Source organism: Ercella succinigenes, assembly GCF_900002895.1.
The window spans coordinates 57,672-115,342 of sequence record NZ_CDHP01000012.1 but is presented as its reverse complement, the minus strand read 5'-3'; the positions used below and the strand labels follow the sequence as shown (position 1 = coordinate 115,342).

Annotated in this window: 51 protein-coding genes (2 of these 51 cut by a window edge); 18 read left to right on the top strand and 33 right to left on the bottom strand. The window is 36.6% G+C overall.

What is annotated here, in order from left to right; all coding sequences use genetic code 11:
- The 3 genes from AC0KSB_RS04240 to AC0KSB_RS04230 all read left to right on the top strand — a co-directional run.
- Positions 1–401 carry the 3' end of a sugar kinase gene (locus tag AC0KSB_RS04240; RefSeq protein WP_472306972.1) on the top strand. 577 nt of this gene lie to the left of the window's left edge, so the window shows 401 of its 978 coding nt (coding positions 578–978); the start codon falls outside the window, past its left edge; it ends in the stop codon at positions 399–401.
- Positions 402–455: 54 nt separating this feature from the next.
- Positions 456–1,361: a ribokinase gene (locus AC0KSB_RS04235; RefSeq protein ID WP_472306971.1), complete on the top strand. Its 906-nt coding sequence runs from the start codon at positions 456–458 to the stop codon at positions 1,359–1,361.
- A gap of 163 nt (positions 1,362–1,524) precedes the next feature.
- Entirely contained in the window at positions 1,525–2,841 is a 1,317-nt protein-coding gene (locus AC0KSB_RS04230) for a diguanylate cyclase domain-containing protein (RefSeq protein ID WP_472306970.1), read from the top strand.
- 12 nt (positions 2,842–2,853) lie between these two features.
- On the opposite strand, the gene AC0KSB_RS04225 is transcribed toward AC0KSB_RS04230, so the two are convergent.
- Together AC0KSB_RS04225 and AC0KSB_RS04220 are read right to left on the bottom strand one after the other, a co-directional pair.
- Positions 2,854–3,342 carry a GNAT family N-acetyltransferase gene (locus tag AC0KSB_RS04225; RefSeq protein WP_472306969.1) on the bottom strand — a complete coding sequence of 163 codons (489 nt, stop codon included), beginning with the start codon at positions 3,340–3,342 and terminating at the stop codon, positions 2,854–2,856.
- A gap of 126 nt (positions 3,343–3,468) precedes the next feature.
- Entirely contained in the window at positions 3,469–5,385 is a 1,917-nt protein-coding gene (locus AC0KSB_RS04220; RefSeq protein ID WP_472306968.1) for a glycoside hydrolase family 127 protein, read from the bottom strand.
- A gap of 177 nt (positions 5,386–5,562) precedes the next feature.
- Between AC0KSB_RS04220 and AC0KSB_RS04215 the strand changes: the two genes are divergently transcribed.
- The gene (locus tag AC0KSB_RS04215) at positions 5,563–6,477 is read left to right on the top strand and encodes an AraC family transcriptional regulator (RefSeq protein ID WP_472306967.1); all 915 of its coding nucleotides are present in this window, start codon (positions 5,563–5,565) and stop codon (positions 6,475–6,477) included.
- An 8-nt stretch (positions 6,478–6,485) separates the two neighbouring features.
- Here the strand turns inward: AC0KSB_RS04215 and AC0KSB_RS04210 are convergent, their stop codons facing one another.
- The 12 genes from AC0KSB_RS04210 to AC0KSB_RS04155 all read right to left on the bottom strand — a co-directional run bounded on the left by AC0KSB_RS04210 (position 6,486) and on the right by AC0KSB_RS04155 (position 23,350).
- Entirely contained in the window at positions 6,486–7,712 is a 1,227-nt protein-coding gene (locus AC0KSB_RS04210) for a uroporphyrinogen decarboxylase family protein (RefSeq protein ID WP_472306966.1), read from the bottom strand.
- Positions 7,713–7,954: 242 nt separating this feature from the next.
- Positions 7,955–9,583: a response regulator gene (locus tag AC0KSB_RS04205; RefSeq protein WP_472306965.1), complete on the bottom strand. Its 1,629-nt coding sequence runs from the start codon at positions 9,581–9,583 to the stop codon at positions 7,955–7,957.
- Between the two features lie 18 nt (positions 9,584–9,601).
- Positions 9,602–10,648 carry a substrate-binding domain-containing protein gene (locus AC0KSB_RS04200; RefSeq protein WP_472306964.1) on the bottom strand — a complete coding sequence of 349 codons (1,047 nt, stop codon included), beginning with the start codon at positions 10,646–10,648 and terminating at the stop codon, positions 9,602–9,604.
- On the bottom strand, positions 10,641–12,464 hold the full coding sequence (locus AC0KSB_RS04195; protein WP_472306963.1) for a sensor histidine kinase: 1,824 nt from the start codon (positions 12,462–12,464) through the stop codon (positions 10,641–10,643). The genes AC0KSB_RS04200 and AC0KSB_RS04195 overlap by 8 nt, the downstream gene beginning before the upstream one ends.
- A gap of 35 nt (positions 12,465–12,499) precedes the next feature.
- Positions 12,500–13,477, bottom strand: coding sequence for an ABC transporter permease (locus AC0KSB_RS04190; RefSeq protein WP_472306962.1), 978 nt, complete (start codon positions 13,475–13,477; stop codon positions 12,500–12,502).
- A 20-nt stretch (positions 13,478–13,497) separates the two neighbouring features.
- Positions 13,498–14,463, bottom strand: coding sequence for an ABC transporter permease (locus AC0KSB_RS04185; protein WP_472306961.1), 966 nt, complete (start codon positions 14,461–14,463; stop codon positions 13,498–13,500).
- A gap of 1 nt (position 14,464) precedes the next feature.
- Positions 14,465–15,982, bottom strand: a complete 1,518-nt coding sequence (locus tag AC0KSB_RS04180; RefSeq protein WP_472306960.1) for a sugar ABC transporter ATP-binding protein — start codon at positions 15,980–15,982, stop codon at positions 14,465–14,467.
- A gap of 119 nt (positions 15,983–16,101) precedes the next feature.
- Entirely contained in the window at positions 16,102–17,145 is a 1,044-nt protein-coding gene (locus AC0KSB_RS04175; RefSeq protein ID WP_472306959.1) for a substrate-binding domain-containing protein, read from the bottom strand.
- 302 nt (positions 17,146–17,447) lie between these two features.
- Positions 17,448–18,350: a sugar phosphate isomerase/epimerase family protein gene (locus AC0KSB_RS04170; RefSeq protein ID WP_472306958.1), complete on the bottom strand. Its 903-nt coding sequence runs from the start codon at positions 18,348–18,350 to the stop codon at positions 17,448–17,450.
- Complete coding sequence (locus AC0KSB_RS04165) at positions 18,347–19,462, bottom strand: Gfo/Idh/MocA family protein (RefSeq protein WP_472306957.1); 1,116 nt, start codon at positions 19,460–19,462, stop codon at positions 18,347–18,349. The genes AC0KSB_RS04170 and AC0KSB_RS04165 overlap by 4 nt, the downstream gene beginning before the upstream one ends.
- A 221-nt stretch (positions 19,463–19,683) precedes the next feature.
- Positions 19,684–20,580 (bottom strand): PHP domain-containing protein, encoded by an 897-nt coding sequence (locus AC0KSB_RS04160; protein WP_472306956.1) that lies wholly within the window; start codon positions 20,578–20,580, stop codon positions 19,684–19,686.
- A 19-nt stretch (positions 20,581–20,599) separates the two neighbouring features.
- A complete protein-coding gene (locus AC0KSB_RS04155; protein ID WP_472306955.1) occupies positions 20,600–23,350 on the bottom strand; it encodes a methyl-accepting chemotaxis protein in 2,751 nt (916 codons plus the stop codon).
- Between the two features lie 413 nt (positions 23,351–23,763).
- On the opposite strand from AC0KSB_RS04155, the gene thiM reads away from it, so the two are divergent.
- The 5 genes from thiM to thiC are packed head-to-tail and all read left to right on the top strand — an operon-like array spanning position 23,764 to position 28,023.
- Positions 23,764–24,585, top strand: coding sequence for a hydroxyethylthiazole kinase (gene thiM, locus AC0KSB_RS04150; RefSeq protein WP_472306954.1), 822 nt, complete (start codon positions 23,764–23,766; stop codon positions 24,583–24,585).
- A complete protein-coding gene (gene thiE / locus AC0KSB_RS04145; protein WP_472306953.1) occupies positions 24,572–25,225 on the top strand; it encodes a thiamine phosphate synthase in 654 nt (217 codons plus the stop codon). Before thiM ends, thiE begins: the two co-directional genes overlap by 14 nt.
- Entirely contained in the window at positions 25,222–25,887 is a 666-nt protein-coding gene (locus AC0KSB_RS04140) for an HAD family hydrolase (protein WP_472306952.1), read from the top strand. Before thiE ends, AC0KSB_RS04140 begins: the two co-directional genes overlap by 4 nt.
- Complete coding sequence (gene thiD, locus AC0KSB_RS04135) at positions 25,872–26,666, top strand: bifunctional hydroxymethylpyrimidine kinase/phosphomethylpyrimidine kinase (protein WP_472306951.1); 795 nt, start codon at positions 25,872–25,874, stop codon at positions 26,664–26,666. The genes AC0KSB_RS04140 and thiD overlap by 16 nt, the downstream gene beginning before the upstream one ends.
- A gap of 52 nt (positions 26,667–26,718) precedes the next feature.
- Positions 26,719–28,023, top strand: coding sequence for a phosphomethylpyrimidine synthase ThiC (thiC, locus tag AC0KSB_RS04130; protein WP_472306950.1), 1,305 nt, complete (start codon positions 26,719–26,721; stop codon positions 28,021–28,023).
- Here the strand turns inward: thiC and mtnA are convergent.
- A complete protein-coding gene (gene mtnA, locus AC0KSB_RS04125) occupies positions 27,991–29,076 on the bottom strand; it encodes an S-methyl-5-thioribose-1-phosphate isomerase (protein ID WP_472306949.1) in 1,086 nt (361 codons plus the stop codon). The two genes, thiC and mtnA, sit on opposite strands and share 33 nt — an antisense overlap.
- A gap of 95 nt (positions 29,077–29,171) precedes the next feature.
- A complete protein-coding gene (nagA, locus tag AC0KSB_RS04120) occupies positions 29,172–30,308 on the bottom strand; it encodes an N-acetylglucosamine-6-phosphate deacetylase (RefSeq protein ID WP_472306948.1) in 1,137 nt (378 codons plus the stop codon).
- Positions 30,309–30,511: 203 nt separating this feature from the next.
- Between nagA and AC0KSB_RS04115 the strand changes: the two genes are divergently transcribed.
- On the top strand, positions 30,512–31,669 hold the full coding sequence (locus tag AC0KSB_RS04115) for a glycosyltransferase family 4 protein (RefSeq protein ID WP_472306947.1): 1,158 nt from the start codon (positions 30,512–30,514) through the stop codon (positions 31,667–31,669).
- Positions 31,670–31,758: 89 nt separating this feature from the next.
- Here the strand turns inward: AC0KSB_RS04115 and AC0KSB_RS04110 are convergent, their stop codons facing one another.
- The 4 genes from AC0KSB_RS04110 to AC0KSB_RS04095 all read right to left on the bottom strand — a co-directional run bounded on the left by AC0KSB_RS04110 (position 31,759) and on the right by AC0KSB_RS04095 (position 36,633).
- Positions 31,759–32,946, bottom strand: coding sequence for a uroporphyrinogen decarboxylase family protein (locus tag AC0KSB_RS04110; protein WP_472306946.1), 1,188 nt, complete (start codon positions 32,944–32,946; stop codon positions 31,759–31,761).
- A 69-nt stretch (positions 32,947–33,015) separates the two neighbouring features.
- Positions 33,016–33,969 carry an ABC transporter permease gene (locus AC0KSB_RS04105; protein ID WP_472306945.1) on the bottom strand — a complete coding sequence of 318 codons (954 nt, stop codon included), beginning with the start codon at positions 33,967–33,969 and terminating at the stop codon, positions 33,016–33,018.
- Positions 33,970–33,984: 15 nt separating this feature from the next.
- Complete coding sequence (locus tag AC0KSB_RS04100; protein WP_472306944.1) at positions 33,985–35,493, bottom strand: sugar ABC transporter ATP-binding protein; 1,509 nt, start codon at positions 35,491–35,493, stop codon at positions 33,985–33,987.
- A 96-nt stretch (positions 35,494–35,589) separates the two neighbouring features.
- Positions 35,590–36,633 carry a substrate-binding domain-containing protein gene (locus AC0KSB_RS04095; protein WP_472306943.1) on the bottom strand — a complete coding sequence of 348 codons (1,044 nt, stop codon included), beginning with the start codon at positions 36,631–36,633 and terminating at the stop codon, positions 35,590–35,592.
- Between the two features lie 221 nt (positions 36,634–36,854).
- On the opposite strand from AC0KSB_RS04095, the gene AC0KSB_RS04090 reads away from it, so the two are divergent.
- The 3 genes from AC0KSB_RS04090 to AC0KSB_RS04080 are packed head-to-tail and all read left to right on the top strand — an operon-like array spanning position 36,855 to position 40,332.
- Positions 36,855–37,295 (top strand): hypothetical protein, encoded by a 441-nt coding sequence (locus AC0KSB_RS04090; protein ID WP_472306942.1) that lies wholly within the window; start codon positions 36,855–36,857, stop codon positions 37,293–37,295.
- A gap of 40 nt (positions 37,296–37,335) precedes the next feature.
- Entirely contained in the window at positions 37,336–38,799 is a 1,464-nt protein-coding gene (locus AC0KSB_RS04085; RefSeq protein ID WP_472306941.1) for a response regulator transcription factor, read from the top strand.
- Positions 38,800–38,811: 12 nt separating this feature from the next.
- Positions 38,812–40,332, top strand: a complete 1,521-nt coding sequence (locus AC0KSB_RS04080; protein ID WP_472306940.1) for a sensor histidine kinase — start codon at positions 38,812–38,814, stop codon at positions 40,330–40,332.
- A 36-nt stretch (positions 40,333–40,368) separates the two neighbouring features.
- On the opposite strand, the gene AC0KSB_RS04075 is transcribed toward AC0KSB_RS04080, so the two are convergent.
- The 4 genes from AC0KSB_RS04075 to AC0KSB_RS04060 form a co-directional block, all read right to left on the bottom strand.
- Positions 40,369–41,085 carry a hypothetical protein gene (locus AC0KSB_RS04075; RefSeq protein WP_472306939.1) on the bottom strand — a complete coding sequence of 239 codons (717 nt, stop codon included), beginning with the start codon at positions 41,083–41,085 and terminating at the stop codon, positions 40,369–40,371.
- Positions 41,082–41,765: a fluoroquinolone export ABC transporter permease subunit gene (locus AC0KSB_RS04070; RefSeq protein ID WP_472306938.1), complete on the bottom strand. Its 684-nt coding sequence runs from the start codon at positions 41,763–41,765 to the stop codon at positions 41,082–41,084. Before AC0KSB_RS04070 ends, AC0KSB_RS04075 begins: the two co-directional genes overlap by 4 nt.
- Before the next feature lie 72 nt (positions 41,766–41,837).
- Positions 41,838–42,683 carry an ABC transporter ATP-binding protein gene (locus AC0KSB_RS04065; protein ID WP_472306937.1) on the bottom strand — a complete coding sequence of 282 codons (846 nt, stop codon included), beginning with the start codon at positions 42,681–42,683 and terminating at the stop codon, positions 41,838–41,840.
- Positions 42,676–43,296, bottom strand: coding sequence for a TetR/AcrR family transcriptional regulator (locus AC0KSB_RS04060; RefSeq protein ID WP_472306936.1), 621 nt, complete (start codon positions 43,294–43,296; stop codon positions 42,676–42,678). The genes AC0KSB_RS04065 and AC0KSB_RS04060 overlap by 8 nt, the downstream gene beginning before the upstream one ends.
- A gap of 201 nt (positions 43,297–43,497) precedes the next feature.
- On the opposite strand from AC0KSB_RS04060, the gene AC0KSB_RS04055 reads away from it, so the two are divergent.
- From AC0KSB_RS04055 to AC0KSB_RS04040, 4 genes are all read left to right on the top strand, one after another.
- Positions 43,498–44,157 (top strand): zinc ribbon domain-containing protein, encoded by a 660-nt coding sequence (locus tag AC0KSB_RS04055; RefSeq protein ID WP_472306935.1) that lies wholly within the window; start codon positions 43,498–43,500, stop codon positions 44,155–44,157.
- 172 nt (positions 44,158–44,329) lie between these two features.
- Positions 44,330–44,551 carry a helix-turn-helix transcriptional regulator gene (locus AC0KSB_RS04050; RefSeq protein WP_472306934.1) on the top strand — a complete coding sequence of 74 codons (222 nt, stop codon included), beginning with the start codon at positions 44,330–44,332 and terminating at the stop codon, positions 44,549–44,551.
- Positions 44,538–45,320: a DUF3169 family protein gene (locus AC0KSB_RS04045; protein ID WP_472306933.1), complete on the top strand. Its 783-nt coding sequence runs from the start codon at positions 44,538–44,540 to the stop codon at positions 45,318–45,320. Before AC0KSB_RS04050 ends, AC0KSB_RS04045 begins: the two co-directional genes overlap by 14 nt.
- Before the next feature lie 29 nt (positions 45,321–45,349).
- Complete coding sequence (locus AC0KSB_RS04040) at positions 45,350–46,351, top strand: lysostaphin resistance A-like protein (protein ID WP_472306932.1); 1,002 nt, start codon at positions 45,350–45,352, stop codon at positions 46,349–46,351.
- An 84-nt stretch (positions 46,352–46,435) separates the two neighbouring features.
- On the opposite strand, the gene AC0KSB_RS04035 is transcribed toward AC0KSB_RS04040, so the two are convergent.
- Positions 46,436–46,669, bottom strand: coding sequence for a hypothetical protein (locus AC0KSB_RS04035; protein ID WP_472306931.1), 234 nt, complete (start codon positions 46,667–46,669; stop codon positions 46,436–46,438).
- Between the two features lie 143 nt (positions 46,670–46,812).
- Positions 46,813–47,199: an SAM-dependent methyltransferase gene (locus AC0KSB_RS04030; protein WP_472306930.1), complete on the bottom strand. Its 387-nt coding sequence runs from the start codon at positions 47,197–47,199 to the stop codon at positions 46,813–46,815.
- Positions 47,200–47,356: 157 nt separating this feature from the next.
- Here AC0KSB_RS04030 and AC0KSB_RS04025 point away from each other — a divergent pair, with 157 nt between their 5' ends.
- Positions 47,357–49,024, top strand: coding sequence for a GGDEF domain-containing protein (locus AC0KSB_RS04025; RefSeq protein WP_472306929.1), 1,668 nt, complete (start codon positions 47,357–47,359; stop codon positions 49,022–49,024).
- Here the strand turns inward: AC0KSB_RS04025 and AC0KSB_RS04020 are convergent.
- The 7 genes from AC0KSB_RS04020 to AC0KSB_RS03990 form a co-directional block, all read right to left on the bottom strand.
- Entirely contained in the window at positions 49,017–50,429 is a 1,413-nt protein-coding gene (locus tag AC0KSB_RS04020; protein WP_472306928.1) for a family 43 glycosylhydrolase, read from the bottom strand. The genes AC0KSB_RS04025 and AC0KSB_RS04020 overlap by 8 nt on opposite strands.
- Before the next feature lie 28 nt (positions 50,430–50,457).
- Entirely contained in the window at positions 50,458–51,723 is a 1,266-nt protein-coding gene (locus tag AC0KSB_RS04015; protein WP_472306927.1) for an MGH1-like glycoside hydrolase domain-containing protein, read from the bottom strand.
- 24 nt (positions 51,724–51,747) lie between these two features.
- Positions 51,748–52,584 carry a carbohydrate ABC transporter permease gene (locus AC0KSB_RS04010; protein ID WP_472306926.1) on the bottom strand — a complete coding sequence of 279 codons (837 nt, stop codon included), beginning with the start codon at positions 52,582–52,584 and terminating at the stop codon, positions 51,748–51,750.
- Between the two features lie 17 nt (positions 52,585–52,601).
- Complete coding sequence (locus tag AC0KSB_RS04005; RefSeq protein ID WP_472306925.1) at positions 52,602–53,480, bottom strand: carbohydrate ABC transporter permease; 879 nt, start codon at positions 53,478–53,480, stop codon at positions 52,602–52,604.
- Positions 53,481–53,590: 110 nt separating this feature from the next.
- Positions 53,591–54,979, bottom strand: a complete 1,389-nt coding sequence (locus tag AC0KSB_RS04000; protein WP_472306924.1) for an ABC transporter substrate-binding protein — start codon at positions 54,977–54,979, stop codon at positions 53,591–53,593.
- 210 nt (positions 54,980–55,189) lie between these two features.
- A complete protein-coding gene (locus AC0KSB_RS03995) occupies positions 55,190–56,254 on the bottom strand; it encodes a response regulator transcription factor (protein WP_472306923.1) in 1,065 nt (354 codons plus the stop codon).
- Positions 56,232–57,671, bottom strand: the 3' portion of a protein-coding gene (locus AC0KSB_RS03990) for a sensor histidine kinase (protein ID WP_472306922.1). Its footprint extends 321 nt past the window's final position; 1,440 of the gene's 1,761 nt are visible here — the last part of the coding sequence; its start codon lies off the right edge, out of view; its stop codon occupies positions 56,232–56,234. Before AC0KSB_RS03990 ends, AC0KSB_RS03995 begins: the two co-directional genes overlap by 23 nt.

Here is a 57,671-nt window from a genome sequence, read left to right as displayed (position 1 = left end):
TGACTGGTAAGAACGAACTTAATATATTGTTCAATAACCCAGGTATAGCAATAAAAAAACTATTAAATCAAAAAGACCGCATAATCATAGTAAAAAACGGCTCAAAAGGCACGAATGTCTATACCAGAACAAAAGCATTTCAAGTAGATACTTTCCCGGCAAAAGAGGTAGATCCAACAGGTGCTGGAGATTGTTTTGATACTACTTTTTTATCCATGTTATGTCAAGGTGAGGATTTAGAAAAAGCTATAATATATGCCAATGCAGCTGGCGCACTTGCGGTTCAAGTACGGGGGCCCATGGAAGGCAATTCAAATAAATTTGATATTGAAAATTATATAAACGAAAACAAAAAGATATTCCCAAAAAAGTTGCCAATAATAGAATGGCAAAACACGTAATCGAAAACACGATAATCAATAAAATTTTTTGACTAATACACGAGGAGAGAATTCATGAGCATTATTTGTTTTGGTTCATTAAATATTGACTATGTTTATACTGTTGATCACATTCTAAAGCCTGGTGAAACACTTGAAAGTTCCAAAAGAGAAATATATTCAGGTGGCAAAGGATTGAATCAGGCAATCGCCCTTGCAAGAGCAAAAAGCCAATGCAAAATGGCAGGCAAAATAGGAGAAGACGGCCAAATATTAATAGATACTTTAAGAAAAAATGATGTAGGAACAGAATTAATTCAAATCACAAAAGGGGCCAGCGGGCACACAATTATTCAGGTCGATAAAGATGGTCAAAATTGTATTCTTTACCATGGAGGAACCAACAAATCGATAAGCAAGGAGTTTATTGATCAAGTTTTAGAACAAAGCGACGCAAAAGATACTATTCTTTTGCAAAACGAGATTAGCAATATTCCTTATTTAATTGTTAAAGCAAAAGAAAAAGGCTTGAAAATAGCTTTTAATCCATCGCCAATAAGTACCGAATTGCCAGAATATCCAATAAACTTAATTGATATTCTTATTTTAAATGAAATTGAAGGATTTGAACTAACCGGGAAAAATCAGGAAAGTGAGATACTTGCAGAATTATATAAAAAATATCCCCAAACTTCATTTCTGCTAACTTTAGGCAAAAAAGGAGTCATCTTTTATGATGGCAAATCCACTTATAGACATGGAATATATGATGTGAAAGTCATAGACACAACCGCTGCCGGTGATACTTTTACAGGATATTTCCTAAAACTTTTTACAGACAATTATTCCATTACCGACTGTTTGAAATATGCATCTATAGCATCATCCATAGCTGTAAACAGACACGGGGCTTCTCAGTCAATTCCTGACTGGGAAGAAGTTATTTCAAGCAATCTGATTTTAGTTGATAAAAAATTATAATAAAAAATGTGGCTTGCCTAATCCTTCGAAGTTTTTCATTTGCTGCAATTGCCAATAATTGACAGTTGATCTCTTTCATGTTTCTATTAATTCAGCAACTCGATTTTCCCCAGTACAAGATTGCAGGAAATTTGTATTAATAATAGAAAGAAGAGAAAAACACATGCAGGAAAACTATCTGAAGGAAGAACTGTATAATTTAATAAATATAGATAGAAGCGTTTTTGACTTTATCCAATCAGGATCTTTAGACGGAATCTGGTATTGGGATTTAGAACAGCAAGAAAATGAATGGATGAGCTCTAAATTCTGGCAAACATTAGGCTATAATCCAGAGGAAAAGCAACATCTTTCCAAGGAATGGCAAGATATAATTTTCAAAGAAGATTTAGAAATGGTTTTGATAACTTTTGAGAAACATTGTGCAGATGCTAACTACCCTTTTGATCAGATTGTTAGGTATACACATAAAAATGGATCCACAGTCTGGATTAGATGCAGAGGAATAGCAATTCGCGATAAAAACGGCAAGCCTGTAAGAATGTTGGGAGCACATACAGATATAACTGAGCTAAAAAAAGCTGAGCAAGAAATAGTGCGTCTTACCGAAGAGTATGAAAAAGTTTTTAACGGAACCCAAGATTCTATGTTTCTAATTGAAGTTTTATCTTGTAATAGTTTTAGATTTATACGTAACAATCTTGCCCACCAGACCAAGACAGGATTAAAACTTGAAGATATACAAAACAAAAGCCCGCAGGAACTTTTGGGGCAAGAACAAGGTGATATTGTTTCCAGAAATTATCAAAAATGTGCTGAAAGCAGGAAAAGCATTACATATGAAGAAGAGCTGTTATTACCTGGAGGAGATCGTATTTGGAAAACCACATTAACACCAATACTAGAAAAAGATTTCGTAACATATATTGTTGGTTCTGCAACTGATATAACCGAGCAAAAAAAATTAGAACAGCATTTGCAAAAAAGTGCTTATTATGATGAATTGACAGGCCTGCCTAACAGAAGATATTTTTTTGAAAGACTTGAAGAAATAATACATGAAAGTGAAAGGTATGAGAATTGCTTTGTATTGCTCTTTGTTGATCTAGATGGATTTAAACATATAAATGATAATTTCGGCCATGAAATTGGAGATGAAGTTCTAATAACAGCTGCAAAACGAATTTCTCAAAATGTTAGAAAAACTGATATCGTCGCCAGAATGGGAGGCGACGAGTATACAGTTATATTGAAAAACATAAAAACACCTGAAAGTGTAGAAGCAGTAGTTAAAAAAATTCATTCATCACTAAAAGAAGAAATGATATTTAGAAATATTCGCTGTAATATCAATTCTTCAATTGGTGGTGCAATCTATCCTCTTAACGGTAACAATGCCGAGACTTTATTACAAAACGCAGATACCGCTATGTACGATATAAAGAAAAACGGCAAGGGTGGATTTAAGTTTTATAGATGAATACTCTGCCTTCTATATAACTTCAATATAGAAAAGAACTATATCCTCATATTTCCCATCTTTCATTAAAAAGCCTCCGGGAATTGTTCCCAGACGCTTAAAGCCAATTTTCTCATAAAGATAAATGGCTCCGGCATTTGTACTGACGACAGCATTAAACTGCAGCAGACGAAACCCGTTGTCTGCTGCAATTTTTATGGAATGCCTGACAAGTTGCTCACCAATATTCTTTCCTCTTAACCCTGAAAGAACACCATATGAAGCATTTGCTATATGCCCACAACGGCCTATATTGTTGGGATGTAAAATGTATAGACCCGCTACTTTGCCATCAATCTCGGCAACGGCAGTGAAAGTCTGTTCATCAAAAAACACCTTGCCTTTTTCTTCATCTAAATTTTCAATTTGAGGAAAAGCAATTCCCTCATCTACAATCTGATTCCAGATTTTAATCATACTTGGCAAATCCTCTTGCCTATATTCCCTAATTAACAGTTCCATATTTATTATGAGTCCTTTATTTTTCCCTGATGAATTTATATTTTAATATCGGTTTTAGATTAGCATAGAAATATTATTATGTCTAAATTAAAAGCTAAACAAATAAGAGAAAAATCCAAAGACCCCCTATGCCTCCGGCAACCAAACTCTCATTTGAGTTAGTCCTCTATTTCCCCACGTATAGTAGGGAACAAGGTTTATTTTGCAAGGCTTGTAATCAGGTCTGCTATAGGAATACAACGAATCACTCTTACTTCTTCTATATCCATCTAACTCTACTTTTATGACATCATCAAACTGCGCATGCAAAGTCTCTTCATAGTTAAAATCTTTTTTAACATAAAGATCAAGAATCTGATCATTATTATCTATTCCCTCAGCACAATAAACTAAAGGACCTCTCGAAAAGGCAACTTTACCAGAGTTAGCAGATACTTTTTCAGAGGCATATATGCTTCGTACGCTCATGTCGAATTTCACAGCAAGCTTGTCCGTACTCCTAAAATTACGATTAATAATCGCATATCCGTTAGCAATATCGCATTGTATCACTTCACCATTCAATAATATTTCAGTTTTGCTACTCCATTCAGGAATTCTGATTGCCAGCCTCAAACTCATAGTCTCCTCTGATGTTTCGAAGCTATAATTAACAGTATCTCCATATGGATAAGCTGTTTCCACTTTTATCTTGCCATCTGCAATGTCTTTAAGCTCAAGAGTGCCACTAATATACAAATGCGAATATAATGTAGAGTTCTTTATGCTCCAGGCATAGTCTCCTATCGACGATAAAAGTCTGGCAACATTGGGGGGACAACAGGCGCAGGCAAACCATTTAGGCCGTTGCGGCAGGGCATGCTTATGTGTAACAGCTTCTCCGGATATTCCCGGGATAACTTCCAGAGGATTTACGTAGAAAAACCTCTTGCCATCTAATTGCATATCGGCCAGAACACAATTATAAAGCGCTCTTTCCATTATATCTGCATACTCACTTTGTATCTCAAGCCTTAACATTCTTTGGGCAAAGAAAATAAGACTGATAGCGGCACAGCCTTCTGCATAGGCCGTGTCATTTGGCAAATGATAATCTTTGGTAAAAGCTTCGCCTTCATAAGCCGAACCTATTCCACCTGTAATGTACATTCTTGCTTGCACAATGTTCTGCCACAATGTTTTACAGGCATTTTTAAGAGTTTCGTCATTTGTTTCCAGAGCAACATCTGCCATTCCTGAATAAAGATAGGCAGCACGAACAGCATGACCTACAGCTTTTTTTTGCTCACGTACAGGGGCAAAATTCTGAGTATATTCTTTATCTTTACAGTCATTGCCCCAGACCGTCCAAGGATATTGTTCGCTTTCTTTTATAAAATAATCGCTATCCACACCTCTTACATTGACGAAATGCTCTGCAAGTTGCTTGCTTTTGAGATCACCAGTAAATTTATATAATCTCATCAAAGCAAGCTCTATCTCTGGATGTCCAGGATACCCTGCAAACCCCTGCACAATAAATCTATCGTGAATATGGTTAACCAATCTATTAACAATATCCAGCAGATTGTTTTTGCCAGTAGCTTCAGTATATGCTACCGCAGCTTCAATCATATGTCCTGCACAATAAAGTTCATGTCCTTCTTCTAGATTAGTCCATCTTTTTTCTGGTTCTTTAACAGTAAAATATGTGTTGAGATAACCATCGTCATGCTGTGCCTGTCCGACTATATTTATCACATCATCACAACGTTTTTCCAATAATTCATCTGGATATTTTAATAAAGAATACGCAGCAGCCTCCAGCCACTTTGCAACATCACTATCTTGAAAAACCATGCCATAAAAGCCCTCGTCATAATGTCCATCTTTAAGCTTTATAGCAGCAGCCTTGAAATTTTCGATAGCATGACTTTTTTCCGCACCTTCTATTTCATCACGCAAAGCTTTTTCCTGATAAGGAATTACCACGTCCTTTACAAGCTTTTCATAACGCCCGATAAAATCATCTGCAAGTGTGAACTGTTTTAATAAATTTGACATATATACCTCCTCTGATATTTAAAATCTCTTTTTTAATTATTTGTTGGCAAATCATCTTGATTTAGTAAACTAAACATATAGCCAACTTGATTTTTTGTTATTCACTTAATATACATTCTAGATATATCAATGTATAATTCAACTTACAAAAATATATATTAGGTGGTGTATTCTTAGATGCGCTTTTTTACATTTAATCTGGAAAAACCTCTCAAGCATCATACTTGCGGCAACCTCATAAGCAGGGATGAATTCATTCATTCCAAAAGAAAACTCGATACCAATGTTTTTATCATGGTAAATGAAGGCACACTTTATATTTCACAAAACAAGCATGAATATACAGTCAATTCACAACAATATATTTTGCTAAGAGCAAGCGAAGAACATTACGGTTTTAAGGCTTCTTACGGCAAACTATCTTACTACTGGGTGCATTTTGATTTTGAAAATGAAGTGAATGAATTGAATTCTTTGACCCCTGTTGAATCAAAAAGTCTATACCAAAACACAGTCACAGATCATACAGGAAATTTGCCGGAACACATAGGCTCCTCAAATAAAATTATTTTACCTGAAAAAGGTCAAATAACCACATCTTTAAGAGCCAATCTTTTATTTAATCAACTACTTGATCTTTCCATGCAAGATAATAGATATCCAGAGCAAATTCTGGATTACGCGTTGAGCTTGCTCATAATGGAAACATCACGAGAATTTCTGGAAATGAATTTGAATATGCAAAAAAACATTCCGGCGAATATTGCCAGAATACGTGAATGGATCAAAGCAAATTACTACAAAAGTTTTACCGTAAAAGATATCGCCACAGAGTTTGATTATAATCCCGATTATCTGTCAGCCTTATTTCACCGCACAACCGGTTATACTTTGGTAAATTATCTTAACAAAATCAGGATAGATATTTCAAAAACGCTTATAACCACACATGCTGTCTCAATCAAAGAAGCCGCTTATTCATGCGGCTTCAGCGACGAAAAATATTACATGAAAACATTCAAAAAATTTGAAGGCATGACACCATCACAGTATAAAAAAGCATTCAGTCGGAAGATGATGAACAGCAAATAATTTCCAACTTATTTGTTGTACTCCCTAAGAGCCTCAATCATGGCAACCAAATTTTCTATAGGTGTATTTGCCAGAACGTTATGAACGGTATTAAAGACAAAACCACCATCTTTGGAAAATATCTCACACATTTTAAAGACTTCTTTGCGAACCTCATCCGGTGTACCAAAGGGCAAAGTTTTTTGAGTGTCCACACCACCACCCCAAAAAACAATATTTTTGCCAAATTCCTGCTTAAGACGCTGTGGTTCCATTTCGCTGGCAGTCCATTGAACAGGATTAATGATATCAAAACCTGCATCTATCATTTCAGGTATCAGAGAATAAATCGAACCACAGCTATGTTTAAAAGTCTTCCATTTTGTATTTTCGTGTATCCAGCCATTTATACGTTTGTAATACGGAGCATACAACTCTCGGAAAGTATCGACAGAACAAAATGGTCCGTTTTGCGTACCAAAGTCATTTCCGCAAATATAGGCAAGGCCTATTGTATCACCTAAAACTGAATGTATTTTCGCAAGATTACTAAGTGCTATATCTACCTGTTGTTCAAAAACTTCATGCAGATAATCCTGATGTATTGCTGTAGCCATATACCACTCGGCTACATCACGTATGCCTTTTGGTTCCTTTAGCATAGGTCCGGGAACACATGCTATATCACCTATTGCTGTTCCGCCCAGATTACCGCCAACAAAATACGAACTATTTTCAAAGTCTTTTTTCAACAATCTGTAGCGGTCAAGATCTTCCTCGCTAATATGTCCGAATTCCTCTAAATTATCATCAGGATTTAGATTATCCTCATCAATAGGCTGTTGTCTTTGCGTAGCATCAAAAAAGAAACTTGATTTTGGCATTTCTCCGGCAGGTTTATACGCAGTGTCACCTTCAGCATAAATATAAACTGAGTTTTCGTCCTCTGTTGTGACGAAATTTTCCGCAACCATAACTTTTTGTCCCCAGGGAGTCATCCACTCCTTGAAATTCTCATTTCTAAAACCATACATTGTGTATGGACTCCACAAAGGCTTTGTATCTATACCTATTACTTCGCGCAGATCATCCTCAACCTGCCCCAGCATCTGATACGGTTCCAAAACAATCGGAATTCTTTTTTCCAGACCATAATGATCCCTCAAGCGTTCCAAAGTAAGAACATGTAAGCCTGTTGTTGGCAAAAGACCCATATCAAAAGGCACTGGACCTGTTTCATGATTTAGTGCTTTCATTAATTTTTCTTTCGAATTCATATTGTTTTACGAACAGAACATTAGCTGGCTGCAAACTTGTCCTAAAATAAATCTGGCATTGAAAAGAGCTATTGACTGTCCGCTTCCTCCTTTGTTTTTTTCAATTTTTCATAGCAATTTAAATGCATTTTTATCTACTTCTCATGTTTGCTATTTTGCGGGAATTGGACTAGTTTCTCAACGTCATTTCTTAACCAGCTAAGTGGGTATATTTTACCTGATCAACTATCACAGGTCATTCTTTCAGGCACACCTTTTATCAGCTCAAGCTGGCTTGGGGTTATTCCATAATGCTTCTTAAACACTTTGCTGAAATATTTGCTATCAGTATAACCAAGCATCTGTGATACTTCCTGTATTCTGGCAGAAGGTTGCCGCAACAAAAATATTGCTTTTTCCATCCTTACTTTTGTAAGATATTCATTAAAATTATACTCTGTATATTTCTTAAAAGCCCGGCTGAGATAATTGGGGTGAATGTGATAAATTTCTGATAATGACTCCAGAGATATGTTTTCACTAAAATTCTGTTGTATATATTGCTGCGACTGCTTAACAATTTCCTCGCCGTTTATCATAACAGCCAGATCCTGCTGGGAAAATAAATGTTCCATATACTCAAACAAAAGCCGTTCTATGCTTTCGCTATCATCAAGGTGATAAAGTCTTTGCAGGAAAACACGGTCCAGCTCACTATTACGGGCAACAGAATAACTACGTAACAGGACTATATATATACTTAGAATATTATTAATAAGCTGTTGATATGTTTCTGATTCAGTAATAGATTTTTTTATCAGAATACTAATAACATTTTTTGCTTCTTTAATCCTTTGCGTCTTGATAAGGTTATCAAGATGCAGCATTTCTGATTCACTCATACAATTTTTGGTAGCTGTTACCACAGGCAAATTAGAAAAGCATATTACACGATTATATCCGGATAATATTTTATTTCTACAGGCAACAAGACTTTGTTGATATATTTGTGATAGCTCATCCGCTTTAAATGATGCAGAAGAAAGTCCTATAGTCAAATCACAGTTCATCTGTGCCCCTATCAGCAGCAAAATTTTACTATAGCAATTCACCAGTGATTTTTCCGACTGGGTTTCATTATGCAATACAATATATTCATTTTGATTTCTATAATTAAGTGCTAACAAATAACGTCCCTTAAAACAAACATCGAGATGTTTTTCAAGAATACTGTATACAGCCAGACCATCTTCGCTGCTTGTTTTCTTATGGCTCTTTAACTGAAAAACAGCTATGACAAAAGGCGGTTTTCCCGTAAGATTAAAAACAGATTTCAGATCTGTTTTTTCATTATCTATGATGCCTTCTTCCAAATCACACTCCCATTTTTCTATGCATAATAGTTTATTAATGCCATGGCTAATTTTAAGAATCTGCTGTTCCTGAGCAAGATTTTCAAGTTCATTTTTCCTTATAAGCTCTTCCTCATCAGAAAAAATCTGTTCGCATACATCAGCAATAAGATTATTTAATTGATCAGGTCTTACAGGTTTCAAAAGATAATCTGTAACACCCATTCTTAATCCTTCCCGCGCATACTCAAAATCATTGTAGCCACTTACAATGATAATTTTTACTTTTTTATACTCTTCCTGAAGCACTTTTATCATTTGCAAACCGGTCATTTGAGGCATTTTTATATCAGATATTACGATATCATATTGATTTTTTTTTACTAAATCAAGTGCTGAAATGGCGTCCTCAGCCTCGTCAAGACGACAGATATCAAACCTGCTGCGATCAATTTTAAGACGCATACTCTCTCTGGCAAACTCTTCATCATCAACTATCAGCATGCTAATCGGACGCATTATAAAATTCCTCCCATTTTAATACCTGCTTTCTATCTCCTGGACAGTTAACCATTCATCAAAATAAACAGTTCCCATGCCTCCGCTATACTCAAACTCAGCTTCAATATTTCCGTCTTGAATAAGCATTTCCCTTACCGGGAAAAAATATTCACGCACAGGTGATGATAGAGGATCGTCGTAATTATTTATAAGCCATAAACCAAGACTTAGAGCCGAAGCGCCTATACCAGGCGGATTAGTCAAAGCAAATGTTTCAAATTCACTTTCAGAACTAAGTTCAATTGACTTTTCCATATAGGCATTCATAGTCTCTCCGCACATAACAGGAACCTGACGGCCCGCCGCCTCATATGCCTGAATTATTCCCAGAGCCATACCGTCCTGACTAAGAACAGCATTAATATCAGAATGTCTTGAAAGCACATCCGTCATAACCTTGCGTGCAGTAGCCTGATCCCAGTTGCCATGAACTTCTTCAAGAATATTTATCTGTGGATACTGGCTTAGTACAGAATTCATGCCGGCAACACGCATCGTATTGCAAGGTTGATTTTCAACACCGGACATCATAATAATATTGCCTTGTCCATCAAGTGACTCTACTATCCATTGCGCAAGTCTTTCACCATATTCAAACTGATCTATTGTCATCTGAACTGCATGAGGACTGGTAGTATTCTGATCATAAACAACTACCAGAATACCTTTTTGACTTGCCTGAGCTATTACTTCATTTAATTCATCAGGAGAGTTTGGATTTATCAAAAGCAGATCCACATCACTATTTATCAGATGTCTTATCTGAAGTATCTGATTATTTACATCCTCACCTGCATTTTTGATAATAACCTCACTAATTTCTCCTGATTGCTGATAAAAAGCAATAGCTTCATGTAGATCTTCCATCATCTGGTTGCGCCAGTTATTACCTATAAATCCATTACTTATGCCAACTCTAACAGGTCTGCTGCTAACATTGCGTCCAAAAACAAACCAGACAACAAAAGCACTTGCCAGAATAATTATTACAGAAAACATGACTGACCACTTTTTTTTATTCATATGGTCCTACCTCCGCAAAATCCAAAGGTATTATTGCATCTATTTGCAGAACAATTTCTGTACCTATATCAGGTATTGAATTAATAATCATGCCGTAGTTCTCACCGTAATAATTTTTAATTCTGCGATGGACATTTATTATTCCAATATGCTCAGAATCTTCTTTTTGATAGGGTTTTATATCTGAACCTGGCTGTTCCAGCTGTTTACGTATTTCATCAAGTATTTGAATATCAAAGCCGTTCCCATTGTCTCTTATCACTATTTCTATTAAACGTTCTTCTTTTTTTATTGTTTCTATTACAAGCCTGTTATGACTCAATCTACTATCAAGACCGTGCCTTATTGCATTCTCTACAACCGGTTGCAACAAAAGCTTTGGCAGCACACAATTTTCTATTTCCTTTTCTGATCTTATTTCATACTCAAACTTGCCTCTATATCTAAGGGCATGTATTTTTAAATACTGCTCGACTTGATACAGCTCTTCACTTAATCTGGCACAGTCATTTCCAGACGTACTGTAGCGAAATATATCGGATAATATCTGAGTAACTTCTGCAATAGCAGTCTGTCCGTTTTGCATCGCCATTCCATCAATCAGAGCCAGTGTATTATAAAGGAAATGTGGATTAATCTGAGCATGTAAAGCTTTAATTTCGGCTTCCTGCTTCATCAGTTTTGATTCATATACCTGATTTATAAGATGATCAATCCGTTGCGCCATTTTATCAAAGCTGGCAGCAAGTTCCGTGATTTCATTTTGACCACGCAAATAGGCTCGCACAGCAAAATCGCCTTTGCCCAAAGCTTTAATAGACTTATTTAATAAGTCAACGGGATGGAAAATATGTCGAGATATCAACAGTGCAAGCAATATAGCTATTATGATAAATGCAAAAGCTACCTGCATTGTCAGAATGCCGTTTTCCTGAACAGCCTGAAGCAGATAACTATATGGCACTACACTTATCAAATACCAATCAGCACTAGGTATATGTTCATATGCAACCAGAACTCTTTCACCATTATGATATGCGGCAAAAGTACGCTCAGGTTCCTGATTTGCAAGAGCCATCCCTACAAAAGCAAAACCGGATCTTTTTTCAAGGCGACTTTTATCCAGATCAGAAACAGTGTAACCTTGTTCATCAACTATTATACTAAACCCACTGGGACCCAGATCCAGGTAAGAATAAGTATCTGCAAGAGAGAACTCCTTCACGCCTATCACAAGTGTAGCAATGACTTTTCTGCTTTGCTCATCAATTATATTACGAGAAAAAGTCGATATATGGGTATAAGTAACTATAGGATTTGAATTGCGGTAAGTCCCTGACCAAAGAGATCCACTATCACTTTGCCGAACATCTGTATATATTTCTTCACCTTCATAATTATCAAGATTGAGCAACGGCTCACCAAAAACCAAGGCTTGTCCTGTATCGGCAAAAAGTATGTTAACGCCTACTATATCTGTACGGGAAGCGATCATTTTACTAATTACATTTTGTATACTACTCTCAAGAGCTGGTGAATCTGCACCGTATTGTTTTATTTTTGCCAGCTGACTTATTTCATCCATAGTAACAAGTTGCAAGCTGACATCTTCTATTCCGCTAAGAAGCATCGACAACTGGCTTGCAGTCTGCATAACGATTTGATGCGAATAATTACTAACCTTTTCTTCGATTGCTTTTGCAGAAACCAGATATGAGAAAACGCCTATTATCAGAGAAGGGATTGACACAAGCAGGATAAAATAAAGAATCAGCTGATTCTTTAAGCTATGCTTAAAACTTCTTACACTTAGCATCAAATCTCCCCGCGTTCAGATCAATGATTTTCAGTTTACATTTTTTTACGTCTTCCGTAAACAATAAGCAGAAATAATAGCACAAAACCAAATACCATCTGCCTTCCACCCTCTCCCATACGTAGAGTAAGCAAAAGACTATTTAATGTGGTAAGCGTAATTGCACCCGTGATTACACCGGCATAGCTTCCATTGCCTCCGCCAAGAGACACTCCACCTATAACAACAGCAGCTACAGAAGGCATTACATATGTAGAACCGATATCAAGATAGGCGGTTTCAGTGTAGCCTAAGAGGAAAAGCCCTGCAACAGCAGCTATCATTGCACTTATACCGTAAGCCAAAGCTCTTATAAATCGTGAATTAGCGCCAGACAAAGCTGCTGTAAGATGATTTGCACCTACACCATATAACATCTTTCCATATCTTGTTTTTTGTAAAAGTAAAATTGCAATAACTGCCAGCACCAACCAAACTAAAAGCATATTTGAAACGCTACCGCTATATCCACTGCCGGCAGTTTTCAAAACAGGTGCTGCTCTGCCTTTAGGCTGACCACCTGTGTAAACCAAGGCCAGACCTGCCAGGATATTACTCATGGCCAAAGTAACAATTAATGGTGGTATGCCCAGATACGAAACACCTATTCCATTGACTAGACCGATCATAAATGCAGTTAGTAAGATTATGCCAATGGCTGGCAGCAAACGCATATTCTGCCCATCCATAATCTGCGAACCCATTACACAAGCCAGTGATACCATCGCTCCTACCGACAAATCAATACCTTCACCTCCAGCAAGAACAACTATCGTCTGTCCTAAAGCTATTATCCCCAAAAAAGATGACAAACTAAGAATATTCATGATCTGTGAAGAACTGCCAAAACCCGGTGACATAAGCTGTCCAAACAATATAAGAAGCAAAAGAAGACATATGGCCACAAAAATTTGACTTCTGCCGATCTTGCGTCTATAACCCGCAAGTCTGCTATTAAACGTTGATTCTTTCATATATCTTGTAATCCCCCGTTTCAAACATTTGTTAACTTACTACGTAAAACCGGTATAACACCAATAACCAAGGCAGCCATAATAATAATGCCTTTTATCAGATCCTGATAGAGCGATGGTATTTTGGCAAAATAAACCACATTGGTCAAAAAACTCAAAACAAGAGCACCCATAACGGCACCAACAAGCTTACCACGGCCTCCTTGCAAAGATATCCCCCCAATTACGCAAGCCGCAATTGAAGGCAGTGTATAGGCATGGGCAAGACTTGCATCTCCAGATGCTGCCTGTGCCGTTACAGCCAGGCCAGCAACCCCAGAAAGAATACCGCTTATAAAAAAAGCTGCCAGTTTGGTTTTTCTTACAGAAACACCACTAGCCCAGGCACTTTCAGAATTACCACCAACAGAATAAATATATCTATACAAACGTCTGCTTCTGATCAACATCCACAAACCTGCACAAAAAATAAGCAGAATTGCAGGAACAGGCAGAAAACCACCAAAGGATTGCAGATAGATACGGTAAAAAGCAGCAGGTATATACCCTCCCGGTTGCGGCATTATTACAAGTGCCAAACCACGCAAAATAGCAGATGTTGCAAATGTGACTATCATAGCCGGCAGTTCAAGAACCGCAATAAAGAAGCCGTTAAAAAGACTGATCAATCCACCTATAACCAGTGCTCCCAGTGAAATCAGCAAGATATTGCCGGGACTATCTGTCATAACAGATGCCAGATATACGTTAATAACAGTAACAGCAGCACCGATTGACATATCAATCGAGCCTGTAAGTATAATAATTGCCTGTGCCATCGCAATAATCATCAATGGCGTAAAAGTCATAAAATTCGATCTGAAAATTGTATAGCTAAAGAAATTTCTCTGCAAAATTATATTTAAAATAACAACGGCAAACAGTACAACACCTGATGGAAAGAGCTCATGCCTGATTATTTTGCTAAGTGATAAAGAAGTTTTCATATCATGCTCCTTCCTTTCCTTCAACTTGCAGTCCCAGTGATGCTTCTGTAATTATTTCATCACTTATCTGATCTCCACATAACTCTGCAACAATTTTGCCTTCAAATAAAACAATTACCCTATGGCATACCCTTACCAGCTCTTCATTATCACTGGCATATAAAATGACAGACGTACCTTCTGAGGCAAGCTGCTCTACAACTCTATACATTTCTTCCTTGGCATCAACATCAACACCTTTTGCCGGATCACTAAGCAGTAAAAGTTCCGGATTAAGATTCAGCCACTTCCCCACAACAGCCTTCTGCTGATTGCCGCCACTGAGAAAACGAATTATTTTACTATCATCTTCAGGCTGGATATTCATACGTTTTATAAGATCATTTACAGTGCGCTGTTCTTTTCCTGCCAAACTAAGAGCACCTGACTTGCTTGCAGCATGAAGTGGATACATAAGATTATCACGCACTGTATGATTCATAAAAATGCCTTCCTCCTGGCGATCACCGGGCACAAGTGCTATGCCAGCTATTACTGCAGCACGAGGATTAGACATACGAACTTCTTTCCCATTAATATAAATGTTTCCGGATTTTATTTTACGGCAACCAGCAAGGGCAGTAAGCAACTCTTCCTGACCTTGACCACTAAGACCGGCAACGCCTAAAATCTCCCCATGCCGTACACTAAAATCGGTTAAGCCTCTTACCCCTTTGATTTCAAGATTTTTCACATCAAGACAAATCGGCATACCAGAATTTTGACAGCAGCTTTCCTTTTGCTGTTTACGCGGTTTACCTGTTATCATTGAAATGATTGTGTCTTCATCAAAACCCTCTGTTTTTAAATCAATATGTCCTACCGTATCACCATTGCGAAAAACACATATATCATCGCAAATCTGGACAATTTCACGCATCCTGTGTGATATAAAAACCATGGCGGTTTTTTCAGTTTTTTTGAGATCATTCATAATATTGAACAAATTTTGTACCTGCGTATGTTCAAGCGCTGCAGTAGGTTCATCAAGAATAAGTATCCTCGGTTTTTGTACAAGAGCTTTTGCTATTTCGACTATTTGCCGATCAGCAGGAGATAGACTTTTGACCAGAGCTTCCGGATTAATACCTGATTTTAATTTTTTCAGTACTTCTATGGCTGTTTTAATATTCTTTTTGTCAGCCAAAAAACCGGCAGTTTTACATTTTTCCTGTCCGAGCACGATATTTTCCCAGACTTTTAGTTCAGGCAAAAGACTCAAATGCTGATGTATCATAACTATACCCAGCTCACGAGCTTGTTCCGGCGATTTAACTTGTGCTTCACAATCATCAATTATTATTTTCCCGGCACAAGGCTGATGGATTCCGCAGATAATTTTTGAAATCGTTGACTTGCCTGAACCGTTTGCACCAAGTAATCCGGTAATCCTCCCGGCAGATAATTCTAAACGACCGTTTATCAGCGCTTGCACACCACCAAAATTTTTCTTTATCTCAATGGCCTTAAGAACTGCCATGCTTAAACCCTCCCGATCAGACAGAGACAGGCAAGTCTATAATTTCCAGACACGCCTGCCTCTGCTTTTTGATTTTAAACAGTAATTGTCTGTCTTTTCTGTATCAGCCTGTATAAGCTTTACTTAAACAGAGCATCAAGCTCTTCTTCAGAAAGCCATTCATCTATAAAGTAAGCATCGGGTTTGTCTTTGTATTTATCAAAATATTCATTCAGATTTTCATTTGTAACATGATCTTTTACCGAGTAGAAATACGTATTATTCTCCAATTCAACTTTTAGTTCCTTCCCCTGAAGCATACGTACTCCAATTCCCAAGGCTGTAGCACCTATTCCAGGAGGATTATTCTGCCCATAGCTGGCAAAACCAACTTCTTCCTTAAGCTCATGCCATTTTTTTACATAACCCATCATCAGCTCACCTGTGACCACCGGAACGTCTCTGTTTGCAGCTTCAAAAGCATTAACTACACCTAAAGCCATTCCGTCTTGTGTCAGGACACCTGCTATATCAGGGTATGAAGTAAGAAGATTAGACATTGCCTGCTGCGCACTTGCCTGATCCCAGTTACCATTTACTTCTGTCAGAACATTGATATCAGGATATTGATCCAATACAGACTGCATACCTTTGAGACGATTAACATTTGCAGGACTACCGGCTATTCCGCTAACAATAACAATGTCGCCTTTGCCACCTATTTCTTCGCAGAACCATTTTGCTAAATTCTCACCCCACGTAACCTGGTCTATAACTATATTTAAAGCATAGTCATTATCAACAGGCTGATCAAAAGAAATAACCGGAATACCAGCAGCTCTTGCTTCTTCAATAACCGGATTTAGAGCAGTTTCTGAATTTGGATCTATTAAAAGCAAATCAACATCACTGTTAATCATATTTCTAATCTGTGCTATCTGAGTATTAACGTCAAGACCGGCATTTTGAATTATTATTTCTTCTACCAGACCCTGACCTTTGTAGTACTCACCAAGCAATTCTATTGAATCCAGCATCTGTGTGCGCCAGCCATTACCTATATAACCGTTACTGACGCCAATCGTAAATCCGCCATCTTGTTTTGCTTCTGCTTTACCACAGCCAGTTATCGTGAACAGACTGAGAATAAGAATAACAACCAGTAAAAGACTTATTTTTTTCATAACAAATTACCTCTCTGTGTATTTAACAGAGAGTTTCCTCCTCTTGATTGAATCACCTTGAAAATGTATTAATTTGATGTCTTTTTGCAGATGTTTGATGTGGAATTTTTTTGATTCTAGAAAATTTTTAGTGACTGAAGAAAAGACAGACCAACTGATTATCGACTTGTTTTTTAAAACAGCGACCAGAACCAGTTGCCTGGCCGCTGTATTGAAACTCTGACTAATGCCTTATAAGAATTTTCCAATAATATTATCAGATTTAAGCTTGTTTTGACTGTTCGGTAAAATTGTTCAGCTAATCAAGCACCGACCTCTTTAAGAACTTTGTCCAGGAATGCTTTTGCTCTGGGAATATCACTTTCGTCAAGATGTTCTATGATTATAGGAATATTAGGACAAATTTTAGAAAGTCTCTTGATATATAAAGGATAATTCAAAGAACCAAGGCCAGGGGCAGGCAATTCTACAGCACCGGCACCACGGAAAGTATGTGATTCCACAGCATCGATATCGGCATGTTTTTCGCTTGTATCAACTGCACGTTTGCAATCCTTGGCATGAGCGATTTTAATACGATCACCTAAAGCATTAAAAATGCGATTTAGTTCTCCGTCTATGTCATCAATATTACTATCCTGGAAGTAATTGGTTGGATCCATCAAAAGTCCAAGCCCTGGGCTCTTAACATCAGCAAAGAGACGTAAAACCTGATCGACTGAACCAATAATATTATTAACATAGTTTTCAATCAGAAAAACTGCATCATTCTGATATGCAAAATCAGAAAGATCTGATATTACACTTTTTATATCCTGATAAGCTTCCTCTGTTGAATTTTTCGGATCATAAACCCAGTCACTTTCAAGACAGTATGTTCCTGTTTCACTAATTACATATGGTGTACCAAGGTCGCGGGCAAATTTCAGCAGAGCTTTTACATCCGCAATATTTTTTGCTTTTTTAGCAGGATCAGGATGTACCAGATTAGTATAAGCAGAAATGGCTACAATCTGAATATTGGCATCTCTAAAAGCATCCCTGATCACATGGCATTTTTCTGATGTTAATGTTTCCGGATCAAGATCCATTCCCTTAAAACAAAGATCCAACTGCACTGATGTAAATCCTTGAGCTTTAATTTTCTTAATGCTTTCTTCGAGAGAATAAGGATAGTAACCGTTAAAAATACCTACAGAAATCATTTCTCTACCTCCATTAATTTCATCATGTCTTTGAATAGAATTGTTTTTTCCTCTTCTATTGAACGATAGCAAGCCTCCACAGCAGCTATAGTTCCCAGATTATCTCTGCCACTGATTTCAGGCTCGGTTCCTGATTCAACAGCTCTTAGGAGCTGTGCCATGGTTCCTTTAAAAGCATCAGGAAACCATACACTGTCCCATGTTGGTTCAAACCATTTATCAGGATCTTGTCTTGTTGTGAACTTAAGAGTGCTAGGCACGCGTTCAGGATATGAAGGCCAGCCGATTGTGCCTTTTGCCATACCGTCAATGCCTTCAACTCTCCAATTTATTGAAAGATCTTTGACAGTACCTTCACCAGGCCATGCCCAGACATCATCAAGGCTGGTTGCCATCATATCATCAGCATATTTGAAAGTATATTGGCTTATACCATCGATATGATTGAATTTGGTACGCGGGTCTTTGCGAGCAACTGCAGTTACTTTTTCCGGATCGCCAAAAAGATACCGGAAAACGTCTATATGATGTATTCCCATATTAAGCATCTCTATACGATCATATTTCCTCAAAAAATCCTGCCAATGTGGTATAGCCCGCATATCGATTGTTGCCAATACTATGTCTCCAAGATATCCACGATCTATAATTGTTTTGAGAGCACGCATCGATTGGTCATAGCGCATATTTGAATTTACAGCTAGAGGTTTACCTGCCGATTCGCATAATTTTACCATTTCAACAGCTTCCGCAATATTCATGGCTAAAGGCTTCTGACAGAGAATACCTTTAATATGCGAATATTTACAAGCTTGCCTAACAACTTCAAGCTGTTTATCCGGAGGTATTGCGATATCAATTATCTCAACATCTTCATCTGCCAGAAGTTCCTGCCAGGAATCATAAACCTTAGGAATCTTATAATTTTTGGCAGTCACCTCGGCTTTTTCTTTTGAACGAGACCAGATAGAGTAGGGATTAAAACCAGCCTGCTCATAAGATTTAAGATGACAGTCATGCATGATAAAACCAGCACCGATACAGCCTATACGGAAATCCTTACGTTCCGGCATCAGCGGATCGATATTTAGATTAAGATCAATATTGCTCATACACATCTCCTTTCTTGTTTAGTGAACTACTACTGATATATCCACTTAAAACAGACAGGCGGATTTTTTCAGATAGTATCAAGTTCACTCATTCACCCTGGTACATTCATTATAGAAACGCCTCTTTAGTAAAAGAACGAAAAAAATGTACCTCTAAGGTGTCAAAAATTAACCTGGGAGATGTATAAAGTTTTAATATCTCTGATCTATTGAATTTTATTTTATTTCTTAACTGAGATACTATCTTTCAATTTTGACAGCATCTGCAGACCATCAGTTGTAAGACCATACTGACCAATCGAAATAGAAGGTTTTGTTTTACCATGATAATCACTGCCGCCTGTAACAATTATTCCAAACTTATCAGCTTGCTTAAGATAATACTCACACTGAGCCGCTGTATGATAACTGCTAAAGACTTCTACCCCCTGTATACCAAGACTTATAATTTCTTCAAATAAAGCTTCAGGTTGATTTTTAAGGTTATTTCCAGGATGAGCCAAAACAGAAACGCCTCGCATATTATGAATCAGATCTATCGCATCACTCATGGAAATAAAATTTATATGAACATAAGCCGGTTTGCCTTGTGCACAAAAATCCCAGTAAAAATTGACATAGGGATTATCGCTGCGTGAACCGCCTGGCAAATAAGGCGCCAGTAAAGGATTGGATAAATTCTCGGTTTTGCTAAGAGCAATCTCAGCAGCCAATTCTCCAGTAACAACACCGTCTTTAGATTTAGCAATTGCTTCCTCTTCGTCAATTGGAATACCTAGTTCATTTAACAGAGCAATTCTTTTTTTCGATGCAATAATCTCCTGCTGATATATATCATTTTCTAATTCCAGAAATATTTTCGCATTACAGTCAATAAAATATCCAAGAACATGGAAAATCAGACCTTTGTATGTGCAATCCAGTTCAACAGCCGGTATAACTTCAATACCGTTTTTCAAACCACATATTACCGCTTCTTGCACTCCTTTTACTGAATTATGATCAGAAAGGGCGATCGTTTCTATACCGGCTTGTTTTGCTTTTAGAACTAACTCACATGGACTGAATTCACCATCATCACTATAGGTTGAGTGCATATGCAGGTCTACATTTGCCATATAGTTATGCCTCCCTTAATTATGTCTTTTTCAGCTTAAATCTGCTTATCTGATCTTTGAGCAGACTTGCCTGGCTGGATAATTCTTCACTGGCTGCAGCACTTTGCTCAGCAGTAGCAGAGTTTGCCTGAACAACCTGAGAAATCTGCTGTACACCTCCATTTATCTGAACAATTGAAGATGCCTGCTCATTAGAAGCAATAGCTATTCCTGAAACTAAATCTGCCGCCGAAGAAACATCATTAACTATCTGCTCAAGTTGATTTGCGGTAGAATCAGCAAGTGAAGAACCTTGTTTTACAGAATCAATTGACCCTTCTATTAACTCAGTTGTTTCTTTTGCTGCCTGAGCACTACGCATAGCAAGATTTCTTACTTCCTCAGCAACTACTGCAAAGCCCTGCCCGTGCTGACCTGCCCGTGCTGCTTCGACAGCAGCATTAAGAGCCAGAATATTCGTCTGGAAAGCAATATCGTCAATAACTTTTATGATTTTCGATATATTATTTGACGATGCAGCTATTGTTTCCATGGATCCCAGCATTTTTTTCATCTGTGTATTACCGTCAACGGCATTGTCTTTGGCCTTTTTGGCTAAATGATTGGCTTCATTTGCATTTTGAGCATTATCTTTAGTCTGACTTGCTATTTGGGTAATAGAAGCCGTCAATTCCTGAATTGCGCTAGCTTGCTCTGTAGTACCCTGAGACAAGGAAGTGCTGCCTCCTGATACTTGATCAGCACCTGCGGCAACCTGATCAGCTGACTCATTAAAGTCGTAGAGTACATTGTTGAAAGATTCTATAATTAAATTCAAAGCATCTTTAATCGCTTGGAAATCACCCTTATATGTTCTGTTTACTTCTACATCCATATTAGCAGCAGCCATCTCTGAAAGGACAAACGAAATATCATTTATATATGCAGATATCTCATCTAAAGTTCCATTCAAAGCATTTTTTATCAAAGCGTGATCTCCTTTATAATCACCATTCATACGCTCTGAAATATTACCTTTTGCCATTTCATCAAGTACCGCAGAAGCTTCTTGTACTGGTTTAATAACAGCATCAAGAGTATCATTTACACCTTGTACGACATCAGCAAATGCACCTTGATGTTCATTCACATCGGCTCTGGTTTCCAATCTGCCGGCAAGTGCAGCTTCTGACAACATGCCTGAGTCCTCGATAAGTCTGTTAATAGCATCAATACAAGTATTAAGATTGTTTTTTATTGTATTGAAATCTCCCTTATAGTCAGCAGCAATTTTTTCTGGAATATCGCCCTTAGATATCCTGTCTACATAGTCTGCAGCTACATTAAGAGGTTGGATAACGGCATCGAGAGTTTTGTTTAATCCTTCTACTATTGTTTTAAAATCGCCGCCATGCTTATCTGCTTGTGCTCTTACATCAAGCTTACCGGCAACTGCAGCATCTACAAGAATTCCCACATCACTTATAAGGTTTCTAATAGCAGTTACCATCTGCTTTAATGCTGGAGTTATTTCATCTTCATTACCTAGATCAACAAGCTCCATGTCAACATTGCCCTCAGAAATAAGCTTCATATTATTTACCACTTTTTCACGGATATTAATTTCCATATTAACAGCGGCATTGCACATCTGACCTATTTCATCTTTACGACCAAGATATTTTTTGGCAGAAGATTTATCGTCATACCTAAAATTGAATTTTGAAATTTTATCAATAATTTTTTGGGTAGCAATTATAGGCTTTGTGATTTGATCTGAAATCACAATTAATATAATTCCTATGATAATCAATATAGCTATAGCAATTATAATTTGATTAGTTATAGCTCTATTTACTTCTGCAAATATTTCTGCCTCAGGAACTGCGACATCAAAACTCCAGTATCCTTCTGTTCGGCCAATTTCAAAAGGTGTATAAATTCTGAAAATATCCGTATTTAGAGCTCTTGAAAATGCAATCTGAGAAAATGCTTCTCCGCTTTCTATTCTGCTTAAAATACTTGCGCCTCTGTCATCTTCGAATTCTCCGCCAATTTTACCAATTCTTTCTTCATCAGGGTGGGAAACCACCATTCCTTGATTTGTGATCAATCTACCATAGCCGGTTTCGAAAAACTGAAGATCAGCTGTGATTCGCTGTAGTGATTCCAATGATATATCTACACCGGCTACGCCTAGTGTTTCTCCATTGACGGCAACAGGTACTGTCAGCGATGTCATCAAAACATTTTGATTGTTTATCTCGTATTCAAAAGGTTCCATTATCATTTCTTTTCCACTTTTTAGTGACAATTGATAATAATCCCCATCTCCTTCAGCTTCATATTGTTCCAGATAAAAACGCTCTATACCTTCGCCTTCACGATACCAGTAAGGAATAAACCTCCCTGTTGAATCATATCCTTCTTTATTTGCATATGCCGAATCATTTCCGTCAAAAGCATTTGGCTCAAAGCCTATCCAAACACCGTAAAAATTTGAATTTGTCTCTAGTATATTTTTCAAGGCTAAGTCCAGAGCTTCTCTATTTGCCTCCCCGCTTTGAATAAGTCCTGAAGCAATATCTGATATTGTTCTTGCAGCATCAATTGCTGCATCCAATTCTGCTTTAACATAATGCCCATATTCTTTAGATACACCCTCTGATATTAAAGCAGCCGAATTCCTTTGATCGTTATACATATTATAAGATGAATAAGAGATCAAAATTGCAAAAGCTAAAAACATAGGAATTATTATTTTTAATGTCGTTTTGGCTTTTAATTTCATAACATAACCCCCCCATATATTTTTCTTATATATTCAAAAACTCTTTTTGTCTAAACTTATTAAGATAAGCTAAATATAGCATCTTATAAGAATGTTTTCTATCATGTAATGTAAAGCTTGGTTTTTTTGCTTATACAATTAAAAGGCTAAGAATTAAAGTGATAATATATTCTTTTTAACCCATTGATTTGATTTTTGGCACAAATATAGTATAATGGCGCTTGAATACGAAGGGGAGCTTGCAAGAAGCAGGCTGAGAGTAAGCAATACGCTTAGACCCGTAACCTGATTTGGGTAATGCCAACGTAGGGAAATACTTCGCAGTAATGACTGCATGTATGCTTACCTTGGTATACATGCAGTTTTTTTATTGCAGGCATTCCTTTCAGTTTGTATTCACGAAAGGAGTTTTCATGTTAAAAAAATGCTTAGAAAATGTCAGAATCAAGGCCCCTCTGATTCATAACATCACAAACTATGTCACAGTAAACGATGTTGCGAATGTGCTTCTTGCCTGTGGTGCAAGTCCAATCATGACAGATTATCAAGGAGATGTTGAGGATATAACATCTATCTGCAATGGTCTGAACATCAACATTGGTACACTTAACAATGATACTATTGAAGCAATGTTTCTTGCCGGTCGCAAAGCAAATGAATTAGGCCATATAACCGCACTTGATCCGGTGGGTGCAGGTGCAAGCAAGCTAAGAAAAGATACTTCTTTAAAACTTATAAAAGAAATAAATTTTTCAGTCATCAGAGGTAATATTTCTGAAATTAAAGTTCTTGCACTTGGCAGTGGCAGTGCCAAAGGAGTAGATGCCGATATTGCTGATGCTGTCAGCGAAGATAATCTTGAAGAAACAATTAGCTTTGTAAAAGATTTTGCTCAGAAAAAAAACAGCATAATCGTTGTAACAGGAGCGATTGACCTGGTTTCAGATGGTAAGAAATGCTATGTAATCAGAAATGGCAGACCTGAAATGGCAAGAGTTACAGGAACTGGATGTCAATTATCTGCGCTACTTGTTGCTTTTCTGACAGCAAATGAAAATAACAAACTTGAGGCAGCCGCCGCCGCAGTTTGCACAATGGGTCTGGCTGGGGAAACCGGATGGCAGAATATGCAGGTTCATGACGGAAATTCAACCTATAGAAACAGAATAATTGATGCTGTTTATAATATGACCGGCGAAATTCTTGAACAGGGAGCCAAATATGAAATTCGATAAAAATAGTCTGTTACTGTATGCAGTTACCGACAAAACATGGGCACAAAGCAGCTCCGAACTTTTTGATCAGGTTAGAGCAACATTAGAAAGTGGCACTACATTTTTACAGTATAGAGAAAAAGATTTTCCTTTTGAACGTATGGTTGATGTAGCTAAACAAATAAAAAAAATATGCCATACATATAATATACCTTTTGTCATCAACGATGATGTTGATGTAGCTATGGCGATTGATGCCGACGGTATACATGTAGGTCAAAATGATATGGAAGCAGCAAATGTGCGCAGTCTGGTAGGCAACGGCAAAATCCTTGGTGTTTCTGTTCAAACTACAGCGCAAGCAATATCAGCTGAGCAAAAAGGAGCAGACTACCTTGGAGTTGGCGCGGTTTTCCCAACCGGCTCTAAAGATGATGCCGATGAAGTAAGTTTTGAGACCTTGAAGGATATATGCCAAGCGGTAAATATCCCTGTTGTCGCTATAGGAGGCATCAGCCAACAAAATGCCTTATCACTAACCGGATCAGGTATTGATGGTATTGCAGTTATTAGTGCAATTTTTGCTCAAAATGATATTGCAACCGCTACAGCAAATTTGCTGAAAACGGCTAAAAAAATAGTAGAAAGAAAACAGATATGATTAAAGGAGCAATTTTCGATCTTGATGGTACTCTTCTGGACTCAATGAGTTTTTGGGAGAATGTTGCGGCTCTTTATCTGAAAAGCCAGGGCAAGACAGCAGATCCAGATTTAGGCAATGTCCTTTATACCATGAGTATGTTGGAGGGAGCTGAATATTTACGCAACCAATTTCATCTGCAGATATCTGCAGATGAAATTATTGCTGGAATAAATGATACCATCGAGTCTTTCTACCATCATAAATTAGAGTTAAAACCAGGCGTCAAAAATTTTCTGTCTGAAATGAAGAAAGCAAATATACGAATAACGGCAGCAACAGCCAGCGACAGGCAAATCGTTGAACCTGCACTAAAAAGATTAGGCATTTTCAACTTTTTTGAAGCCATTTTTACTTGTACAGAAGTAGGTGCAGGTAAAACCAAACCAGATATTTATATAGAAGCAGCCTTATTAATGGAAACCAAAACAGACGAAACCTGGGTATTTGAGGATGCTCTTTACGCTTTAAAAACAGCTGTAGAAGCAGGCTTTCGAACTGTTGCGGTCTATGATGAAAGCAATAAGAAAGATTGGGCAGAACTTGTTAAATTTAGTGATATGCAAATTCAGCAGATGAATAACTTCGAAAATTTCAGGAGGCAGATATGCAGACAGCTCTAACAATTGCAGGTAGTGATTCAAGTGGAGGGGCCGGTATTCAGGCAGATATCAAAACAATGACAGCCTATGGCGTATACGCAATGAGTGCAATCACAGCATTAACTGCACAGAACACGACAGGGGTAAAAAGCATCATGGAAGTAACTCCTGAATTTCTTGAGCAGCAGCTAGACTGTATTTTCACCGATATATTTCCTGATGCCATCAAAATAGGAATGGTTTCATCTATTGAACTAATTGAAGTAATTTCGCAAAAACTTCAATACTATAAAGCAAAAAATATCATTGTAGATCCTGTAATGGTTTCTACAAGCGGCTCTAAATTACTAAATGACAGTGCAATTGACAGTCTGAAAAAATATCTGCTGCCTCAGGCAATTCTGCTTACTCCCAATATACCGGAAGCTGAAGCGCTAACTGACATTAGAATTGAAAATAGTATCGATATGATTAGAGCAGCTGAGATTATAAGCCTCGAATATGGTTGTGCTGTACTGTGTAAAGGTGGACATAAAATAAATGATGCTAATGATTTGTTATATCAAAACCAAAAGCATAAATGGTTTTCTGGAGAAAGAATAGCTAATCAAAACACACACGGTACAGGCTGCACTTTATCAAGTGCTATTGCTTCCGGCCTGTCTCTGGGAATGGACATAGAGACTGCAATTGCTCAAGCAAAAAATTATATCTCAGGTGCACTAAAAGCAATGCTTGATCTGGGAAAAGGAAACGGCCCGCTCAATCACATGTGGAAAGCAGACCAGCTTAATTTTTGAATCACCATAATGCAAAAGATAGTAAAAACCAGAAAACAAGGAGCATAGTATAATGAAAAATTTTTCAACACAAATGGAAGCCGCTAGAAAAGGAATCGCAACCAAGGAGCTTTTAAGTGTTGCCCTAAAAGAACAAATGCCGGCAGAAGATCTTATGCCGCTTGTGGCATCAGGGCAGGTTGCCATCTGTGCAAATAAAAATCATATTTCTTTGGATCCTCAAGGTATCGGTTCGATGCTAAAAACAAAAATCAATGTAAACCTTGGAGTTTCCAAAGATTGCAACGATTATGATCTGGAAATGAAAAAGGTAATGGAATCAGTAAATATGGGCGCTCATGCCATAATGGATTTATCCTCACATGGAGATACGCGTCCATTTCGTCGCAGACTTACAAGCGAATGCCCTGCCATGATTGGTACCGTTCCTGTGTATGATGCTGTTATTCATTATCAGCGCGACTTGAGCGAGCTTACAGCAAAAGATTTTATTGATGTAATACGTTTGCATGCTGAAGACGGCGTTGACTTTGTAACACTTCACTGTGGCCTTACCAGAAAAACTATTAAACAAATTAAAGAAAACAAGAGGCTTCTTAATATTGTTTCCAGAGGTGGATCTCTGATTTTTGCCTGGATGAGTATGACAGGCGAAGAAAATCCATTTTACGAATATTACGACGAAATACTTGAAATATGCCGTGAACATGATGTTACAGTATCTTTGGGGGATGCCTGCAGACCAGGTTGTTTAGCCGACGCATCAGATATCTGTCAGATTGACGAACTGATACGTCTCGGAGAGCTTACTCAAAAAGCATGGGCAAAAGATGTTCAAGTCATGGTTGAAGGACCTGGGCATATGCCTATAGACCAAATTGCTGCAAATATGAAAATACAGCAGACAATCTGCAAAGGTGCACCATTTTATGTACTAGGTCCTTTGGTAACAGATATCGCACCAGGCTATGACCATATCACAGCCGCAATCGGCGGAGCAATCGCAGCATCAGCCGGAGCAGCATTTCTTTGTTATGTAACCCCGGCAGAACACCTAGCTTTACCAAATCTAGATGATGTCCGCCAAGGAATTGTCGCTTCCAGAATAGCAGCTCATGCAGCAGATATTGCTAAAGGGATTAAAGGAGCAAGGGAAATTGACGATAAAATGACTTTGGCTAGAAAGAACTTTGACTGGGAAGATCAATGGGAATGTGCGATCGATCCTATTACAGCCAGAAGAATTCGTGAAGAGCGCAAACCGGAAAACGAGGACTCCTGTTCCATGTGCGGCAAATTTTGTGCAATCAGAAGTATGAACAAATCACTTGCGGGGGAAATGACAGATATTCTTTAACCCTTCACTAAATGGTGGTCTAATAATTCCATGTTCCGTAATAATGGCTGTAATTAATTCATGATCTGCAAAGTCAAAGGCAGGATTGTAGACAGATATACCATCCGGAGTCATTTTCTCCTTGTACCACATTTCCGTTATTTCATGAGCAGGACGTTCCTCTATTGGAATGTCCTCTCCTTTTGCTGTTTTCATATCAATGGTGGAGGTTGGAGCACATACATAGAAAGGGATATCATAATATTTGGCAAGAACAGCTAATCCTGAAGTACCGATTTTATTGCATGCATCGCCATTGGCGGCAACTCTATCACAACCAACAAACACAGCTTGTATCCAGCCATTTTTCATAACCTGAGAAGCCATATTATCACAGATCAAGATTGTTTCTACTCCATTGGCAGAAAGTTCAAAGGCAGACAATCTGGCACCCTGAAGCAATGGACGAGTTTCATCTGTATAAACCTTAAAGTTATAACCGCGTTCACGGCCAAGATGAACCGGTGCTAAAGCAGTTCCATATTTCACCGTGGCAAGCTGACCCGCATTACAATGTGTCAAAATACCATCGCCATCTTTAATCAGCGACAATCCATATTCGCCAATAGACTTGCAAACTCGTATATCTTCTTCCCTGATTTCAACAGCCTCTTTGTGTAAAGCATTTTTTATTTCTAAAACTGACTTGTCCTGATTGTTTTTCACAACCATTTCCATGCGATCAAGTGCCCAGAAAAGATTTACTGCGGTAGGTCGAGAAGTTGCCAGATATTCCTTTGCCTTTTTAAACTCACGGTAAAAAGTATCATAGTCGTTCGTATTTATTTTTTTTGCTGCGAGATAAATTCCTATTGCGGCAGCAACACCTATAGCAGGAGCACCACGAACCTGAAGCAAGTAGATAGCATTCCAGATATCTCTTTGCTCTGTAAGCTCAAGAATTCTCAATTCATAAGGCAGCGCAGTCTGATCTATGATAACAAGAGTACTTTTTTCATCATCAAGAGCAACTGTATCATAGTCTAAAATACTTTTCCCCAATTTATCAGTCATATTAAATCCTTTACTCAAAACATCCAAACTACTTGGTCATTTAGATTTATAATATTTTTCAAAATCTTTTTTATTTTTAGCTTGATAATAAGAGATCAGAGAAGGCTACCATTTATTATTGTTTTCTGCAAATTGTAGTTTTTATCAAGCAAAAGCATATCCGCACTTTTACCAATGCTGATGCTGCCAATATTCGTCTCGGCACCAACCGCTTTGGCAGGGTTGAAGGTTGCTGCTTTTATAGCTAGTTCAGGTGCAATTCCAAAAGAAATAGCATTTTGCATGCATTTTAACAAACTGGTAGCCGAACCAGCTAAAGTGCCGTCTGATAAGGTTGCCTTGCCACTATCTAAACGTACAGGTTGACCACCTAATTCATAATCACCATCATGCAACCCGCAGGCACGCATTGCATCGCTAACAAGAACAACACGTTCAGCACCAAACATTTTGAACACAGATCTGACTACTGCCGGATGAATATGAAAGCCATCACAAATAAGCTCGACTGAAACATCTGAGTCCATTGCAGCACCTACAACACCAGGATCACGATGTGTAAATGCCGGCATAGCATTAAACAAATGTGTTATGTGACTGGCACCTTTTTCAATTGCCTTCATTGCAGTTTCATAATCAGCAACAGTATGCCCTATTGATACTTTCAACCTATCTGATATTTTCTCTATCATTTCCATAGAACCATCTAATTCAGGGGCTATCGCCATTAACTTTATTTCCCCTAAAGCAGCATTATACAAATGTTCAAAAAAACCTAAGTCCGGATCGATAATATTTTTTCCTGCCTGAGCTCCTTTTTTGATTTTGTTAAAAAAAGGCCCCTCCATGTGAATACCAAGTAATTTTGCTTGACATTCCGGACAGTTTTTTATAGCTTCTGCTCCGACAGCAAAAATCTTTTCCAGTTTATCAAGCGGCAGTGCCATTGATGTAGCAAGAAATGATGTAATGCCATTTTTTGCCAGAAAAGAAGACATGGAATTTATCGCTTCTTTTGTTCCATCACAGAAATCATGTCCATCACAACCATGTATATGAATATCTACAAGCCCAGGAACAATAATACAACCCTCGGCATCAATAATATTTTCATCGTCTGTATTTTCAATATTTTTACCAATAAACTCTTTTATTACTCCTGCTTCAATAACAATGTTAATGTTTTCAAATTCCCAGGAATCCATAAGAACTCTACCGTTTTTTATGATCATAAATAATAACCTCGCATAATTATTTCTTGAGTTTATTTTATCAGAACAGACCAAAAAGAGCACTTACATTGTGGTCGATTGAATCCTTCTATATTTTACAAAAATCTAATCCAAAGCTCACTTCAAACAGCCCAAAGAAAAGTAGACTTAATACTAAGGATAAGATTTGATAATCAGACAAGACATTATTTTAGGAGATGTTTATGAAAATAGCACTTTTTACAGATACTTTTACACCTCAGATAAATGGTGTCACAAACACCTTAACCCAAATGGTAAAATATTTTGAAAACATGGATATTGAATATCTAATATTTGCGCCCAAATATGATAATAATGATTCAAAATTAAAGGCAGAACAATTTTATAGTCTGCCATTGTTTTTTTATCCGGAATGTAGAGTCGCTTTTCCAAACACATTTAAAATTGATCAGATATTAAGAGATTTCAAACCTGATATAATTCATCTGATGACAGAATTTAATATGGGGCTAACAGGTATGCGCTATGCGAAAAAATATAATATTCCCTGTATCGCAAGCTACACAACAAATTTTTCTCAATATGTTGACTACTACAAAATGAATTTCCTGAAAAACACTTCATGGAACTATATAAAATGGTTTCACGATCAAGTTGATTTGACGGTATGTCCTTCAACAGAAGCAGAAAACCTTTTAAATAGAAAAGGCATAATAAAAACCGAAATTTTCTCTCGAGGAATCGACTGTGACAGCTTCAGTCCAGAGAAACGCAGCGAAAAACTGCGTCAAGAGCTAGGTGTTGAAAACAAATTTGCTTTTTTGTATGTAGGTCGGATCTCAGTAGAAAAAGACCTGGATATTCTAGCTAAGGCCTACAGGCAAATTAAATCCGGTCACAAGGATTCTGTTGCAATGATAATAACAGGGGATGGACCATATATAGAAAAGTGCAAAGAACTATTCCCTGCAGATACAATTTTTACAGGATTTCAAACAGGTCACAAATTAGCTGCTATTTATGCTTCATGCGATGTTTTTGTATGTCCCTCAACCTCTGAAACATTTGGCAATGTAGTATTAGAGGCAATGGCTTCAGGAACGGCAGTAATTGGAGCTAACGCAGGTGGAATAAAAGACACTATACAACATGGCATTACAGGACTAAAATTCAAAGGTGGCGACTATATTGATTTGTCAAAAAACATGAATTTGCTCATGCTAGATTCTTCCCTAAGACGACAGCTATCTGCCAGCGGTATACAGTATGGAAAAAACACTTCCTGGGACAAAATCATCTGGAAATTATTAAGGGATTATCACAATCTAATTAATAGAAGCAATTCTAGTCAAAAAGAAAATTATTCTGATGTTATTTAATAAAAAACGCAGCTGATTGCATAACTGGAAAAAGTTTAGAATCAACTGCGTTGAATGCTGAAAAGCACATTTAGATTTATAATATTATTTTAATATTTACCATATTCCTGCAAAGTTTCCCACATCGCCATATAATTTTCGGGAGGAACATCTGATTGAACATTATGAACAGCAGCAAAAACGAAGCCGCCACCTGGTGCCAAATCTTCTATTCTGCGTTTAACTTCATCTTTTACCTGCTGTGGCGTTCCACTAGGTAGAACATGTTGTGTATCTACCCCTCCACCCCAGAAGGTAAACATGTCACCAAGCTCTTTCTTCAGGTTTTTTGTATCCATGCCTGAAGCATTTACCTGAACAGGATTCAAAATATCCACGCCTTCTTCTTTTAACAGTTCTGCAAATGGTCGCATTGCACCACAAGTGTGGTAGAACAAATAAGTTTCCGGAGCACCATTTTTCTTAGCTGTTTCTTTGATAAAAGCAAATAATTCCTTGTGGTATGGATGAACCATTTCCTTATATAAATCAAGTGAACAAAGCAAACTATTTTGAGTAGCAAGATCATCAGCTTCTGAAATAATTAGGACATTATCGCCTACGGTTTCCAGTGCTTTTTCCCAGTATTGCATTTTATAATCAGTAAATTTACGCATAACAGCATGAGATAATTCTTTTTCCGCAATCATATCACAAAAGAACTTTTCAAAGCCGCTAGCCCATAGGCTTAATTCCCAGACACCAGGAGCATGTCTGCCCAATACATATGCCTTATTTTCCTGCTTAACATACAAATCTGCTTTCTCTTTCATTCCTACAAATCTGCCAGGATCATTTCCAGCCGGTATTTCATACTGATCAAGTTCTTCAATGTCCATAATATCTTCAAGAGGACGTTCTACCATGTCAAAATAATGTCCACCATCAACTGGCATTTTCCAACCAATCCCTATTTCATCAACCATCCGATAATAGCGGCCATCTTTTTCTATATAAGGCGCAACAGCTCTCGGATTATTTATGGGTGGTCTGGGATCTAGAATTCTAACGTCTACCTTCAAAATATCTAGAACATCCTGATCTATTCTTGCTAATTGTTGCGTTACATCATATATTTCAGTATTTATTTCGGACAAACCTAAATATTTCCGCAATTTTCTGTATGTATGAATATTCATTCCGGTAAGAACTGTAGAACCTAGATCAAAAGGTATTTTATCTGCTTCCTGATGACGAAGTGCCGCAAGCACACGTTCATAGCTTGTATATTTTTTCATAAAGCAACCCTTTCTGCAGATGATAAATCAACTCTGCCGTACAAAACATTAAAAACTTAATTTCTAATTTTACTTTCTTGATTCGCTTCTCATTTTGCCAATACGATCTATTAATACAGCTATCAGCAAGGTAAGTCCTATAACAAAAGTCTGCCAATATACACTCACATTTAAAAGTGTCATAGCATTTGTAATCATAGCCATAAGGAAAGTCCCCAGAAAAGCACCCAATATAGTGCCTTCACCACCAGACAAAGATGCTCCGCCAATAATAACGGCTGTTATTACTTTTAGTTCCTGTCCTTGTCCTGCTGTTGTTGAAGCAGATCCTAGTCTTGCTGTTAAAACAATGCCAGAAAAGGCTGCTAAAAAACCCATGAACATATAATTGAATATTTTAACTGAAGTAACATGTATACCTGATAAAATAGCAGCCTTTTCATTCCCACCAATATAATAATTTTGTCGGAAAAATCGCGATTTGCGTAAAATTATATCTCCAGCTATGACCAATAAAATAGCAAATACAATGGGAAGCTGGATAGGTCCGATTCTACTTTGCCCTATCCATGTAAAACTATCTGGCAAATTAGAAATATTTTTACCATTTGTTAAAACCAGCAGTAATCCCCTGCCCATATTTAGCATGGCTAAAGTTGTTACAAAAGGATTGATGCCCATCTTTGCAATAATGAATCCATTGACGGCACCTATAGCTATACCAGTAAGCAAACCACCAATAATACAAATTGTCACAGGCATACCGGTTTTCAGAAGAGTAGCCGTAACACCTCCGCTCAAACCGACAGTTGAGCCTATTGACATATCAAAACCACCGCTAACCATAAGATTAGTCATACCAATAACCATTATTACATCAAGAGACATCCCAAGCAAAAGAGCAAGAAGATTATTCCAGCTTAGAAAATACTCTGAAGCAAATGACATAATCACAAAAACCAGTGCCACAACAGCAAAAATCATCAGTTCTCGAACACTGGAAAATTTACGTGTTTTTTGCATATAATTACAACTCCCTTATCTGCTTTCTGAACCGGCAGCATATCTCATCACTGATTCTTCAGTTGCAGTTTTACCTTCAAGTTCAGCTGCTAGACGACCACCCTTCATTACATAAACCCGATCAGATAAACCCAATATTTCTGGCAGATCTGAAGAAATCATTATGATGGCACATCCAGTATCTCGTGCCAAATTTCGTAGTATTTCGTATATCTCACACTTCGCACCAACATCAACTCCTCTGGTTGGCTCATCCACAATAAGAACTTTGGGATTAATACCTATCCAAGCAGCCAACATAACTTTTTGCTGATTACCACCAGAAAGATTAACAAGTTTCTGCCTTATAGACGGAGTAGCCACTCGAAATTGCGATACCGATTTTTCGCAAGCCAGATTTAATTGCTTATCTTTCATAAATCCTTTATGAGAAAAAGCTTTTAATCTGTTTGCTGCTATATTACTTCTTATATCAAAATTCAAATATAGACCTAAACTTTTTCTATCTTCGGTCATATATCCAATCCCCTTAGCTATTGCCTGCTCAGGAGACTTAATATTCAGTTTCTTACCTTCGAGAAACATTTCACCCTTATCTATTTTTTCTACACCAAAAATCGCTCTGCCCATTTCAGTTCTACCAGCTCCCACCAGTCCTGAAAATCCCACAATTTCGCCTGCCTTTACATTAAAAGAAATATTTTCAAAAAGGCCTTTGGAAGATATACCTTTAGCTTCAAATAAAATATCTCCTGTACAATTATCTTTTTTTCTCAGACCGTAAATATTTGTAATACATCTGCCAACCATATTTGAAACCAGGAAATCTTCATCTATATCTCTAACTTTTGCAGTAGTTACTTTCATACCATCTCTCAATACAGTAGCAGTATCTGCTATTTCAAAAATCTCACTGAGATGGTGTGATATATATATAAAAGAAATTCCTTTCTCTTTAAGCATTCTAATATTAGTAAATAACTGACGCACCTCTACTTCTGTCAATGAAGATGTTGGTTCATCCAAAACAATTATTTTGGGATTTTCACTCATAGCTTTAAGTATTTCTACAACTTGCTGATTAGCAATAGAAAGTTTAGATACAATCGTTGCAGGATCAATATAATCAATGTTAAATAAAGACAACATTTGCTGTGCTTGACGGTACAGTTCTTTTTTATTAATAATGCCTATGCGGTTAACTGGTTGTCTATTAGCGAAAATATTTTCCGCCACACTAAGCTGCGGTACAAGACTCAACTCCTGATAAACAACGCCTACACCATTTTTCATTGCATCTGTCGCTGAATGAAAAACATTTTTTTTGCCTTCAATAAAAACTTCTCCCTCATCAGGTTTATAAACCCCTCCTAGGATCATCATTAAAGTTGATTTACCGGCGCCATTTTCACCAACCAGTGCATGAACTTCACCTTTTTCTACGGAAAAATCAACACCGCCAAGCGCACGAACACCGGGAAAAGTTTTTACAATACCTCGTGCCTCCAGCACATATTTGCTCATTTGCAAATTCCTCCTGTTTTTTTACCAGCTTGATCAATAGACCCGGAACAAAGCTAATTGCCCGGGTCTTTGTTTATTATCAAACTGTTTGGATTTTTACCGTTTGAAATATTGGGCATTATTGGCATCAATTATAATTGCGCCGGTATCTATAGCTGTCGGAACACCTAGAACACCTGCTGCTTCATTATCTGATGTAATATCAACATTGGAATTATTGATGTTATAAAGAATCTGTACCGCATAATAAGGCATAAGAGCTGTTTGCTGAGCTATAGAAGCCGTTATAACACCTTCCTCAATATCTGAAAGGACATCATCACCACGATCCATACTCATTATTTTAACTTCTCCAACCTTACCTGCTTCTTTGACAGCAGTAGCAGCGCCTGCTCCGCCCGCAGCTTCTACGCAGACAATCGCAGCCAGATCAGGATTTGTTTGCAAAAGAGTAGCAGCAGCTTGTGCAGCAACAACGGAATCAGACTGTGTATCTGCAATCTGTACAATTTCAATGCCTGGATATTCCTCAAAAGCTGCTTCATAGCCGGCTACACGTTCTTCTAAATTACTTTGTCCAGGTTTAGTCATAATAGCAACCTTGCCTTGACCACCTATTTCTTCTGCTATATATTTACCGCCGGTAACACCAGCATTAAAATTACCTGTACCTACAAAGGCTACACGTTTACTGTTAGGAACATCAGCATCTACAGTAACTACAGGGATCCCTGCATCAACAGCTTTATCAATAATTGGAGCAAGTGTATCCTCAAATCCTACAACAACTATACCGTTAGGTTTTTTAGCGATGGATTGTTCAAATGCAGCTATCATAGCATTCATATCATAATCTGCCGGGCCGACATATTCTGTTCTGACACCCATTTCTTTACCTACCATGTCCATACCTAACTGATGATCCCAGAAATAATCAAGTGTTCCTAATGCAGATACTTGTATATATAACTGATCACTTTGATCCCCAGTCCCATTATCATCTGAAGCAGGCTCTGTTTCTCCTGTGTCATTCTGACCGTTTTCTGTCGGTGCAGCTGTTGTCTCCTGATCATTTGAACAGGCAAAAAGGGAAAGACTCATAATAATTACAATAACTAAGGCCATAATCTTTTTAAGCATCGATAGTTCCTCCTCAAATTTTAGCAGAGCTCTTGCTTGTCTATATTCTAATTGTGCAAATGCTACAATACAACTGAGAACTTTTTCTACCATAATTGTCAAAAAGTAGCCAATCATTCTATTCTTTGTTAAAATGAACTGAGTTTTTGGTTCAGGCAATATATCTGATAACATTTTGTTTAATATTTTCTATGGAGGTTTAATTTTACATCAGTATGAATATGCTTTTAGGTAAAATAATTCAACAAGCTTTTATCGATGCTAATAATATGGCTCTTATAGAAAATGCTTTCAGCACAGCTGATTTCCTCGAAAAATGCAGTAGATTTGTGAGATATGCAACCAAAAACCAAAAAGATGTACTAATTAAAGATGAAATAAAGGCTCTTAAAATTTATACAGAACTGCTTAAAATTCATAGCACTGTTGATTATCACATTAAAATAAATAATGAAAACTCAATTATTGCCCATTTGTCACTGATTGAGACTATAACAAAAAAAATGGAGCCTTTGGCCGGTAAAACAGATCAGGATACTATAATAAACATAGATATTACGGAAAACGATTTTGAAAAATGTGTTTGTATTGAGGTTAGCAGTTCGAATCAGGCAAAAGACACAGTCAGTGCAGACAAAGAAGCTAAGATTTTCTTTAAGTGAAAAATCTGAAATTATTTTATTAAAATATAAGAGGTGACACATGCTCAAAATGTTACTAGTGGATGATGAGGATTTATCAAGATTTGCATTCAGAGCACTTCTTTCCAGACATTTTAAGGATATTGAAATTGTTGCCGAAGCTGAAAACGGTCAAGAAGCTATAGATTTTTTCAAACTTTATGAGCCTGATGTAGTAGTAATGGATATTCATATGCCTGGCATGGATGGTCTGCAAACGCTAAAACATATAACCAGCATAAAGCCAGATATTAACGTTTTAATATGTTCCGCTTACGATAATTTTGATTATGTTTCTAAAGCAATGGATTTAGGTGCTAAAGGGTATCTTCTCAAGCCAGTTACTAAAGAGGATCTAAATGAAAAATTAAAAAACCTCCAGATCAACGACAAGCAATTAGATATACAAAATCCACTAAGTGATCAAACACTTATAGAAATGCTATTATCAGGAAAACCCGGCAGCGCTTTGAAATTTGACCTGAAAAAAATTTATCAAAACAATCTGGAATATGGCATATTAATTCTAATAAACAATCATGCAGACTTAGTAGAAGATATTAATTCAGCTCTTAGTCAGATAATTACAGAAGTTATTCCAGCAGAACAAATTTGTCTTCAAGCCGTTATTGCCGGCAGATTATTACTGTTTATATCAGGTTGCAATAATAGCGGATCCAGCCAAGACTGTGATAATCATAATTTAATTTCTCAGGCGGATCAGATTCTGGAGAGTCTGGAACAAGATCTCGATAATAAGTTGAAAATATGTACTACTATCATAAAGGATGGTAACTGGATTGAGGCATGGCACACTCTTAATAATAGCAAACAAGATTTAACTGCTGCAGATCGTGAAGTAAAAGAAATTATAGCCGATATTATTAACTTTGTAAAAAATAGTAATATCGATATGGCTAAAATACAGCTAGCTAAATGGTTTGAGTTAGTTATGCCTTTGCAAGCCGATAAAAGGCTTGTATTTACAGTTCAACTAATCTTTTTATTAAATCACCAACTCGAAGAAATGCGTTTAGATGTTGATTATAGAAATTTTCATAGAATAATAAATGGCGAAGTTGACAAAAACCAACCGGAAATGCTTGAACTAATTGTAAGGCAACAACTTGCCAGTACATTAGAGGCTATAAAAATCGGCGCAGGCAGAAAACATAATCTACTTGAGCGAATTGACAATATTTTGCAAGAAAAAGCGCTTGCTGAAATAACTCTTAGCAGCATAGCAGAAGATTTGGGCATAAGTTCACAATATCTTTGTAAAGCATATAAGGAAGAAACTGGAAGCACTTTTCACAAATACCTGACCTCAAGACGCATCTCGCTTGCCAAAAAATTATTAAAGGAACCTAAAATGACTATAAAAGAAATAGCTATGCAATGTGGCTATCAGGATACAATTTATTTTACTAAGCTTTTTAAAAAAATTAACGGATCAACCCCCAGTGAATATAGAAATAGATTATGAGGAGACTTTTGAGTGAAAAAAATTTTTTCAAAACGCAGGTATAAAATCAGGAGTGTCTTGCTGCTTAGTTTTGCTTTTATAATATTGATTATGTCCGCAAATACATTATTACTTAGCATTCAATATAAAAATATTTTAAGTCAGCTAAACGAAAGTTATCAAAAAATGTATCTGATAACAGATTTTTCTGAGATACTAGACGATTTAATGTATGACATAACAGGCTACTATGACGTCGAAAAAAATGATAGAACGAGGATTAAAAGTCATTACGATATTAATCTTTCTAAACTTAAGGAAGTATTATCAGAAATTAAAAATAATACCGAAGCACCCAGCCAGTTTATTATCTCTGATATTAATAATATGGTAATTACAATAGATGAGGCTGTTAAATTATATTTTCAAACAATTGACAATGAAAGTCTCTCAGCTGTATATATAAGACCTCAGTTATCTTATATCGAAAGACATAAAGAATATATAGATAATGAAATCAATAGGCTAAGTAACTCCATTTTGCAGGATTCTAAAACGTATAATGAAAGCTTCGAAAAAAGACGTGCAGCTCTTGAAGTCCAGGTCATAGTCTCGACCTGCGCAATTATTCTTTTATGTTTAATCACTGCAATTATTGCCTCCAGATATTTAACACAACCTATAAAACGTTTAGCAGTACAAATGAAAAAATTTAATGCAGCTGATAATGAAAGAAATAAGTATCAATATGCAGAATCAAATAAATATAGTTTAGAAGTAAACAGTCTAATAGGGTCATATAAAAAAATGACTGATCAAATTTATGCACTAATTGATGAACTAACACTAAAAGCAGACATAGAACGTCAGCTGCATCAACAAAAAATAGATAATCTGGAAATGAAAAATTTGCTGCGCAAAACAGAACTTCATATGTTGCAAATGCAAATAAATCCACATTTTCTGTTTAACACACTTAACTCAATTCATGCATTGTCAGTAATGGAAAATGGTGAATCAACCGGACAAATGATAAGCCGACTTTCTAAAATACTAAGATATTCATTACGTGAACTTGATCAGATGGTAACTTTATCAGAAGAGATTGATAATGTGGAAAATTATATAGAATTACAAAAAATGAGGTTTGGAAAAAGAATAGAATTTAATACAAGCTATGATGAGCAGGTGCTTGATACAAAAGTTCCTGGAATGATTATACAGCCTCTAATCGAAAATGCTATTATGCACGCTTTCAATAAAGAAGGTCTTACCGGCAGTATCTGGTTATCTGTTTCTGATGAAATCGACTATGTAAGTATATCTATAAGAGATAATGGTTTAGGCATGGAAGAAGATACGATTCAAAAGATCTTATCAGAACAAAAAGAAACAGGCAAAAATGAATTAAGCACCGACACCCATGGTATTGGACTTGATAATGTAATTAGGCGAATTCGCATTCTATATGGTAAAAATGCATTCAGAATTAAAAGTGCTCCAAATAAAGGCACCACTTTGATATTAAAGATAAGCAAAAGTTTTGAAAAATAGGAAAGCTGATAAAAGATGGTTCGACCTTAACAACGTTTATCCAGATAGTTTACTTTTAAATTTACGATAAAAAAATATACTCCAGCAACAAGCTGTTAATACAGCAGGTATCATATAGACATAATTTTGACTAACGGCAGTGAGTGACAGCCAGTAAGAAGGAAGCGGCGAAAAAAGAAATCTATAGTTGGAAAAAATAAAAAAAGGAATAGGCAGACCTAACATCATCAACCCTGAAAGCTTAGCTAATGCCATTCCTTCTACACGATTGTTTGACAATGATACCAAAAGCATAGTAACTGCAACACTGAGCAGGCTTGATAATACGCTGATAGCAACAAGCATAACAAAAGTCCATCTGGTCAAAGAAAATACAACTGTAAATAAGATAGCTGCCGGGATTGAAATAACTGCCGGAATCATCAATCGTGAGATAATATACCCTTTCTTGCCTACTGGTGTAACTGCCATATAGACTGCTATATTCTCATCATATTCAGTCAGCATAACCATTGCTGCTGCAAAACAAAACATATAAGGAGTAAGCAAATTCAAAAGCAGATCAAATAACAGATAATATGATTCTAATATCAACTCACCGGCCAAAATGCCGGCCAGCCATTGGTCAATAGCCGGTATTGCAAATCGAAAAAACAAACCTGCAAGTAAAGGAGCGCAACAAACTGCCCAAAGCATATCATCACGCAATATCTGTTGAATAAAAACCCTGAATGAATAGTATATTGCCTTCACAGTTTAACGCCTCCCAGTGATACAAACATTTTTCTTATCACCCTGCATGTCAGATAAAAAGCCAGAAAAGTTAAAACAAGAAGAATAACAAAAGCTGGCAAGCGATAGTCCCCATACATTATCAATTCAATAATGCTGACACCTGGATGTATCAAAAGCCAGATATATCGCCACCCAAAAATATATGCCAGTGCCGGAAGATTGATAATCAACTGAACAGGAATAGTATTAAGAATAAAATCATTTAGTGTTACACTTTTAGCTGCTATTATCAGTCCGATGGCAGAAAAAAAGCAGGATCCCAAAAACACACCACATATAAAATAAAACAGATCAAAAGAAAGGCCACTGCCAACAGCTATAGCTAATGCTGAAAGAGTTGATATAGCACCTATGGAAAGCAACTTTGACAATACATATTCCTGCACTTTTACCGGCGAAACAGCTATACTATCCAGAACCCGTTCGCTTTTTTCAAAAAGAATTATTGCCCCCATAAAAAACAAACCCATTGCTGCGGGATCGGTAAAAACCATGATTGTAACAGCAATCTGCCGCCAGCTTTGAGGCAGTATATTTGCCAACAAGATATACAGCAGGCTAAAAATAAAATAGAGAAAGTAAAAGCCATATTTGAATTGAAATCTGATATCGCCTTTAATTAGGCTCACTACTCTCATTTGGTTCCTCCAAGTCACTAAAAGCTTAGGCAATCTTGACCGAAGCTTCATCAATCAGCCAACTCATCACACTTATTGAAGCTTTCTCCCGGTTAGCTCGACAAAAATATCATTAAGCGTTGGTTCGCTGCTGTGAATAGATCTAAGACTATTACTGTTTATAAGCTCTTGAAGTTTAATATCTGATGCAGTATTGCTAAGCAAAACTTTCTTTTCGATCAAGTTTTCTTCTTCTTGATAAGTGTAGACAACCTGATTTGCACCTCGTGACATTATCAGATTTCTAGGCGTATCAAAAGCCCTTAATTTTCCATCAACAATAAAAGCAACCTGATCACAAAGTTCGGTCGCATCATACATATTATGCGTTGTCAGAATTATGGTTTTCCCCTTTTCTTTTTCTTCCAGCACAATTTCTTTTAATAACCCGGCATTGGAAGGATCAAGACCCGACGTTGGTTCATCAAGAAACAACAGTTGCGGCTCATGCAGCAAAGACTTAATAAAATTCAGTCGAGACTTCATTCCTTTTGAGTAGTCAGAAACTTTTTTATCTGCATCATCAAACAATCCTAGTCTTTTCATCAAAGGTGCCGGATTTTGTTTTTTCTTATAAAGAGAAGCAAAAAAATCAAGATTTTCTCTTCCGGTTAACTTTTCATACAAACAAGGAAATTCGAAATCTACACCTATATTTTCATAAAACTCACTGTCATGATTCTTTACTTCCTGACCATGAACTAGAACTTTTCCTTTATATGTCGTAAGCAATCCAGTCAGTATTTTTTGAAGAGTGCTTTTACCCGCCCCAGATGGGCCTAAAAACCCTAATATCTGCCCAGAACTTACTGAAAAATTCATCTGCTCGATAAATGGTTTATCCGTATAGCTGAAAAAAAGATTTTTAACTTCAATCATATCTATCTCCATCACTTTTACTATCTGCATACATCTGCAAAATAATCCCATGTATCATTGCTTTGAGAGCATCAGGGAAAATATCACTACCTATCTCACGCTTAAAAAACATGGTGAAAAATATACCTCTAAGTGCCGCGCTGTATTTTTCAAGATTATCCTGCTTTAGCTCTGGAAACATTGAGAGCAGCTGCTTCATGTTTAGATCATCGTGCTCAGTATGTAGCTTAACATTGTCATTCGGCACCATACTAATCAAACGTTGCAGATCACCATTTTGCATCAAAGGATACAAAAAAGATTCTTCAACTTTGCCGAACAAATTGAATATTAAATCTGTTAATTTATCAGCAGTCATACTTTGCTTTATTCTCTCGATTTGCTTTAACAACTCAGCTTGAATTTCATCATGGAAAGCATATATTACTTCCAGAAATAACATTTCCTTAGATTGATAAAACTGGTAAAAAGAGCCTTTTGCAATACCAGCTCTGGAAGTTATCTCATCGACAGTTGTTTTACGCATGCCATATTGCTTGAGACAAAACACTGCCTCTTCCTGTAATTTATGTCTAAAAACTTTTCGCTCATAATCAGTAAATCCTCTGGGCATATAATTCTCCTGTTTCAAAAAACACACTGTGTGACCAAAATGAACTTTATAGTCATATAGTATACACAACTTGTTCTCCTGTCAAGTTACTGCCTGAAATTTTTATCATTAATAATATTTAGTGTATAATGAACTGAACAACACATGACAAATCGTGAACAGACTGCTATGGAATTCGTAAGCAGCAGATCGGAGGAATTAATGTTTTGCACTAATTGCGGAAAAAACTTGACGGAAGGTGCTAGATTTTGCACTAGCTGTGGTAAGGATATAACTGCTCCTGCAGAAACTGCAGCTTCAACGGCTGCAAATACAGCAGCGCCACAAACGATACAATATCAGCAAGCAGCGCCACAAAATCAGTACGCCAACGAAAATGTACTTAAGGTTCTGCAAACTTATCAAAGCCTTTCTTTTTTTAAGTCAACTACCTGTCATCTGGTTTTTATGGCAGATAAAATAGTTCTAGCTTATCTCTCAAAAGAAAAACAAAAAGAAGAAAGCAAGCGTATGTCTCAGGAAATTAAGGCAAATGGCAAGGGCTTTTTTCAGGGAAGCAAAGCAATGATGGATTTCTGGGCAGATTATCATCTTCGATATTATAATATGCCATCACAACAAATTCTTTCTGAGGATTCTTCCAATATGATAATAGATTATAACCAGATTTCAAAAATGCTCTTTCACGCTCACAGTACTGATATGGCAAGCGATGGAACAGAAACTACCAAAGGCGGCAAACTTCATATAACACTTGCAGATGGAAAAACCTTAAAATTTTCTCACAATTATGGAAATCATCAAGACATCAAAGATCTTTTAACCCAACTAATGGGGGATAGATTGAAATATAAACGTTAAAAGTCACATCGAATAAACACCATTAAAATCCTTCAGCCGGAAACCAGGATGAGGGATTTTATTTTTAAAAACCTTACTATTGACAACTATCCTTGTCACAAGCTATAATAATGACAAAATTACTTGTCATTATGCCAACATTAATAGTCAAAAAGGGACAGGGTGTTGTGATATGCCATTACAAAACAATCTGAAAATACAAAGAGCCAAACTAGATATTAATCAACATGAAATGGGGAAGCTTGTAGGTGTTTCTAGACAAACAATCAGTCTGATCGAACGAGGTGATTATTCTCCTTCAGTAACACTAGCCTTGAAAATCGCCAAAGTATTGAACGCAAAAGTTGAAGATATTTTTTCATATAGTGAGGAAAATGAAAATGAAAAAGATTGATAACGATAATATCAAAACAGAAAATCGCAAAGCGCTCAAACCATTTTTACTTTTAATTCTGATTAGTGGTATAGTTGGTGGCTTTATGGGCTATTTCAGTGGAATACTATCGGATCGTGTTGATTTAATAATTCCAGTATTTCTTTCTGAAATCCTGATTAAAATAATGCCGTTCAGTATAGGAACTATTAGCATTATTTTCATATTTCCAATTTATCTTTTTTATAGCCAAGGTAAAAAGACTTATCAAAAATGGGACGGAGAAAATGAAGAACTAATTGATTTGGCAGAAAGAAAATTAGGATATGCACTTTTACTTACTTCTATTTTGCTTATTTTGTGTTTCTTTTTCTTCGCTGCATCTTTCCACGTTAATGGAGTTGAATCATTAATCCCATTGATAATTACTCTTGTGAGCTTTTTAATTAGTATAGCTTTGATTATTGTACTTCAGCAAAAAATTGTAGATCAGGTCAAAAAAATAAATCCTGAAAAAAAGGGCAGCGTTTACGACATGGATTTTAATAAAAAGTGGCAAAACAGCTGTGATGAGGCACAAAAGCTTATTATTTACAAATCTGCCTATGCAGCTTATCAGACAGTGAGCGGAGTCTGTATCGGTCTGTGGGTAATACTTTTTATAGCTAACACTTTTTTTGACACCGGCTTGCTGCCAATAGCTGTGGTTGCTGTAATTTGGCTTATTCTTGTAATTTCATATAGTCTAACAGCAATCAAACTGGAAAAAAATATGAATGCGGAAAATTAATCAAATGAAATCAAACGGAGGAAATCACCTTGGAAACAACAACTTATGATCTATCTGCAAGCAGGAAAATTTTTTCACGTATAGGATTTTCGTTAGTAGCGCTCTTGCTGATAACAAGCATCGTGCAGACGCTGCTAGCAATCGTTCTGGAAACTTTGAAAGTAGATTATGCTTCTAACAGCTGGCTTAATTATAGTGTAGCCTTATTGCCATTGTATCTGGTAGCATTTCCAGTTTTTCTGCTTATGACAAAAAAAATAGAGGGTAATGCTCCTGAAGAGAACAAATTAAAGCCAGGGCATATAATTATGTATGCAATTATGTGCCTGCCACTTATGTACATTGGAAATCTAATAGGTCTTGGTCTTACAACACTTCTACAGTCAGCATTTAATCTTAAAGCAACCCATGCACTTCAGGATCTTGTTATAGACTCAAATCCTTTAGCTACATTTATTTTCGCTGCTTTGCTGGCACCAATCATTGAAGAAATCATTTTTCGCAAAATTTTGATCGACAAAACTATTCGTTTTGGCAAAGGTTTGTCAATCCTTTTATCTGGTCTGCTTTTCGGCCTTTTCCACGGTAATTTTTATCAATTCTTCTATGCATTTGCCTTGGGTCTGCTATTTGCCTATATTTATACTATAAGTGGCAAACTCAGATATGTCATTGGGTTACATATTTTTATTAATTTTTTAGGAACAGTACTGGCACCATCTCTGCTAAATCTTATCGATCTGGAAATGCTTGATGAACTTGCTCTTATTGACGATATGCAAATTATGATGGAAACAATTGGCGATTCTCTGGTGGGTCTCTTTTTGTTTGGAATGTATATAATTATAATTCTCGGGTTAAGCCTTGTCGGTATTGTCTTGCTTATAATAAATCGCAAGAAATTTAGCGTACCTTTAAGCGAAAATGATATTCCAAAAGGCAAGCGTTTTAAGACAGCAGGTATTAATCCAGGTATCATTGCTTTTACAGTTGGCTGCATAGCACTTTTCGTTATGTCACTTTTAATGTAATTTATTGTAAAAGCCTTAAAAATATTATTAAAAACAGTAATTTTACTCCTTTAGTTTCACATGAAATTAAAGGAGTATTTTTTGTTATCTTATTTTTTGCAAAAGCATAGTAACACCAATAATATCATTTTCCAACATATCGCATTCAGCTTGCTGGCTTTTTATATATCCCTCAAAAAGGTCTGCTGCTTCAGGATATTTTTGTTTAAGCTCGTTAGCCCTCTTGCAAATTTGTTTTTGCTGCAAAATGTTAAGATCAACCAACTCTTCTTGTGCCACAATTTTATCATTAATAAGATTTACATCATTTTCTAACAAAAGCTGCAGCCATTCCTGCTTTGAATAATAGTCAACTTTTTTACCAATTTTCCCATAAGCGTCATCAATCAGAATATATCCTCCGGGCTTAACTGTTTTTTTCAGTTTTACTATTGTTTCTTCCGGTGTTCCTAAAACATCGCCTACAGCACCAAGAATAACAAGATCATAATTTTTTCTGAATTAACAGCCTCGTTAATATCCCCTGTTTTAAATTCACAGAGCTTTTCCACTCTGTATTCCAAAGCTTTTTTACTTGCAAAAGCGATAAAATCAGGCATAATATCAATACCTTTAATCTGACAGCCTGTCTCCTTGGCCAAATGAACGCTTACTGCTCCCTTGCCGCAAGCCAGATCCAGCACTCTTGTTTTGTCCATTGCATTTATCTCTTTTGTAATTAACTCCAGCATATCTCTGGGAGAAGATCCAAGATCCCACAAATCCTGAAGCAGATAGGGCAGATGCGGGATAAGTTCTGTATTTTCAGCAGTTAAAGATGCAGCCAGTTTTTCTTCTACACTCGACATAGTATGAAACTCCTTTCATTTACGACTAATTGTCATTATACGGCAATTAAATATTGATAGAAAGTCGACGATAATAAATGTGAGGGTTTTGATAGTGATAAAATAACTTAAGCAAAGATATTAGAATACGGTAGCACGGTTTATTGAAAGAGGTCTTATGAGAAAAAAATCATTTATCACTTTATATATTGTTCTGTTATTTATTTTTGTATGTTTTATTGTCATGTCCTTTTTTGTGCCAGGTCAAAACCTCAAACTCAGCATCGAAAAGCCTCAGAGATTTAATAATAATTGGCAAATCCATGCGAAAGAATTATCTTTAACTGATGAGAATACACTCCCTCTAAAACTGCCTGTAGCTGGTGGAACCAAAGTATCGCTTAGTCAAAAATTAAATGATGATTTTCTTGTTTCTCAAAGCATTTTAATTAGAGGATCCTTGCAAAATGTAGTGGTTTTTTTAGATGAATCAAAAATATATGAGAAGTTATTTGAAAATAGTGAAAGTAAAATAGTTCTTCCATATGCCAGCATATGGCATATTATTGATATTCCTGATTTTTCAGCAGGGAAAACATTAACTATAGAACTTAGTTCACCTTTCGATAATATGTCAGGACAAGTAAATGATATCTATTATGGTAAATCTTCTCAATTGCAGTTATTTATTTTGAAAAACTACAGTGCTGGTTTTATCCTTACTCTCATAATATTTATTGCCGGTATATTACTCGCCTTTGCCCCAATTTTTTTCCTAAGAGATGAATATTCTGAAACAAGTGCCGTTGGTTTATTTGCTATTATCATATCTATTTATCTGCTGGCAGAAGGGAAAATGCTGAATTTTTTTACTGGAAACCAGTTTATCATTGGTAGCTTGGCTTATATTACGCTGTCACTTATACCGGCACCATTGCTAATTTATATGAAGTCAATTGTTGACTCTAAATATCGACTTTTATTTAAAAGTTTAACTTTTGTCCACATCCTCAATGTTTTCGTAATAATTTTTCTACAGTTATCAGGATTACTGGCTTTTTTTGATAGTCTTATAATCACTCATATATTACTGGTAATTACTGCTCTTACCAGTATTTATATTCTTTTTTATGAAGCAACCAAAAGAAAGAATGCAGATGCCAAAGTTTTTCTCCAAGGTCTTTTAATCATGGTGTGCTTGGGATTTATCGAGCTCTTTTATTTTTATTTTGTCAGCCAAGTACAAGTCTCTTTTTTCCTCAGAACAGGAGTTGTACTTTTCGTTTTCATACTAACTTTCAATTCTATAAGAAGAATCGGTGAGGTTCGTCGAAAAAGCTTACAAGCTGACCTTTATGAAACTTTAGCTTATACCGATCAATTAACTAAAGCCCCTAACCGTATGGCTTTCGATCGTGACCTTCACATTATATATCACAAAGAAAATCAAACAAGTTCAATTGTCGGGATTTTTGACTTAAACAACTTAAAAAAAATCAATGATATCTACGGTCACAAATATGGTGATGAGGCAATTATTAAAAGTGTTGAAGTTCTGAAAGAAGTTTTTTCCGAATATGGAACCTGCTATCGTATTGGTGGTGATGAATTTGCCTGCATTCTAGATCTGGACAATCAGAATATCCTTAATGATCTGCAAGAAAAATTTAATGAACATGTTAAAGAAACAGGCAAAACATTGTTTTATCCTTTTGTTATTGCACAAGGTTATGCAAGGATAGAAAAAAATGAACAGACGGATATTGATTCTCTTATTCACAAAGCAGATCAGAATATGTATCAAGATAAAAACCAAAAAAAAGCTGCCTGCCAAGCCTTCAATTAAAAGAAACTGCAGCCAGACTAAGAAAGCCCTTGCCTTCAAATTTAAAGTAAAGTGCATGGATGCCATCTGGAATTATAATTTTATTTGTATTCCAACGCCATTCATTACTGTCGGTCAAAAAAATTTCTCCAATAGCAGTTCCGTTTAATGAAGTTGCAATCACAATTCTGCCATCATTATATTTGCCTCTTGCTTTTACAGCTATCTTTTTTACACCTTTGCAGTCGAAATATTTGTAACCAACTATTACACCATCGGTTATATTTTTAATATAGGAATAATTCTCATTATCAATACTTTCCTGTGTGATAAAAGGAAACGGCGAAATGCCATAACGATAATCCATTATTGGTTCTTTTGACATAAAAAGTGAGCAGGCTATATAAGCAGGAAACTTACCTTTTGCAATCAACACTCCATCATTTGGACCACAAGAAGTCATTTCCACTTGTGATATTTTCCCGTCTGACTCTATCTCTACCGGTTCCAGCATTGCCTGACGACTAAAGCTACTGCCATTTGTATGGCGGTGGTAAAACACATACCATTTCTCATTAATTTTTTCTATACTTCCATGATTATTATTTATGAAATAAGAATTCTGATCGCCTGACTTATATGTATCAATACCGATATCGCCATTACTAATAATGGTTCCACCATAAGAAAAAGGACCTGTCGGAGAGTTTGCAGTAGCATAGCATAACTCATGACTCAAAATAGATGAATAAATAAAATAATAAACTTCATTTATTTTGCGAAGACTGCTTGCTTCAAAAAACTCATGTCCTTCATATGCTGTTCCTTTACTTGTAGCAACACCAGGCACAACCGTAACAGGGGATTGTTCAATTGTTAGCATATCTGAACCTATGATTGTCATCCTGGCACCCGTTCGATCTTTTTGCTCTTTAGGACAAAAACCTGTATACAAATATGTTCGGCCATTTTCAGTAAAAACTGCCGGATCAAATTGCAACTCATCTCCCCTTCTATCTCCAAGCAAAGTACCATCTTTATATCTGACATACCCATAAAAACGGTAACGCCCGGCTGGTTCATCGCACACAGCTACCGAAACCAAAGATAAACCATCCAGACAATAATACAGATAGTATTTACCATCTGTTCCTTTAGTCACATCTGGTGCATAAAGACACATTTCTCCATTACTGTTATGCGGATCATCGTTTCTGCCATAAATCACTCCTTCACAACGCCAATCGGTTATATCTTCTATAGGAGCAGACCAGCAAACATAATCATTCAGGCAAAAAGCATGTCCATTAAAACGATCGTGACTACCATATAAATAGACTCGCTGATTAAAAACATGAGGTTCCCCATCGGGAATATATTCCCAGGATGGCAAAAAAGGGTTGAATCCTGATCCTGCCTTTTTCATAAAATCACCTTACAAAAACATCAAATAATCATAATAAATAAGCATCCGTAAGAGCCTTTTTACCATCGAGCTCAGAATACATATTAAGAACAAGAATATTCCAATTAATAAATCCACCATTCATAACCGGTTTGCCGGTAAAAGGATCATAGTATTCATGTAGACTTCCAGTTTCAGCTAAATCCTCTCCCAATAGTCTGAGAGTTGCTTCATACAATTTTTTAGCTTCCGCTTTGTATCCATAATTAAGCAAACCTCTAAAAACCACATAATTTGCTACAAGCCAAATGGGTCCAAGCCAATTTGAAGGATTATTAGTTTCAGAAAGATCAAACATTTTTTCATCCTTAGCCAAAGTGGTTAGACCAAATTCAGACAAAAAAGTACTCTTATCAAATATATGCTTGTTTAACTCTTCCACCTGCTCAGCCTTGGCAAAACAGCTCCACATAGGAATAAAACCAGACCACACTCTTATTTTAATCGGCAGAGTTTTCCAGAAAACACCCAGACCCTGATGAAACCAGTCAAACTTACGTGTTTTTATATCTACATCTACGGAATAAAAGAACCGGTCTCTTACATCCCAACATTCATTTTGAATCGACTCAATTAATGCAATTGCTTTTTGCCGGTATATCTCTGCCTGCAATTCATCAGATAAAGCACTCATTATTTTCGCCATAGCTCTTAATTCGGCAACCATAAAACTATTCAGATATATGTTAGCAGTAGAATCATTCGGGCGGCCAAAACTTGCCGGATCATTATCCATCCCGATCATGATATCGTCATGCCATACATAAAGTTCACAATTAGAATTGTAATAATCACGGTCATAACATTCAAAATAGCGTTGCAGCTGATCAGCAAAGCCGCTTATCCATTTATAATCACCGATAAATTCACTGATCAGACAAATCTGCTGACACAAAAAAGGCTTATGCATATTCAGTTTAACGCCTTCTTTACGCTTCATATTCAGGTATGGCTCAGACCATTTACCAAGTTCAATCATCATAGGGATATAACCGTCCGCCAACTGATGATCAAGAAAATTAAAAATATTTCCTTTTGCATGTCTAATCAGACGTTCCTTATCAACTTCTTCCATATGCTCAGCAAGGTTAAACAGACCATATACAGACCAGAAAGTATCCCAGTCCCAGACATTGCCATCATAAACTGATCCGGGATCGATAAAAGGATGCTTGATAAAACCAACAGGCTCTTTTAATACCTTATCAAGATTTTTAAGAACATAATCCTTAATATTATCAATATATTGTTCCATATATTTTATTTGCCTCCGATACACTTAACCCTTAACAGCTCCTGCTGTCATACCTTCAATAACAGTTTTATTCAAAATGGTATAAAGCAAAAGCATCGGCATAACACTCATTGAAACAGATGCAAATATAGCCCCCCAGTTTTTCGACCCAAATTCATCCTGAAAATACAGCAATCCGGTTTGTACGGTCTTTAGCGCTGTATCATTGATAAAAGTCATCGAAAAAAGAAGATCATTCCATTTGAAGAAGAACTGCAATACCAAAACAGTAACAATACCATTTTTCATTAGTGGCACAACAACATACCACATTAATTTATAAATTCCACAGCCATCAATTACTCCAGCTTCAATAATTTCGTCTGGCAAAGAGCGTAAATAGCTTGTTATCAGGTATATGGAAAGAGAAAGTCCAAAAGCAATATATGCTAAAACAAGAGAAGTTCTGGTATTGATCAAATTCATTTTGTTGTATATCTGAAAAAGTGGTATCAGGGCAGTCGCTACAGGAACCATTATTCCTATCGCGAAATACTTACCTACCGCCTCACGAAATTTCCATTCCATTTTTGTCAATGCAAATCCAACTGTAACGGCAAAAATAACAATAAATACCAAAGCTATCAGAGTATTTATCAGACTGTTTTTGAAAAACAATGCCATATTGCCTCTCGTCCAGGCATCTATATAATTCTGCCAGTAAAAACCACTGTTAAGAGCATAAGCAGGTTTTTGAACAAATTCAGCAGGTTGTTTTAAGGAAGCAGTAAGCATCCAGAACAAAGGATACACTTCAATAACCACTAGTAGCAGAATCAAAATTCTTATGCCTACTTTTTTTATAGATAATTTTGCTTTCATTATAATATCTCCTTATGTTATAACGGCTTATCAAATTTATGAATAATTCTTGCTCCGAATACACATAATAGAAAGATAAAGACGGCTATAACACTACCGTATCCGACTTTACCATATGTAAATGAAACATCGTACATATACATAGATAATGATTTCGTAGCATTGCCCGGACCACCTTTTGTCAAAGCCAGTGCAGATTCAAACATTTTTACTGTACCGGTAAAACTAAATACAAGACTGGTAATTGTTACAGGCCTTAAAAGAGGTATAAGAATTCTTCGGAACATATTAAAGGCTGTGCATCCATCTATTCTTGATGCCTCAATTATGTCAGAAGGAATATCCAGTAATGCACCATAGAAAATTACTGCATAAAACCCCATAGCTACCCAAATGTCCATAACAATAAGACTACCAAGTGCAGTAGAAGCCTGCCCTATCCAGGGCTGAACAAATTGAGATAGTCCCAGGTTATCAAAAAGGCTGTTCAACAAACCATAATTAGGCTGTATTTCATAAATTTTAGAAAATAATTGTCCAACAGCAACAGTCGGCAGAACAACTGGAAAAAACACAAGTGTGCGAATTATGTTTTTGAATTTCACCAGCCAGAAACGGAAGAGAAGTGCCAATGCAAGACCCAGTCCAACCTGCCCCATCATAACAAAAGCTATATATTTTAGATTAACAACAAGTGCGTCACGAAAATTCTTGTCGCGAAACAAATTTCTATAATTGGTAAGTCCTGTAAATTCCCATCTAAGACCGGGGCTACCCGCATATAAAGAGTAATACAAAGACCACACTATAGGAAGTATAACTATTACCGTATATACGATCAAAGCCGGCACTACGAATAAAGCTATTGCTTTTTTGTTTCCCAGCACATTTTTCATCTTGTCACCTGCTTGCATATTTTTTGAAAAATGGGACGATAGCATGAATTTACCATCGTCCCAATTGTTTTACTAACCTTGAATTGCCATGGCTATACTATAAAGGGATATTAGAAATCACTCATGTCATATGCATCTTGAATAGACTGCATATATTCTTGTGCTGTCATATCACCGTTTATCAAAGTTTGAACATTCTCTTGAGCCACGGTTGAAACTTCACTATTCATTGAAGCCTCAAACCAGGTACTTGCCTTGGTAACTTTAGCAAGCTCATCAGCCACTATCTGCGTGTAGTTGCTTAAATCACCTTCTACATCATATTTGTAACCTTTAACAGCACCAAACTGTGACATCGCCTCATTACCTATATTATTTACAAAAAACTTAAGGAAATTAGCTGTTCCTTCATCATATTTTGCCTTATCCAGACAAAGGATATTACCGCAGTTCATTGAATATTCTGTTATTGTACCAACAGATTCATCAACTACAGGAATATTAAAGAAACCGATTCCGTCTTCGCCCGCAGGGTTAGTATCAGCAGTAAGAGCTTCCGTAAACCAACTTCCGTTATAGAACATTGCGGCTTCTCCCGATAAGAGCATATTACCCGCTGTATTCTGATCTACCGTTGTTATACCAACTCCAAAATAACCTGCTGTAGCCAGATCCTGTATTTTCTGTGCTGCTTCTACATAACCAGGATCGGTATAATTTGCTTGACCTTCACCTGCTTTTCTCATAGCATCAACACCCATACTTCTCATAACATAGGCATTAACCAGACGAGTTACAGGCCATTTATCCGCACCACCTGCAGTCAATGGCTGTATACCGGCTTCATTTAACTTAGCACAAACTTCTTCAAATTCTTCCCATGTTGTTGGAACATCAACTCCGGCAGTCTCAAAGGCTGCCTTATTGTACCAGAAGCCTTCAACATTCATTCCCAAAGGCAAATCATAAAGTTCATCTGTACCAGAAAGAGTTTTTAACAAGGATACAGCACCATCATCAAGCATATTCATAACGCCTAACTCTTCCAGAGCTGCCCCAATATCAAGAATTTTGTCAGCTTCAATCAATTCAACAATAGGCTTGCCTGATTCGTATACAAAAATGTCAGGAAGATCGTCAGAAGCAGCAAGAGTGGCAACCTTTTGTCTAAGCTGATCTGCTGAAACAAGCTCGAAATCATATGAGAAATTAGGATTCACTTCCGCGATATATCTATCCAGAAGATCTATCATAAGTTTGCCATTATCTCTGTCTTGTGCCCATATAGACAAAATTTTGATATGTTTTTCCAGCTGTGGATCTCCTGAAGGATCTGCTGAAGTTTCCCCTGTTGAATCATCACCTGATGCAGTGGTAGTTTCAGGTTGTTCAGCTGCAGTTGTAGTTGCTGTGGTATCATCACTGCTGCCGCCACAACCAGCTATAAGCGCAACCATCATAGCAAGACAAATAACAATACTTAAAATCCGCTTTTTCATTTCTTTTCCTCCTCATGGAAATTTTTACATAATCTGTATTTTTTTAACAGATCGGGCTTCATGCATATACATTATCACAATGAGAAGAAAAATATAGTCACATATTTTATATTTTATGTACAATTTTTTTAGATTTCATATGTTAAAAACAAATTTTTTAGATAAATTATTTTAAATATTTTTTACCAAAACAAAATACAACCTTAGATGCTACTCACTTAATGCACCTTCTCGATATTCACCGGGTGTCATTCCTGTGATCTGCTTAAATTTACCGGAAAAATATCTATAATTAGCATAACCAACTTTTTCGCTGACTTCTGAAACCTTACAACCGGATATAAGAAGGTCTTTTGCTTTTTCAATTCTTAATTCAGTGAGATATTTTATATAACTCATGCCTACCTCTTCTTTAAATAAAATACTCAAATAGGCAGGATTCATGCCAGTCTGATCTGCAAGCTCTGTAAGACCTATATCCATATGATAATTATTCTCAATGAATTCCAGAATTTGTCTTATAATTCTATGCGAACTCCCTGTTTGTTTAGCTTTGATTTTGCCTGCTATATGTTTGATTGCATTTAAAGTATAGTTATCCATATCGTCACAATTATTTATCTTTTCAAGATCATTATAAGAAACTATGATTTCTCTTGCCTGCTGTTTTTGTTGTTCAAGATAGACACCTTCTATCACGCAAAGGAGCTTGAAACTCTCCTGACAGTATTCAAGAACTGTCAGTCCGATATTCTTTAAACTCTGTAAAGCATCACTGCACATTTTTATAAGCAAATCGCTATCATTTTCGTTTATGGCACGAATCATATTCCCCAGAGCAGAATTGTAATTTTTTCGTTCAATTTCCAGCATCTTTTCCTGTTGATGTTCGGCCTGCTGCTTTTCCAAATCTGAAATTGCTATCCCCAGAGCCTGCTTTACTTTGTCTATCGTTATTGGTTTATCAATATAAGCTTTAACACCCAAACTCATAGCTCTGCGCGCATATTCAAACTCTGTATAACCACTTACCATAATATACTGACAATCAGGCAAAAACTCCTTGGCTTCTTCGACTAGAGAAAGTCCATCCAGTCCTGGGATACGTATATCAGATATTACAATATCTGGTTTTTCCTGACGAATAATCTCCAAACCACTAATACCATCACTAGCTGATCCCGCTATTGCTATATCAAAATCAAGTCTTTCTAAAATAGCCTGAATTCCTTCAACAACTATATATTCATCATCAATCACGACCAGCTTGTACATAGTCTGCCCCCTTGTCCGGAAGTGTAATAATAACTCTGGTACCTCCACCAGGCCTTTCCTCAAAATTGACACCATACCTGCTGCCATATAATAATTTTATTCGCTCTCTCACATTTTTTATTCCATAACCATTTTCTATTTTTTCAGGATTCTGAATGCCTACACCATTATCCTCAATAGTAAAACGCAGAGTTTCATTTTTGTTATCACAGAAAATGCGAATAAACCCTTTGCCTCTTTTGGCTTCAAGTCCATGGTACATAGCATTTTCTACAAAGGGTTGTAAAACAAAAGTGAGAATTTTTTTATTTTTAATATCATCGTCAACTTCTATTATGAGATCAAACCTGTCTTTATAGCGTAAATTCTGTATTTTCATATACTCGCTTATTTTCTGCAGTTCATCCCGTACTTCAATAAACCTCTCACCTTTATTTAGATTCAATTTAAAGTGGTTAGACAAAACCTGAACCATTTCTGCTATTTCATCCGCATTTTTTATTAAGGCCATAAAATAAAGAGAATCCAGTGTATTGTATAAAAAATGAGGGTTTATCTGCGTTTGCAACAGTAAAAGCTCCGCTTCTTTTTCTTTAACTTCCGAACGCAAAAGACGATATTCCAATTCAAGATTATCATTTACCATCTGCTTGAATTTATTACCTATTATACCTATTTCGCTTTCATCAAATTCGGCATCTATTCGTTTTGAACCACTTCCTACTTCATTGATAGTATGCTCAAGCAATTTAAGCGGCCGGCTTATTTTGCCAGAAATAAAACCTGAAATAGTTATACTTATAAATATTATAAGGGCACAAACATAAAATGTAATCTTGCCTATATAAGCACTCTCTCTGCTTAATTCCTGTCTTTCAATATATGAAACGATCTGCCAGTCGGTACGGTTTATTTCTGAACTGCTAAAAATAAATTTACCTTCTGCTTGCGGCATCTTCATATACTGGCGGTATTCACTACATGCCAGCTCAAGATTTTGTTGTATACTCTCATTAGCCATGATTATCTCATCACCATCAGTTGAAACAATCATATATCTATCTGTAGCATAGCCGTCTATACTGCCGGTAAAAGCACGCTCAAGCAAATTATTTCTGATATGAACTACCAGAAACCCCATAGATTGGTTATTTTCTATATTTATCAAATTCTTCACAAAACAATAGCTTGAAGTTTCTATTTCCGGCAAAATAACATTGTACCCGTAAAAAACTTCTCTTCCTCCGGCATCTCTGGCAACCTGCACCCAATTTTCTTCAAGCAAAGTACCAGAGGTATAATAGTGATTTGCCAAGCCACTTATGCTGCTGTTTTTGGAAAAATATCTCCAATTACCGTTTTCATTAACAACAGTCATCCCTGCTATATTCTCATCAAGTGACATCAGACTACTTAA

What these genes read in the sequence shown, in the direction of transcription:
- AC0KSB_RS04235 (WP_472306971.1), top strand. Translation starts at nt 456, where the DNA reads ATGAGCATTATTTGTTTTGGTTCATTAAATATTGACTATGTTTATACT.
- AC0KSB_RS04230 (WP_472306970.1), top strand. Translation starts at nt 1,525, where the DNA reads ATGCAGGAAAACTATCTGAAGGAAGAACTGTATAATTTAATAAATATA.
- AC0KSB_RS04225 (WP_472306969.1), bottom strand. Translation starts at nt 3,342, where the DNA reads ATGGAACTGTTAATTAGGGAATATAGGCAAGAGGATTTGCCAAGTATG.
- AC0KSB_RS04220 (WP_472306968.1), bottom strand. Translation starts at nt 5,385, where the DNA reads ATGTCAAATTTATTAAAACAGTTCACACTTGCAGATGATTTTATCGGG.
- AC0KSB_RS04215 (WP_472306967.1), top strand. Translation starts at nt 5,563, where the DNA reads ATGCGCTTTTTTACATTTAATCTGGAAAAACCTCTCAAGCATCATACT.
- AC0KSB_RS04210 (WP_472306966.1), bottom strand. Translation starts at nt 7,712, where the DNA reads ATGAAAGCACTAAATCATGAAACAGGTCCAGTGCCTTTTGATATGGGT.
- AC0KSB_RS04205 (WP_472306965.1), bottom strand. Translation starts at nt 9,583, where the DNA reads ATGCGTCCGATTAGCATGCTGATAGTTGATGATGAAGAGTTTGCCAGA.
- AC0KSB_RS04200 (WP_472306964.1), bottom strand. Translation starts at nt 10,648, where the DNA reads ATGAATAAAAAAAAGTGGTCAGTCATGTTTTCTGTAATAATTATTCTG.
- AC0KSB_RS04195 (WP_472306963.1), bottom strand. Translation starts at nt 12,464, where the DNA reads ATGCTAAGTGTAAGAAGTTTTAAGCATAGCTTAAAGAATCAGCTGATT.
- AC0KSB_RS04190 (WP_472306962.1), bottom strand. Translation starts at nt 13,477, where the DNA reads ATGAAAGAATCAACGTTTAATAGCAGACTTGCGGGTTATAGACGCAAG.
- AC0KSB_RS04185 (WP_472306961.1), bottom strand. Translation starts at nt 14,463, where the DNA reads ATGAAAACTTCTTTATCACTTAGCAAAATAATCAGGCATGAGCTCTTT.
- AC0KSB_RS04180 (WP_472306960.1), bottom strand. Translation starts at nt 15,982, where the DNA reads ATGGCAGTTCTTAAGGCCATTGAGATAAAGAAAAATTTTGGTGGTGTG.
- AC0KSB_RS04175 (WP_472306959.1), bottom strand. Translation starts at nt 17,145, where the DNA reads ATGAAAAAAATAAGTCTTTTACTGGTTGTTATTCTTATTCTCAGTCTG.
- AC0KSB_RS04170 (WP_472306958.1), bottom strand. Translation starts at nt 18,350, where the DNA reads ATGATTTCTGTAGGTATTTTTAACGGTTACTATCCTTATTCTCTCGAA.
- AC0KSB_RS04165 (WP_472306957.1), bottom strand. Translation starts at nt 19,462, where the DNA reads ATGAGCAATATTGATCTTAATCTAAATATCGATCCGCTGATGCCGGAA.
- AC0KSB_RS04160 (WP_472306956.1), bottom strand. Translation starts at nt 20,580, where the DNA reads ATGGCAAATGTAGACCTGCATATGCACTCAACCTATAGTGATGATGGT.
- AC0KSB_RS04155 (WP_472306955.1), bottom strand. Translation starts at nt 23,350, where the DNA reads ATGAAATTAAAAGCCAAAACGACATTAAAAATAATAATTCCTATGTTT.
- thiM (WP_472306954.1), top strand. Translation starts at nt 23,764, where the DNA reads ATGTTAAAAAAATGCTTAGAAAATGTCAGAATCAAGGCCCCTCTGATT.
- thiE (WP_472306953.1), top strand. Translation starts at nt 24,572, where the DNA reads ATGAAATTCGATAAAAATAGTCTGTTACTGTATGCAGTTACCGACAAA.
- AC0KSB_RS04140 (WP_472306952.1), top strand. Translation starts at nt 25,222, where the DNA reads ATGATTAAAGGAGCAATTTTCGATCTTGATGGTACTCTTCTGGACTCA.
- thiD (WP_472306951.1), top strand. Translation starts at nt 25,872, where the DNA reads ATGCAGACAGCTCTAACAATTGCAGGTAGTGATTCAAGTGGAGGGGCC.
- thiC (WP_472306950.1), top strand. Translation starts at nt 26,719, where the DNA reads ATGAAAAATTTTTCAACACAAATGGAAGCCGCTAGAAAAGGAATCGCA.
- mtnA (WP_472306949.1), bottom strand. Translation starts at nt 29,076, where the DNA reads ATGACTGATAAATTGGGGAAAAGTATTTTAGACTATGATACAGTTGCT.
- nagA (WP_472306948.1), bottom strand. Translation starts at nt 30,308, where the DNA reads ATGATCATAAAAAACGGTAGAGTTCTTATGGATTCCTGGGAATTTGAA.
- AC0KSB_RS04115 (WP_472306947.1), top strand. Translation starts at nt 30,512, where the DNA reads ATGAAAATAGCACTTTTTACAGATACTTTTACACCTCAGATAAATGGT.
- AC0KSB_RS04110 (WP_472306946.1), bottom strand. Translation starts at nt 32,946, where the DNA reads ATGAAAAAATATACAAGCTATGAACGTGTGCTTGCGGCACTTCGTCAT.
- AC0KSB_RS04105 (WP_472306945.1), bottom strand. Translation starts at nt 33,969, where the DNA reads ATGCAAAAAACACGTAAATTTTCCAGTGTTCGAGAACTGATGATTTTT.
- AC0KSB_RS04100 (WP_472306944.1), bottom strand. Translation starts at nt 35,493, where the DNA reads ATGAGCAAATATGTGCTGGAGGCACGAGGTATTGTAAAAACTTTTCCC.
- AC0KSB_RS04095 (WP_472306943.1), bottom strand. Translation starts at nt 36,633, where the DNA reads ATGCTTAAAAAGATTATGGCCTTAGTTATTGTAATTATTATGAGTCTT.
- AC0KSB_RS04090 (WP_472306942.1), top strand. Translation starts at nt 36,855, where the DNA reads ATGCTTTTAGGTAAAATAATTCAACAAGCTTTTATCGATGCTAATAAT.
- AC0KSB_RS04085 (WP_472306941.1), top strand. Translation starts at nt 37,336, where the DNA reads ATGCTCAAAATGTTACTAGTGGATGATGAGGATTTATCAAGATTTGCA.
- AC0KSB_RS04070 (WP_472306938.1), bottom strand. Translation starts at nt 41,765, where the DNA reads ATGAGAGTAGTGAGCCTAATTAAAGGCGATATCAGATTTCAATTCAAA.
- AC0KSB_RS04065 (WP_472306937.1), bottom strand. Translation starts at nt 42,683, where the DNA reads ATGATTGAAGTTAAAAATCTTTTTTTCAGCTATACGGATAAACCATTT.
- AC0KSB_RS04060 (WP_472306936.1), bottom strand. Translation starts at nt 43,296, where the DNA reads ATGCCCAGAGGATTTACTGATTATGAGCGAAAAGTTTTTAGACATAAA.
- AC0KSB_RS04055 (WP_472306935.1), top strand. Translation starts at nt 43,498, where the DNA reads ATGTTTTGCACTAATTGCGGAAAAAACTTGACGGAAGGTGCTAGATTT.
- AC0KSB_RS04050 (WP_472306934.1), top strand. Translation starts at nt 44,330, where the DNA reads ATGCCATTACAAAACAATCTGAAAATACAAAGAGCCAAACTAGATATT.
- AC0KSB_RS04045 (WP_472306933.1), top strand. Translation starts at nt 44,538, where the DNA reads ATGAAAAAGATTGATAACGATAATATCAAAACAGAAAATCGCAAAGCG.
- AC0KSB_RS04030 (WP_472306930.1), bottom strand. Translation starts at nt 47,199, where the DNA reads ATGTCGAGTGTAGAAGAAAAACTGGCTGCATCTTTAACTGCTGAAAAT.
- AC0KSB_RS04025 (WP_472306929.1), top strand. Translation starts at nt 47,357, where the DNA reads ATGAGAAAAAAATCATTTATCACTTTATATATTGTTCTGTTATTTATT.
- AC0KSB_RS04020 (WP_472306928.1), bottom strand. Translation starts at nt 50,429, where the DNA reads ATGAAAAAGGCAGGATCAGGATTCAACCCTTTTTTGCCATCCTGGGAA.
- AC0KSB_RS04015 (WP_472306927.1), bottom strand. Translation starts at nt 51,723, where the DNA reads ATGGAACAATATATTGATAATATTAAGGATTATGTTCTTAAAAATCTT.
- AC0KSB_RS04010 (WP_472306926.1), bottom strand. Translation starts at nt 52,584, where the DNA reads ATGAAAGCAAAATTATCTATAAAAAAAGTAGGCATAAGAATTTTGATT.
- AC0KSB_RS04005 (WP_472306925.1), bottom strand. Translation starts at nt 53,480, where the DNA reads ATGAAAAATGTGCTGGGAAACAAAAAAGCAATAGCTTTATTCGTAGTG.
- AC0KSB_RS04000 (WP_472306924.1), bottom strand. Translation starts at nt 54,979, where the DNA reads ATGAAAAAGCGGATTTTAAGTATTGTTATTTGTCTTGCTATGATGGTT.
- AC0KSB_RS03995 (WP_472306923.1), bottom strand. Translation starts at nt 56,254, where the DNA reads ATGTACAAGCTGGTCGTGATTGATGATGAATATATAGTTGTTGAAGGA.